Annotated in this window: 44 protein-coding genes and 1 pseudogene (2 of these 45 running past the window's edge); 15 read left to right on the top strand and 30 right to left on the bottom strand. The window is 33.1% G+C overall.

What is annotated here, in order from left to right; translation table 11 throughout:
• The 4 genes from Q0856_RS07940 to Q0856_RS07925 form a co-directional block, all read right to left on the bottom strand.
• On the bottom strand, window positions 1-590 hold the 5' portion of the coding sequence (locus Q0856_RS07940) for a hypothetical protein (protein WP_298503980.1). Its footprint begins 49 nt before the window's first position; only the first 590 of its 639 coding nucleotides appear in the window; its start codon is at window positions 588-590; its stop codon lies beyond the left edge, outside the window.
• A gap of 170 nt (window positions 591-760) precedes the next feature.
• Complete coding sequence (locus Q0856_RS07935; protein ID WP_298503977.1) at window positions 761-2,077, bottom strand: gluconate:H+ symporter; 1,317 nt, start codon at window positions 2,075-2,077, stop codon at window positions 761-763.
• A 108-nt stretch (window positions 2,078-2,185) separates the two neighbouring features.
• Window positions 2,186-2,890 carry an aquaporin Z gene (gene aqpZ / locus Q0856_RS07930; protein WP_298477480.1) on the bottom strand — a complete coding sequence of 235 codons (705 nt, stop codon included), beginning with the start codon at window positions 2,888-2,890 and terminating at the stop codon, window positions 2,186-2,188.
• Window positions 2,891-2,999: 109 nt separating this feature from the next.
• Window positions 3,000-3,650, bottom strand: a complete 651-nt coding sequence (locus Q0856_RS07925; protein ID WP_298503975.1) for a hypothetical protein — start codon at window positions 3,648-3,650, stop codon at window positions 3,000-3,002.
• A gap of 430 nt (window positions 3,651-4,080) precedes the next feature.
• On the opposite strand from Q0856_RS07925, the gene Q0856_RS07920 reads away from it, so the two are divergent.
• Window positions 4,081-4,806, top strand: coding sequence for an energy transducer TonB (locus tag Q0856_RS07920; protein ID WP_298477486.1), 726 nt, complete (start codon window positions 4,081-4,083; stop codon window positions 4,804-4,806).
• Window positions 4,807-4,816: 10 nt separating this feature from the next.
• Here the strand turns inward: Q0856_RS07920 and Q0856_RS07915 are convergent, their stop codons facing one another.
• Window positions 4,817-5,716 (bottom strand): metallophosphoesterase, encoded by a 900-nt coding sequence (locus Q0856_RS07915; RefSeq protein WP_298503973.1) that lies wholly within the window; start codon window positions 5,714-5,716, stop codon window positions 4,817-4,819.
• A 97-nt stretch (window positions 5,717-5,813) separates the two neighbouring features.
• On the opposite strand from Q0856_RS07915, the gene Q0856_RS07910 reads away from it, so the two are divergent.
• Window positions 5,814-8,204, top strand: coding sequence for a GAF domain-containing protein (locus Q0856_RS07910; RefSeq protein ID WP_298503972.1), 2,391 nt, complete (start codon window positions 5,814-5,816; stop codon window positions 8,202-8,204).
• Between the two features lies 1 nt (window position 8,205).
• Here the strand turns inward: Q0856_RS07910 and Q0856_RS07905 are convergent, their stop codons facing one another.
• A complete protein-coding gene (locus Q0856_RS07905; RefSeq protein WP_298503969.1) occupies window positions 8,206-9,405 on the bottom strand; it encodes a Pycsar system effector family protein in 1,200 nt (399 codons plus the stop codon).
• Window positions 9,406-9,461: 56 nt separating this feature from the next.
• On the opposite strand from Q0856_RS07905, the gene Q0856_RS07900 reads away from it, so the two are divergent.
• The gene (locus tag Q0856_RS07900; RefSeq protein ID WP_298503967.1) at window positions 9,462-13,175 is read left to right on the top strand and encodes a metallophosphoesterase; all 3,714 of its coding nucleotides are present in this window, start codon (window positions 9,462-9,464) and stop codon (window positions 13,173-13,175) included.
• A gap of 3 nt (window positions 13,176-13,178) precedes the next feature.
• Here the strand turns inward: Q0856_RS07900 and Q0856_RS07895 are convergent, their stop codons facing one another.
• On the bottom strand, window positions 13,179-14,021 hold the full coding sequence (locus tag Q0856_RS07895; protein WP_298504041.1) for a hypothetical protein: 843 nt from the start codon (window positions 14,019-14,021) through the stop codon (window positions 13,179-13,181).
• Between the two features lie 117 nt (window positions 14,022-14,138).
• Complete coding sequence (locus Q0856_RS07890) at window positions 14,139-15,791, bottom strand: sodium/sugar symporter (protein ID WP_298503964.1); 1,653 nt, start codon at window positions 15,789-15,791, stop codon at window positions 14,139-14,141.
• Between the two features lie 474 nt (window positions 15,792-16,265).
• Between Q0856_RS07890 and Q0856_RS07885 the strand changes: the two genes are divergently transcribed.
• From Q0856_RS07885 to Q0856_RS07870, 4 genes are all read left to right on the top strand, one after another.
• The gene (locus Q0856_RS07885) at window positions 16,266-18,572 is read left to right on the top strand and encodes a type IA DNA topoisomerase (RefSeq protein ID WP_298503961.1); all 2,307 of its coding nucleotides are present in this window, start codon (window positions 16,266-16,268) and stop codon (window positions 18,570-18,572) included.
• Between the two features lie 224 nt (window positions 18,573-18,796).
• Window positions 18,797-19,486: a glycerophosphodiester phosphodiesterase family protein gene (locus Q0856_RS07880; protein WP_298503959.1), complete on the top strand. Its 690-nt coding sequence runs from the start codon at window positions 18,797-18,799 to the stop codon at window positions 19,484-19,486.
• Complete coding sequence (locus Q0856_RS07875; protein WP_298503958.1) at window positions 19,486-20,769, top strand: NAD(P)/FAD-dependent oxidoreductase; 1,284 nt, start codon at window positions 19,486-19,488, stop codon at window positions 20,767-20,769. Before Q0856_RS07880 ends, Q0856_RS07875 begins: the two co-directional genes overlap by 1 nt.
• 1 nt (window position 20,770) lies before the next feature.
• A complete protein-coding gene (locus tag Q0856_RS07870) occupies window positions 20,771-21,313 on the top strand; it encodes a DUF1697 domain-containing protein (RefSeq protein WP_298503956.1) in 543 nt (180 codons plus the stop codon).
• Here Q0856_RS07870 and Q0856_RS07865 read toward each other — a convergent pair.
• The gene (locus Q0856_RS07865; RefSeq protein ID WP_298477517.1) at window positions 21,305-21,778 is read right to left on the bottom strand and encodes a TspO/MBR family protein; all 474 of its coding nucleotides are present in this window, start codon (window positions 21,776-21,778) and stop codon (window positions 21,305-21,307) included. The two genes, Q0856_RS07870 and Q0856_RS07865, sit on opposite strands and share 9 nt — an antisense overlap.
• Before the next feature lie 92 nt (window positions 21,779-21,870).
• Here Q0856_RS07865 and Q0856_RS07860 point away from each other — a divergent pair, with 92 nt between their 5' ends.
• From Q0856_RS07860 to Q0856_RS07840, 5 genes are all read left to right on the top strand, one after another.
• Complete coding sequence (locus tag Q0856_RS07860; protein WP_298503954.1) at window positions 21,871-22,953, top strand: diphosphomevalonate decarboxylase; 1,083 nt, start codon at window positions 21,871-21,873, stop codon at window positions 22,951-22,953.
• Window positions 22,954-23,016: 63 nt separating this feature from the next.
• Window positions 23,017-23,955 (top strand): mevalonate kinase, encoded by a 939-nt coding sequence (locus tag Q0856_RS07855; protein WP_298477524.1) that lies wholly within the window; start codon window positions 23,017-23,019, stop codon window positions 23,953-23,955.
• Between the two features lie 10 nt (window positions 23,956-23,965).
• Window positions 23,966-24,871, top strand: a complete 906-nt coding sequence (locus Q0856_RS07850) for a geranylgeranylglycerol-phosphate geranylgeranyltransferase (RefSeq protein ID WP_298503952.1) — start codon at window positions 23,966-23,968, stop codon at window positions 24,869-24,871.
• Entirely contained in the window at window positions 24,872-25,822 is a 951-nt protein-coding gene (locus Q0856_RS07845) for a carbon-nitrogen hydrolase family protein (RefSeq protein ID WP_298503950.1), read from the top strand.
• Between the two features lie 55 nt (window positions 25,823-25,877).
• Window positions 25,878-26,720 carry a pseudouridine synthase gene (locus tag Q0856_RS07840; protein WP_298503949.1) on the top strand — a complete coding sequence of 281 codons (843 nt, stop codon included), beginning with the start codon at window positions 25,878-25,880 and terminating at the stop codon, window positions 26,718-26,720.
• A 125-nt stretch (window positions 26,721-26,845) separates the two neighbouring features.
• Here Q0856_RS07840 and Q0856_RS07835 read toward each other — a convergent pair whose 3' ends face one another.
• Window positions 26,846-27,652 carry a PhzF family phenazine biosynthesis protein gene (locus tag Q0856_RS07835; protein ID WP_298503946.1) on the bottom strand — a complete coding sequence of 269 codons (807 nt, stop codon included), beginning with the start codon at window positions 27,650-27,652 and terminating at the stop codon, window positions 26,846-26,848.
• Window positions 27,653-27,654: 2 nt separating this feature from the next.
• Window positions 27,655-29,076, bottom strand: a complete 1,422-nt coding sequence (locus tag Q0856_RS07830) for an aminotransferase class V-fold PLP-dependent enzyme (RefSeq protein ID WP_298503943.1) — start codon at window positions 29,074-29,076, stop codon at window positions 27,655-27,657.
• A gap of 103 nt (window positions 29,077-29,179) precedes the next feature.
• Here Q0856_RS07830 and Q0856_RS07825 point away from each other — a divergent pair, with 103 nt between their 5' ends.
• Window positions 29,180-30,613 carry a PLP-dependent aminotransferase family protein gene (locus tag Q0856_RS07825; RefSeq protein WP_298503940.1) on the top strand — a complete coding sequence of 478 codons (1,434 nt, stop codon included), beginning with the start codon at window positions 29,180-29,182 and terminating at the stop codon, window positions 30,611-30,613.
• Here Q0856_RS07825 and Q0856_RS07820 read toward each other — a convergent pair.
• The 18 genes from Q0856_RS07820 to Q0856_RS07735 all read right to left on the bottom strand — a co-directional run bounded on the left by Q0856_RS07820 (window position 30,593) and on the right by Q0856_RS07735 (window position 54,430).
• Window positions 30,593-31,189, bottom strand: coding sequence for a toxin-antitoxin system YwqK family antitoxin (locus Q0856_RS07820; protein ID WP_298503938.1), 597 nt, complete (start codon window positions 31,187-31,189; stop codon window positions 30,593-30,595). The genes Q0856_RS07825 and Q0856_RS07820 overlap by 21 nt on opposite strands.
• A 12-nt stretch (window positions 31,190-31,201) precedes the next feature.
• The gene (locus Q0856_RS07815; protein ID WP_298503936.1) at window positions 31,202-31,741 is read right to left on the bottom strand and encodes a hypothetical protein; all 540 of its coding nucleotides are present in this window, start codon (window positions 31,739-31,741) and stop codon (window positions 31,202-31,204) included.
• Window positions 31,742-31,750: 9 nt separating this feature from the next.
• A complete protein-coding gene (locus tag Q0856_RS07810; protein WP_298503934.1) occupies window positions 31,751-32,683 on the bottom strand; it encodes a PorP/SprF family type IX secretion system membrane protein in 933 nt (310 codons plus the stop codon).
• Between the two features lie 4 nt (window positions 32,684-32,687).
• Entirely contained in the window at window positions 32,688-39,680 is a 6,993-nt protein-coding gene (locus Q0856_RS07805; protein ID WP_298503931.1) for a BspA family leucine-rich repeat surface protein, read from the bottom strand.
• 270 nt (window positions 39,681-39,950) lie between these two features.
• Window positions 39,951-41,228, bottom strand: coding sequence for an argininosuccinate lyase (gene argH / locus Q0856_RS07800; protein WP_298503928.1), 1,278 nt, complete (start codon window positions 41,226-41,228; stop codon window positions 39,951-39,953).
• 84 nt (window positions 41,229-41,312) lie between these two features.
• A complete protein-coding gene (locus tag Q0856_RS07795) occupies window positions 41,313-42,377 on the bottom strand; it encodes a M20 family metallo-hydrolase (RefSeq protein ID WP_298503926.1) in 1,065 nt (354 codons plus the stop codon).
• On the bottom strand, window positions 42,378-43,157 hold the full coding sequence (argB, locus tag Q0856_RS07790) for an acetylglutamate kinase (RefSeq protein WP_298503924.1): 780 nt from the start codon (window positions 43,155-43,157) through the stop codon (window positions 42,378-42,380).
• Window positions 43,157-44,095, bottom strand: a complete 939-nt coding sequence (locus Q0856_RS07785) for an acetylornithine carbamoyltransferase (RefSeq protein WP_298503922.1) — start codon at window positions 44,093-44,095, stop codon at window positions 43,157-43,159. The genes argB and Q0856_RS07785 overlap by 1 nt, the downstream gene beginning before the upstream one ends.
• Before the next feature lie 18 nt (window positions 44,096-44,113).
• Window positions 44,114-44,884 (bottom strand): glutamate 5-kinase, encoded by a 771-nt coding sequence (gene proB, locus Q0856_RS07780; RefSeq protein ID WP_298477569.1) that lies wholly within the window; start codon window positions 44,882-44,884, stop codon window positions 44,114-44,116.
• Window positions 44,885-44,942: 58 nt separating this feature from the next.
• Complete coding sequence (locus tag Q0856_RS07775; protein ID WP_298503919.1) at window positions 44,943-46,139, bottom strand: glutamate-5-semialdehyde dehydrogenase; 1,197 nt, start codon at window positions 46,137-46,139, stop codon at window positions 44,943-44,945.
• Window positions 46,139-47,263 (bottom strand): aminotransferase class III-fold pyridoxal phosphate-dependent enzyme, encoded by a 1,125-nt coding sequence (locus tag Q0856_RS07770; protein WP_298503916.1) that lies wholly within the window; start codon window positions 47,261-47,263, stop codon window positions 46,139-46,141. The genes Q0856_RS07775 and Q0856_RS07770 overlap by 1 nt, the downstream gene beginning before the upstream one ends.
• Window positions 47,264-47,290: 27 nt before the next feature.
• Complete coding sequence (gene proC / locus Q0856_RS07765) at window positions 47,291-48,085, bottom strand: pyrroline-5-carboxylate reductase (RefSeq protein WP_298477579.1); 795 nt, start codon at window positions 48,083-48,085, stop codon at window positions 47,291-47,293.
• 242 nt (window positions 48,086-48,327) lie between these two features.
• A complete protein-coding gene (argC, locus tag Q0856_RS07760; protein WP_298503913.1) occupies window positions 48,328-49,302 on the bottom strand; it encodes an N-acetyl-gamma-glutamyl-phosphate reductase in 975 nt (324 codons plus the stop codon).
• Complete coding sequence (locus Q0856_RS07755) at window positions 49,295-50,485, bottom strand: argininosuccinate synthase domain-containing protein (protein WP_298503912.1); 1,191 nt, start codon at window positions 50,483-50,485, stop codon at window positions 49,295-49,297. Before Q0856_RS07755 ends, argC begins: the two co-directional genes overlap by 8 nt.
• Before the next feature lie 35 nt (window positions 50,486-50,520).
• Window positions 50,521-51,144, bottom strand: a complete 624-nt coding sequence (locus Q0856_RS07750) for a GNAT family N-acetyltransferase (RefSeq protein WP_298477586.1) — start codon at window positions 51,142-51,144, stop codon at window positions 50,521-50,523.
• Between the two features lie 216 nt (window positions 51,145-51,360).
• Window positions 51,361-52,722 (bottom strand): mannosyltransferase, encoded by a 1,362-nt coding sequence (locus Q0856_RS07745; RefSeq protein WP_298503909.1) that lies wholly within the window; start codon window positions 52,720-52,722, stop codon window positions 51,361-51,363.
• 51 nt (window positions 52,723-52,773) lie between these two features.
• Entirely contained in the window at window positions 52,774-53,223 is a 450-nt protein-coding gene (locus Q0856_RS07740) for a DUF3291 domain-containing protein (RefSeq protein ID WP_298477593.1), read from the bottom strand.
• 28 nt (window positions 53,224-53,251) lie between these two features.
• The gene (locus tag Q0856_RS07735; RefSeq protein WP_298503906.1) at window positions 53,252-54,430 is read right to left on the bottom strand and encodes a DUF418 domain-containing protein; all 1,179 of its coding nucleotides are present in this window, start codon (window positions 54,428-54,430) and stop codon (window positions 53,252-53,254) included.
• A 221-nt stretch (window positions 54,431-54,651) separates the two neighbouring features.
• On the opposite strand from Q0856_RS07735, the gene Q0856_RS07730 reads away from it, so the two are divergent.
• Entirely contained in the window at window positions 54,652-57,198 is a 2,547-nt protein-coding gene (locus Q0856_RS07730; RefSeq protein WP_298503902.1) for a sugar-binding domain-containing protein, read from the top strand.
• 3 nt (window positions 57,199-57,201) lie between these two features.
• Here Q0856_RS07730 and Q0856_RS07725 read toward each other — a convergent pair.
• Window positions 57,202-57,303 (bottom strand): annotated as a pseudogene (locus Q0856_RS07725) (alpha-ketoglutarate-dependent dioxygenase AlkB); the annotation flags it as partial.
• A gap of 82 nt (window positions 57,304-57,385) precedes the next feature.
• Here Q0856_RS07725 and Q0856_RS07720 point away from each other — a divergent pair.
• A protein-coding gene (locus Q0856_RS07720; RefSeq protein WP_298503899.1) for a T9SS type A sorting domain-containing protein crosses the window boundary here: on the top strand, window positions 57,386-57,671 show its 5' end (the start). 2,183 nt of this gene lie beyond the right edge of the window; only the first 286 of its 2,469 coding nucleotides appear in the window; it begins with the start codon at window positions 57,386-57,388; its stop codon lies beyond the right edge, outside the window.

Here is a 57,671-nt window from a genome sequence, read left to right as displayed (position 1 = left end):
CATTTATTGGCATAAATTAATTCTCCTTTATCATCGTATATATTTATTTGAGCAGTGTTAGGAGCAGATGTGCCAGTATTTAAGGCCTCAAAATCTATTCTGTTAAAACCTTTTTTTAAATCTGCATTAATACCTTTAAAACTGGAAGTTAATAAAATGTTATGTTCTACAACTACCCCGTTAAGCCATATTTTTACACGATCACCATCAACAAACTCATGATCTCTGCATACAATACCTACAAATTCACCATTGTTTTTTACGTCTCCTAAATATTGATCACCAAAATGGTCTTTAGATCCTTCTTTCGGTTCTCTTGGGCCTATTTTGGTATCTATTTTTAAGTCATGTCCCGCTTGTACTAATTTTCTATCAGGTAACATTTTCACAGGTCTTCTGCCTAAAGAATCTTTTATGTTTATACCCGGAGGTTTGTTTATAACGGAAGGAATATTTAGAACAGGCCCTTTGCTTTTAGTATCGTTTTCTTCTGCCTTAATGCTTAAAGGATTTTCTGTAGGTAAATCTGATTGCGCACTACTCCAAGAAAATACCAATAAGAAAAAAGAAAGAAAACATAATTTATTCATGGGCATCATATACACAAGTTAATTAGAAGTAAACTATCCCAGAGCCAAACCATTAGATGTAAATTGTATACTAATTTTTAAATCTAGGAGTATTTAAATCTCGATTATCGAGGTAAATATAACAAATACCCTGCCATAGGGGTTTTAAGGGGTTGTTAAAATAGTAGATTTTAAATAAAAGTATTAAGAATTAAGACCCCTATTAATCCCATTACGCCAACAGTAGTTTCCATTACCGTCCAAGTTTTTAAAGTGTCTTTTACCGATAAATTAAAATATTCTTTATACAACCAAAACCCGCTGTCATTAACATGAGAGAGCATTAAACTTCCTGAGCCTATAGCTAATACCATAAGTTCTGGACTTACGCCTGTATTTTCAATAAGAGGCAATGCAATACCAGCTGCAGTTAAACCAGCAACAGTTGCAGAGCCTACGCAAACCCGAATTACTGTCGCAATTAACCAAGCTAAAAGTAAAGGGGAAATGGAAGAACCTTTAAGCATGTCGCCAATATAATCGCTCACCCCGCTTTCAATAAGTACTTGTTTTAATGCTCCTGCGCCCGCAATTATTAACAAAACCATCGTAATGCCAGAAACGGCAACTGAAATAGAATCCATAATATCTTTCATTTTTCTATTTCGGGCTAGACCTAGGGTATAGATGGCCATTAATACTGCAAGTAGCATTGCGATAACGGGGTTTCCGATAATATCTGCAATTTTTCTTATGCTACTAGTTTCAGATGCTAATAGTTTTATTACAGAAGAAAAACCTATCAAAATGACCGGTAATAAAGCAGTAAGTATACTAGTACTTGTTTTAGGCATTTCTTCTTTCGTTAGAACTTTAGGGCTTAAAAATTCTTTTAAAGGTTTGGCTTCAATATTTTTTATTGTTCTAGAAAATAGGGGGCCCGCAATTATAATAGCGGGTATTGCCACTAGAATTCCATATAGAAGAGTTTTGCCAATGTCTGCTCCAAACATTACGGCAATACCGGTTGGTGCAGGGTGAGGAGGTAAATAACCATGCGTTACAGAAAGAGATGCTAACATAGGTAAGCCTACATATAAAAGAGGCAATCTTGTGGAAGCGGCAATTGTGAATACAAGGGGAATTAATATGACAAAACCAACGGTGTAAAACATAGGAATACCAACAATAAAACCGGTTAATACTACAGCCCACTGAATATTTTTTTTACCAAATTTGGTAATCAATTCTGTTGTTATTTTTTGCGCAGCTCCGCTATCTGCTACTAATTTTCCTAGCATTGCTCCCAGTCCTAAAATTAAAATTAAATATCCTAAGGTATTGCCAATACCTAGCTGTATAGCGGATATTACTTTTTCTAAATGCATTCCTTCCGCAACTCCCACGAAAAGAGATACTATTATAAAAGATATAAAGGCATTAAGCTTAAATTGGGCAATAAGTATAAAAAGTAAAATAATTCCAAAAATAACAATTGCTAAGGGCATAGGAGTAATGTAATTGGTTATGTTGATAAACCCTTAAAGATACCTTAAAAAAAAGCGCATTCCAAAATCCAATGGAATGCGCTAGAATATGATTTATGCCAATAGCTATTAATTTTCTGTTTCGGGTGATATTGTAGAATAAACAAATCCAGCTAAAATAGCACCAATAATTGGAGCTACCCAGAATAACCATAATTGTCCCATTGCCCATCCACCATCTGATAGTACAGATTGAAAAATGGCTTGACTGGTGCTACGAGCAGGGTTTACAGAAGTATTAGTAACGGGAATACTAATTAGGTGTATAAGAGTAAGACAAAGTCCTATAGCTAAACCAGCTAAATATTTTGGAGCTTTAGAATGTGTTGTTCCTAATATTACAAAAAGAAAAACAAATGTCATTACAATTTCTGTAACCAAAGCAGATATCAAACTATAACCTCCGGGAGAATGCTCTCCATATCCATTAGCTGCAAAATCTCCTATTTCAAAATCAGTTTTGCCAGAAGCTATTAAGTATAAAATTGCTGCACCAGCAATAGCTCCGAGCACTTGGGCTATAATGTAAGGAACTAAATCTTTACTATTAAAACGGCCTCCCATCCATAAACCTATAGAAACTGCAGGATTTAAATGGCATCCAGAAATATGGCCAATGGCATATGCCATGGTTACTACAGTTAAACCAAAGGCAAGAGAAACACCTACAAAGCCAATTCCTAGTTCTGGAAAACCTGCTGCTAATACGGCACTTCCGCACCCACCTAATACCAACCAAAGTGTCCCAATAAATTCTGCTACTAATTTTTTCATTTTTTAATGTTTTTATGTTAATGTATAAATAGTGTTAGTGTTCTTTAAATATAATAAATTATACGCTAACTACATTAAAATGAAATCTGTAAAGTGTTGGTTTTTAGTGTTATTCCCCTAATTCGGTTATCTTTTTTTCATAGAGTTTTTTACTTTCTACAACCGCAACGTTAAGTTCCTGCATAATACCATCTACTCTTCCTTCGATACTTTTCATTTGGTTATTAATATTGTCGAAAGAATTAAGAGCAGCGGCTACTTCTAGAGCTTTAACAACTTCAACAGCATCACCGTGTAATAACCTTAACTTACTAATAGCCTTAGAAGTGTTGCTAAGGGTAGCATTATATTTAGTCTTTGCTTTGTTAATAGCATTCAAAAGGGTTTTTTTACTAGTAGCATCACTTAAGCTATTCGTTTGCTTCTCCATAGCCGTAAATAAATTAGATGCTTTTGTCTTTAAATCTTCGTATTCTTTATTTAAATTTTCTACTCTTTTATTTACTTTTTCCCAATCTCCATATACCTTAGCAAATTCTTTGTCTTCATTTTTAGTGTCTTCTAATGCACTTTTTAAAGCATTTAAGGATTCTAATCCTTTATTTACATTTTTATTGGCATTTTCTTTTTTCTTTTCAAAGGTCGAAACTTGCGATTTAAATTTATCTTTTAATCTAATTAAATCTTCAGGACTTTTATTTTTCCAACAAGAAGTAAATAAAAGAGCTACAAGGACAATACAGAATGATTTTTTAATCATGGTTTGTGTTTTATAATAGAATTTATTTGTAGAAACAAAGTTCGGATAAAAATAATTAATATTTCAAATTAGGAACTCTGATAAATATCATTGATTTCTGTATCGGATACATTTAGCTTTGAAGCAGTACATAACCAAGTAGATTTTTCGGGTAGGGTGCTTAAGTATTTTTAATGCATAGAATAAATCCACACTGATTATTTTCTTGCATTGGATGGCTAGGCATTGTAATATGGGCAACTATATGCAATGCCTTTTTCTTATTTAATAAGTAATAAACGATGTAATTTTTATTGAATTGTTAGTAAAACACCATTATAATTATTGATTTAAAAGCGAAAACCTTTGAGATTTTATTCTAAACTGATAAAAATCATATTTCTGGTTTTAGATACCATGTACCTTTATTGTAAACAATAATCAGTGTATTATGGAAGTTAAAAAAAACCCAAAAGCAGATTTAAATAAAGACAGTGGCCTCTTTTTTGTGATAGGCCTAACTATAGTATTATTTGTAACATGGAGAGCCTTGGAATACAAAACATATGCTAAAGATGATTTAGTTGTTGAAATGCTAAATGTAGCAGACGATTTAGATGAAGATGTGCCACAAACCGAAGCATTAAAGACACCGCCACCACCACCGCCACCAGCTGCTCCAGAAATTATAGAAGTAGTTGAGGATACCGAAGAAATAGAAGAAACTATTATTGAAAGTTCAGAATCTAGTGAAGACACAATAGTAGATGCTCCAATTTTGGATGTTGATGATGTAGAGGTTGGTGAGGAAGAGGAAGATATTAGTGTGCCTTTCGCTATTATTGAGAATGTGCCAATTTTTCCTGGATGTGAAAAGTATAAAACGAATGAAGAACGTAAAAAGTGTTTTACAAAGGGCATACAGGCTCATGTAAAAAAACAATTTACATATCCTCAAAGTGCAGCAGAAATGGGTGTAAAAGGAAGAGTGTTTGTTCTTTTTGCTATCGATAGTAGAGGGCATATTACAAGAGTAAAAACTAGAGGACCAGATCCTAGATTAGAGAAAGAAGCTAGTCGTATTGTAACCACTTTACCAAAAATGACCCCAGGAAAGCAAAGAGGTAAAGCAGTGACAGTACCTTATAGTATACCAATTAACTTTGTTTTAAAATAAATAATTTGTATTAGCCTTCGGTTTGGTAGTCTGTAATTTTTTGCGGCCCCTCCAAAACCTTTCTAACAATGAGCAGAGTGCCATCAATTTTGGTGGCAATCTGCCATTTTATTAATGAAATATTTCCTTCTTCAATTTCAATTCCTGTAATACTTCTTGGATGTACGCAACTACCATCATTAAAAAAAGGAATATCCCCAGGTTCCGGAAATCGTGGTCTATGCGTATGGCCAACAATCGTAATTTTTAAGTTGTTTTTGAGAATCCATTTTTTTATTCTTTTTTCTACTTTTATTAGCTCAGTATAATTTTTTGCAGGGCTGGTAGGGTCTGCTATTCCCCAAACCTGTAGAGGTTTCCAAAGCACACGTACTAAAAACCTACCCCATCGCCAAAAAGTATAGTTCCACCAATCTGCTTGGTGTCCATGTGTTAAGAATATTTCTTGTTCTGTATCTTTATGTTTTAAGACAACTGCTTCGTTATAAACAATATCTTTAAATAATTCTTTATCCTTTTCATCAATGGGTTCAAAATAACTAGATAAGTGTTTTTTAACATAATTAGGATCTTTATAAACCATATCATGATTACCCCAAATCATATGCAAACGATTTTCTAAATGGTATTTTCTAAGTAGTTTATAAACGTCTTTATGGGCTTCAAAAAGAGATTTAAAGGTTAAATTTTCCCATAACTCATCCCCATCCCCTAATTCGCAATAATGAAAACCTTTCGCAAAATAATGTCTTAGAGCGTGGTAGTAAACATTTCTATTGTTCGCAAAATCATCCGCGAAACTATTATCTCCTCTATGGCAATCACTAAAAAGAATAAATTTAGAAGTATCATCAAAAGGAATCACTTTGGCTTGTTGATATGCTCTGGTTAACCTGAAATTGGATGACATAATCTAAATTTTCATAAATATCTAAAAAAGATACTAAATAGGGTGTACATTGCTTTAACAAATTTCTATCATATGTTTTGTAAATTTGTAAGCTATTATGGAGATAAATAATAACATTGCCGAAGTACACGAAGAAGATTTTCCATTGGTAAGATTAGTTAGTTTCAATAAGTTATTGAAACATTATGATGAAATGGCAAATAGTGATGATGCATATTTAGCTCACAAAGCTAATTATATTCTAAATGCTCAGGCACCATATCCAGAACTTAGAGAAGGGTTTACAGACATCAATTTACTAGAAAAGCATAAAGACGTTATTAAAACAATATTACAAGACACGTTCTCTGTAGTATTGGGAGAGAATGAAATAAAAGCAGCTTCTTTTGCATATAATAATACTATTTTTCAGAAAAGTGTTCGTTTAGAAAAAATATTAAAAGATGCAGGTCCTGATTTTAAATTAGAAATTAAGAGCCTTGCAGAAGAGTTTAGTTATATTTTAGGGTGTACTGTTATATTAAATATCCATTATGGATTTAAGATTGATTTAAAACGGCCATTATTTTATGATATTCCAGATAAGAATGGAGTAATGAGGCATTATCGTATTTTATACAATGCCGATTTTATGGAACTTATTCCCACAGACAAGGCTAAAGAACTTACTCAAGAAGACGTAAATGCGTTGTTAGAGAATTTTGATAATATAGATGTTTGGAAAGAAAAAATACCGCCGAATAGTTTTATAGCAAAAGGCTTTGTGATATCTAATTTGTTTGATGTTACTGCAGAACATTCTATATCTGAAATAAAATCTAGTTTAATTTCTAATGATAAAGCCTCAGAAGATAATTTTGTAGAAAATTTGCAAGAGACTTTTAGGTCATTTTTTAATATCCGAGATATTAGAGTAGGGTTTGTCAGTTATAATTCTTCTAGTCAAAGATTTGAAAAAATCTTAGGAAAGAATATGGATAGCTTTATGTTAAACAATAAAGAAATAGAGTGTTGTAATGAAGCTTTATGCCAAAATTCTTATAGTAAATTAATAGAAGAGAATAATTTTCTGGCTATTCCAGATGTAGATAAGGCCTATAAAAAATCTAACGGGCAAGCTCCATTTAAAAGCCTTAAGGAACAAGGAATAAAAAGTGCAATTTTTGCCCCTATTGCAAATAAAGAAGAATTATTGGGGGTTGTAGAGTTGGTTTCTACTAATGTTAATGAGTTAAACGGAGTAAATGCCCAGAAGCTTAATGACATAATGCCTTTTATAATTTCGGCTGTAATGCGTTCCGCAAAGGAGGAAGAAAATTTAATAGATGCCATAATTCAGCACGAATGTACTACCGTACATTCTTCTGTATACTGGAGGTTTAAGGAAGAAGCCAAAAGATTTATGGTTGCTGGTTTGGAGGGGAAACAACCCTCTTTTAAAGAAATTGTTTTTAAAGATATTTTTCCGTTGTACGGGCAAATAGATATTAAAGATTCCTCACAAGCAAGAAATAATGCAATTCAAAAGGATTTAATAGTACAGCTTTCAAAAATAAATAAAGTGCTAACTAATATATGGGAGAAAAATAGGTTGCCGATTTATGAAGAACTTATTTTTAGAGTAAACAACCATTTAGATAGTATAGAAGAAATGCTATATACTAATAGCGAGCAAAGTGTTTTTGATTTTGTTAAAGAGGAAATTACTCCAATTTTCAATCATATAAAAAAAACAGATTCTAGCTTAAAGAAGGAAATTCTTCAATACGAAGAAAACATTGATGTAGAAACAGAATCGTACTATTTTCAAAGAAAAAACTACGACGAAAGTGTAATGCAGATTAATAAAAAATTGGCTTCCGTAATTGATAAAAAGCAATTAGAAGCTCAAAAGATGTTTCCGCATTATTTTGAAAGATACAAAACCGATGGAGTAGAGCACAATATCTATATTGGAGATTCTATAGCAGACGGAAAAGAGTTTAATTCGTTGTATTTAAATAACTTAAGGCTTTGGCAGCTACAAGTTATGTGCGAAATGGAAAATGTACATTATAGTCTTAAAAAAAATTTGCCAGTGCAATTAGATGTGGCTTCTCTTATTTTGGTACATAATTCTTCTTTATCTATTCGTTTTAGAATGGATGAAAAACAGTTTGATGTAGATGGCACCTATAATGCAAGATATGAGATTATTAAAAAGAGAATTGATAAATCCTACATTAAAGGTACAAGAGAACGGCTAACACAAACCGGTAAATTGGCTATAGTGTATTCTCAGAAAAAAGATGAGTTAGAGTATTTAAGATATATTCGTTTTTTAAAATCAAAAGGATATTTTACGAGTAATATAGAAATTGTTGAAATAGAAGGTTTACAAGGTGTTTCTGGCTTAAAAGCAATCCGAGCAGAGATTTTATATAAAACAGATAAATCCGAAGAAAAAACCTACACGTATGAGGACTTAATGCAAGAAATTAAGGACTAGCCTATAGAGTTTCTAGGATACGTTCTGGTCCAAAATAGCGGAAGGCGATAGCAAAAGCCAGGACAGAGACTACCATACCTATCATGAAAATGGTATATGTCCATCTCAATATTTTGTATTTTTTGTTCAGTACAAGACCTAAAAAATATAAATCCTTAGTTAACGAAGAATATATATATTGTTTGTCTTTTACTAATTCATTAATAGCCCATTCGTATTGTTCTAGTTGCATTTTATGAAAATTACCAAAAAACAAAAGATTAACCTTTTTTTGGTTTACATCTTCTTCCGTAAATTCTCCACTTGTTACATTAGGTCTAGTTGCTAAAACAGCCAATACCATAGATATAACACTGAATATTATAAAAATAACAGTAGGATAAATAAGGTAGCCGTTAGATGGGTTATCTAGTTTAGGAATAAGGTTAGAAAGGGCTAAAGAAATAATAATAGCATTTACAGACAATAGAATGTTTGCCTTAGTATCTGCTATATTACTAAGTGTAATATGGTTTTTAAGAGTTACTCTATATAGCGTTTGTATTCCTCTATCCGGACTATCAGTTTTATACTTGGCTTTTAAAGATTCTTTTTTCGCAATTTCTTTTTCTGTTTTTTTTTCTTTTAAAAGTTTTTTTAAGTTTTTTTCTTTTTTGGGTTGCCAATTTTTTATAGCGTAATCTGTATAGTATATATGTTCATTTTTAAACATTTTAATATTGGCGTTTAACCATTCTTTTTGCGTGTAATCGGCTATATTTAAACAAGTTAATTCTTCTCTTAGAAACTCAGAAGTTTCTAAATAACTGCTTTGAGCGAAGTGAGAGGCGTCTGCATCTTTTATAATTTTTTCATGTATAGTTTGGGGTTCGGCAAAACGTTTGGTTGCCATAATGCATTCTTGAACATTATTTATTAAATCCGCATTATAGTTAACAGATTCTAAAAACTCACGTGCTATTTTGCAACTGCTTTCTTCATGATTATCGCATCCCATGGTGTAACCAGTGTCATGAAACCATGAAGCAAGGGTTAGAACTTCTTTTTCTGTTTCAGGTAAATCAATAGAATCTAATAATTCTTTAGTACTTTTAACTACTCGTTGTGTATGTCTCAGATTATGATAAAGAAAATTAGAATCTAATTGATTAGATAATAAATCCTCAACAAATTGTTTAGCTTTTTCAATTATTTGCGACATAATTATAGATTGTAATCAAACCACAAAGTACAAATTTTATATTGAAGCGCATAGTTATGAAAAAATATTACTTCTTGTTAGTAGCAATATGTATTTTAGGAAGTTGTGCTACTAAAAAGGACAGGTTTGGAGCATTAGTAAATATGTCAGATGTTCCTACTACCAAAGAAAAAGAACATACTTTTTATTTCATAGGAGACGCAGGGTTATCTCCTAAGGGAGATTTAAATTCTGCCTTAAAATTGTGGAAGAAAAAATTGACTACTGCCGGTAAAAATAGTACCGCTATTTTTTTAGGAGATAACATATATCCGGCAGGTTTACCAGATAAAAGAAAAGATAAGGAGGGGTTTATAATTGCTAAAAATCATTTAGATGCGCAACTTAAATCTTTATCAGATTATAAAGGAAATACCATTTTTATTCCAGGTAATCATGATTGGTATAGTGAGGGTTTAAAAGGATTAAAAAGAGAAGAAAACTATATTGAAAAATCTCTGGGAAGTAAAGATGTTTTTTTTCCTAAAGACGGATGTCCTATAAAGAAAATAGAAATAAGCGATAAAGTAGTAGTTATTGCAATTGATTCTGAATGGTACTTGGCAGATTGGAATAAGCATCCAAATATTAATGATAATTGTGAGATTAAGGATCGCGAAAAGTTTTTTCAAGAGATAGAAGGCTTAATTAAAAAAAATGAAGATAAAACCACCATAATCGCCATACACCATCCTGTGTTTAGTTATGGTGTTCATGGAGGGCAAACTACTTTTAAAAAAAACATTTATCCTAGTCATTCTAAGATTCCATTACCTTTTATAGGAACCTTGGTAAATGTGTTACGTAAAACAACAGGTGCTTCTGTCGAGGATATGAATAATCGTAAATACAGAGAGCTAAAAAATAGGCTGGTAACTTTAGCTCAATATTCTAAAAAAGTCATTTTTGCATCAGGGCACGAACATTCATTACAATATATTGTAGAAGAAAACCTTCCGCAAATTGTTAGCGGAGGTGGTGCAAAATCAGAAGGTTCTAGATTGTTAAATGGTAGCAAGTTTTCTACAGGAAGAATGGGTTATGCTGTTTTAGATGTTTATAAAGATGGTTCTTCTATAGTTCGTTTTTATGGAGTGGGTGACGACGGAACAGAAAAATTTCTGTACAAATCGCAAGTTCTAACTCCAGATATTGTAGTACAAAATGGAAAATTTTCTACTACCTTTCCACCTAAAGTAAAAGCATCTATTTATAGTGCCGATGAAGTTTCTAAATCGGGTTTTTATAAATGGCTATGGGGAGAACGCTATAGAAATATATATGCAACGGAAGTTTCGGCACCAACCGTAAATTTAGATACTCTTTTTGGAGGATTAAGAGTAATAAGAAAAGGAGGAGGGCATCAGTCTAAATCCTTACGTCTAGTAAATGAGCAAGGGCAAGAATATGTAATGCGAGCCTTGCGTAAAAGTGCGGAAGTCTACTTGCAAGCAATGGCCTTTAAGGAGCAATATGTAGTAGGGCAATTTGCAGATACGTATACAGAATCTTTATTGTTAGATTTTTATACTGGCTCACATCCTTACGCCCCATTTACAGTAGGTGTATTATCTGATGCCGTTGGAATATACCATACCAATCCAGTTTTGTATTATATACCCAAACAAGAAGCTATAAAAGATTTTACGGATGAGTTCGGAGATCAATTATATATGATTGAAGAGAGGACAGATGATGGACATGGAGATAAGGAGAGTTTTGGGTACGCTAACAAAATGGAAAGTACAGATGATCTCCTAAAAAAATTAAGAAAGGATGAAGATTTTAATATCGATGAACCGGCATATGTAAAAGCGCGCCTTTTTGATATGCTTATTGGAGATTGGGATAGGCACGTAGATCAATGGAGATGGGCAAAATTTAAGGATAAGAAATCTGGAAAAACGTTGTATAGGCCAGTACCAAGAGATAGGGATCAAACTTTCTCAATAATGGGAGATGGTGCTTTTATGAGTTTTGCTACAAGAGCAATTCCTTCTCTTTCTTTAATGGAAGGTTTTAAAGAAGAAATAAGAAGTGTAAAAGGCTTTAATGGATCGCCGATGACTTTTGCATTAGATATGGCACTTCTTCCACAAACAAATGTAGAATTATGGGTAAAACAAGCTAGGTATTTACAAGAGAATATTACTTCGGAAGTAATAGATAAGGCTTTTTTAAATTTTCCCGAGGAAGTTCGAGGGAAGAATACCGAAGAGTTAAAAAGAATATTACTTTCTCGGAAAAAGAGTTTAGTGCAAACAGCGGAAACGTATTATACTTTGCTTAATAAATTTTCGACAATTACAGGAACGGATAAAGACGACCATTTTACTATTACAGGACAACCAAATGGTTCTTTAAAAGTAGTTGGGAATAGAATTAAAAACGGCAAAATAGGAAAGCAATTCTTTAGTAAAGAATACCAAAAAAGTGTAACCAAAGAAATTTGGATTTATGGCTTAGATGATGATGATTATTTTGAAGTAAAAAATGTTTCTAGAGATATGCCAAAGGTTAGGATTATTGGTGGTCAAAATAATGATATTTACGATGTGGTTAGTAGTAAGGGGGTATACCTTTATGATAATAAACTTAAAAAGAATACATTAAAAAACACAGAAGGGGCTAAAGTTCGTTTTACTACAGATTATGAAACAAACACCTACCAACCAATTAAGCTTAAAAGAACAAGTAATCAATTAATTCCGACTATAGGGAGTAATCCAGATGATGGTTTTAGATTGGGTATATCTAATACCTATACGTACGAAGGGTTTAGACAAAACCCTTTTACAAGAAGGCATATTTTAAATGCTCAATTTTATTTTGCTACGAATGGCTTTGATTTTCAATATACAGGAGAATTTGCTAATGCCATAGGTAAAGCTAATATGGAAATATTGGCGAAGCTTACAAGCCCTAATTTTAGTATTAATTTCTTTGATTATGGAAATGAAACAGAAAATTTTGATGACGATTTAGAGTTAGATTATAATAGGGTAAAATTAGAAACTTTAAAGTTCGCCCCTTCACTAGTTTGGAGAGGAGAATTGGGGTCAAAATTCAGAACAGGAATTTCTTATGAATCTATAGAAGTAGAGGAAACGGAAAATAGATTTATAAATACCTTTTTGATGGCCAGTGAAATAGATAATAGTAAAAGCTTTGTTGGTGTAGATGCGGAGTATAGTTATGAAAATAATGATAATGCAGCTTTTCCTACTATGGGTATGGCTACCTCGTTACATACGGGGTATAAAAGTAATGTTAGTGGAGCTATAAGTAGCTACGGTTACGTAATTCCTAGTTTATCTATTACACATAAAATAATACCTAGCGGGCGTTTAGTATTTGCAACAAAATGGAAAGCGCATTTTAACATAGGTAATGGTTATGAGTTTTACCAAGCTGCCAGTATAGGAGGGATAAATGGGTTACGTGGCTTTAGAAATCAAAGATTTACTGGAAAAACGGCATACTTTCAAAATACAGATATACGTTATAGTTTAAGGCGAATAAAAACAGAGTTATTACCTATTACTATGGGGGTTTATGGAGGGTATGATTATGGAAAAGTCTGGTATCCAGGTTTAGATTCTAACCAATGGCATACCTCTGTTGGGGGTGGATTTTTTCTAAATGCATCAGATATTGCCGCAATAAAACTAGCGTTATTTAGTAGTGATGATGGAGTACGGTTTTCTTTTGGTGTTGGTTTTGGCTTTTAAGAATTAATCCAGATTAAATGAGTACATGTTTCTGCCGGTAGGACCTTTTTTTTCATCGGAGAGCAACAAAGTTTTTTTGTTTAAAAAGCAAACAGATTCTAATTGATTTGATGTTCCTAAATCTATAGTCTTTATTTTGCCCTTAGAAAAGGTATCGCCCTTAAAATCACTTATAACAAATAATTTGCCGTAGCTTAGAAGGACTAATTGATTGCCGTCGGGGGAAATATCCGCAGAAGTGATTTGACAAAAATTCCAATCCTTACACAGGTTAAGAGTATCTACTAGTTCGGCTTTATGATGGCCTTTTTTCGCGGGAACTTTATAAACAAAAGCTTTTCCATCAAATGGATGCGAACGATTTTTAGTAACTATGTATAAATAGCCATTTTTATAGAAAAGAGATTCGGCATCATAGTATAAATACTTCTTTTTGGGAGGGAATTTTTTTTGCTCAGGATAATAAAACGTAATCTCTTCAGCTTTAGTTTTTTTACCTTTTTCTTCTTCCGGATTAGCTATTTTATAAATAACTAAATCTTTACGTTTATTATGATTATTTCCAATATCTCCGACATAAACATTACCTTGTTTATCCTTAGTTAAATCTTCCCAATCTTTATTTGTAGCGTTTTTTATTTCTAAGGTTTTTGTAATTTTTCCTTTAAAATTAGTTTGGTATATTTTGTCTGCATTACCACTATCTTCTACAAACCAAACAAATTTTTCGTTAAAGGAAACAATTCCAGAGTTTTCATTCAGATCTTTGGGTAATTCTGTAATGGTTGAAAGCTTGCTTTGGCAAGAAAATATAAACAGGGCAAAGAGAGGGGCAAAAAACTTCATCAATTTTAATCTTTAAATGCTGTGGAAGGTATTAAGATTAATGAAAATATAATGGGCTATTATCAATCTTTTAACAAATTAATAATAGCCCATGTATAGACTTATACGTATAATTTTTTAGTTCCAGAACATGGCATACAATGCTACTAGAACAATCATAACAGCAAAAGAGCCAATCGTAAATAAAGGAGATGTTTTAAACAATCCACTAGATATTTCAATACCTTTTTCATCATCTTGACCTTTATTTTGCAGGTAACTTAAAGTAGCAATTACTAACATTGTTAACAATGTAGTATACCCCATTTGATCCATAAAAGGAACGTCTACAAACATAGCGCTAGTAGACCATCCATTTGGTGCTATTTTAAAGTACATGGCAATAGGTATAGAAACTAAAGCTCCAATAATTGCGGCTTTGTTTGTTGTTTTCTTCCAGAATAAACCTAATAAGAAAACCCCTAGAATACCAGGACTTACAATTCCGGTATACTCTTGTATAAATTGAAAAGCTTGATCAATACCACCTAATAATGGGGCCATTATAGATGCAATAATTAGGGCTCCAGCAGCAGAAAGTCTACCAACATTTACGGTCTTTTTATCACTAGCGTTTTTGTCTATATATTGCTTGTAAATATCCATTGTAAAAATGGTAGAAGTGGAATTAAGCATAGACGCTAAAGAAGAAACTATAGCTGCGGCTAATGCAGCAAATGCAACACCTTTAAGTCCAGTAGGTAAAAATTGTAATAGCCATGGATATGCTTTATCGGCTTGGTCCAAGGAAGGAAGGTTTTTTAAACCAGCATCACCTAAACTTGCTAAAATTTGAGGATCATTAACCATAACATATGCAGCAATACCAGGAAGAACAACTATTAAAGGAATAATTAGTTTTAATACGGCAGCTAAAAGAATACCTTTTTGAGACTCTTTGAGAGATTTAGCAGCAAGGGTTCTTTGTATAATGTACTGGTTAAAACCCCAATAGTATAAATTCGCAACCCAAAGACCACCAACAAGAACACCAATTCCTGGAAGGTTTTTGTATTCTGGGTTAGACTTATCTAAAATCATTTCAAATTTATCTGGAACTGCATCATATACGGTTTGTAAACCAGCAAATACTCCCTCTCCTCCAGAAACAGTATTTAACGCCAAATAAGTCGTTACTAGACCACCTAAAACTAAAAATACAACCTGAATAACATCGGTCCAAGCAACAGCAGATAAACCTCCGTAAAGAGAATAAGCAGCAGCAAAAAGAGCAAGGCCAATAACTCCATATACCATGGGTATCCCCATGATAGTTTCTAAAGCTAAAGAACCAAGATAAAGTACGGACGCTAAATTTACGAATACGTATAGGGCGATCCAAAATACCGCTAAAATGGTTTTAAGGTTTGTAGAAAATCTTTTTTCTACAAATTCCGGTATAGTATATAAACCTTTCTCAATAAAGATTGGTAAAAAGTATTTACCTACTATAATCAAAGTTAAGGCAGCCATCCATTCATAAGAAGCAATAGCAAGGCCTACTGCAAATCCGGAACCGGACATTCCGATAAATTGTTCAGCAGATATGTTAGCCGCAATTAAAGAGGCTCCAATGGCCCACCATGGTAAAGATTTACTAGCTAAAAAATAATCTTCTGCGTTTTTTTGGTGCCCTTTTTTGTCACGGGAAACCCAAAGACCTACTCCTAAAATTAATATTGCATAGGCAACAAAGATAAAGTAGTCCCAAAATTCAAATGCTGTGGTCATAATTTTTCGTTTGGTTGTTAAATTATTTTACAAACATATAAGTGTTGAGTCTTAAATATGTTCATGGAAATGTTAAATAAACGTACAAGATACAGTTAATTTAATAATGATAAAAAATACAATGTTTAATTAACATATTAATTTATTTTTCTATTTTTTTTATCATTTAATTTTTTTTCTGTCTAAAAGCATCGATTTTGTAATTAACAAAAAATGATTTTAAAAAGTAATTAATAGTACTATCCAAAAATGAAATCATAAGACAATTAATGAAGAATGCGGTATACTAATTAATAATTCTGACTTTTATCTAGGAAGAAAGAAAATAATATTTAAAAAATTAAATTGGTTTTATGTTTTCAAATGGTTTTATTTAGAAATTGATAAGTAGCATATTAGACCCAATTGAATAATTGGGTTGAACTTAAAGATAGTAATGCTTACAAATAACAAATCTTAAATTCTACTTTATAAATGAAAGTCTGTATCGCCGAAAAACCATCAGTAGCAAGAGAAATTGCTGCTGTTCTTGGAGCTAAAACCAAGCACGATGGATATTATGAAGGCAATGGATATGCTATAACATATACTTTTGGACATTTATGCACACTGAAAGAACCAAAGGATTACAAACCGCATTGGAAAAGTTGGGATTTAAATAATTTACCAATGTTACCAGAACGTTTTGAAACCAAAGTATCTAAAGACTCTGGTATAGAAAAACAGTTTAAAATTATAAAACAATTATTTGATAAAGCCGATGTTGTTATAAATTGCGGTGATGCAGGACAAGAGGGTGAATTAATACAACGTTGGGTTTTAAACCAAGCGAATTATAAAGGTAAAGTGCAAAGGCTTTGGATTTCTTCGCTAACAACGGAAGCTATAAAAGAAGGTTTTAATAATCTAAAACCATCTGCAGATTATGATAATTTGTATTATGCAGGTTTTTCTCGAGCTATTGGAGATTGGCTTTTAGGGATGAATGCAACACGTTTGTATACTTTGAAACACGGTGGATATAAACAAGTACTGTCTATTGGTCGCGTGCAAACACCAACATTGGCTATGTTGGTTAACCGCTATAACGAAATAGAAAATTTTAAACCGCAGCCTTATTGGGAATTGCAAACTCTGTATCGGGATACTTTGTTTAGCTATGAAGAAGGACGTTTTCTTAAAGTTGAAGACGGGGAAAAGCTAGCGAAAATTGTAAAAGAGCACGATTTTGAAATTGTTTCCGTCACGAAAAAGGCAGGTAACGAATATGCACCAAAGTTATTCGATTTAACAGGCTTACAAGTATATTGTAATACAAAATTTGGTTTTAGTGCGGACGAAACCTTAAAAATTGTTCAAAAACTATACGAGCAAAAAGTGGTAACCTATCCTAGGGTAGACACTACTTTTTTGCCAGATGATGTTTATCCAAAAGTGCCAGGAATACTAAAAAAATTAACCAATTATGCCACTTTAACAGCTCCCCTACATGGTAAAAAGCTAAAAAAAACTAAAAAGGTTTTTAATAATAGTAAGGTAACGGATCACCACGCCATAATACCAACGGGGCAGCAAATGAATTTACAATACAACCAGCAGCAAGTTTATAATAGTATTGTACTCCGTTTTATTGCGGTTTTTTACCCAGATTGTAAAGTCTCTAATACTACAGTTATTGGTAAAGCCGAAAGAGTAAATTTTAAAACTACAGGGAAAGAGATTGTAGAAAAAGGATGGCGTCTTGTTTTTGAATCTCCAAATTCGGCATCTAAAGAATCTGGAATGCTTCCAACCTTTAAAAAGGGAGAAAAAGGACCCCATGAACCTTCTTTTTTGGAAAAACAAACCAAACCACCAAAGCAATACACAGAGGCCTCGCTTCTACGTGCTATGGAGACAGCCGGAAAACAAGTCGAGGATGATGAACTTCGGGAGATTATGAAAGAAAATGGTATTGGTCGTCCTTCTACACGAGCAAATATTATTGAAACATTATTTAGAAGAAAATATATAAAACGTAATAAAAAACAAGTAATCCCTACAATTACGGGTATTCAATTAATAAGTACCATTCAAAATGAATTATTAAAATCTGCGGATCTTACAGGTAAATGGGAGAAGCAGTTAAAAGATATTGAAAAAGGATTATTTAGCGCTAGTAGTTTTATAAAGCAAATGAAAAAAATGGTAGATCTTTTGGTATATGAGGTTAGAAGCGAAACAAGAAAAGCTAATATTTCGGCGGCGAATAATAAATCGGTTAATACAAAGAAAAAAATAGTTAAGAAGGTATTAGGAATTAAATCAGAAAAATGCCCTAAATGTAAAAAAGGTACTATTCTTAAAGGGAAAACAGCATATGGTTGTTCTGAATTTAAAAAGACTTGCGATTTTGTAATGCCATTTGTATTTAAAGGGAAAACCATTTCAGAAAAGCAGTATGTTAGATTGCTGCAAAAAGGATGTACTGTAAATTTAAAAGGCTTTAAAGTGGATAATGTTTCTACAGAAGGTCTTGTTAGATTTGATGAAAATTTTGATTTAAAATTGGAACCAAAAAAACAAACAAACCCGGGTAGTAGTACTATTTTAAATGAATCAACAGAAAAAAATAGTTGCCCAAAATGTAATAAAGGAACTATAATTAAGGGGAAAACAGCATATGGTTGTAGTGAATATAAAACGGGCTGCGATTTTAGGTTTAGTTATGATGCCGTTCGCGAAAAGGCAAAAGGAGAATTAACAAAGGAAGTGGTTTATAGAATACTTAGAGGAAACTAAATATTTTGCTACAATGCTAAACAAACAATAATCAAAATATATGTTGAAAGGGCAATTACCCTGGAAAACAGGTTCCATTTTAGAAATGAAAAAAATACAGAAGGACGTTTAAAAATAGAATTACTTTCGTAAGAATCTTTTATCTTTCAAATAAAATTTAATTATAATTTATGTCAAAATACTGGTTCGTATTTATTTTGATATCTTTTGTTAGTTGCGTAAATATGAAATTACCATTGGTTATAGGGCATCGTGGCGCCATGGGGCACGAAACAGAAAATACATTAGTCTCTATTCAAAAAGCACTAGATTTAGGTGTAGATATGATAGAAATTGATGTTTTTAAAATTAAAAGTGGTGAAATTGTTGTCTTTCATGACCATACAGTTAATCGGCTGACAAATGGCGAAGGAAAAATTGAAGAGTACACCTTAGAGGCTCTTAACGAGCTAGTTGTAACAGGGAATCATAAAATACCTTTATTAGAAGATGTTCTAAAAAGTATAAATGCTCAAGTGCAATTAAATATTGAATTAAAAGGAGCAAGTACGGCCGTAGACGTTAATAATATTGTCTTAGAATACGTAGAAAATAAAGGCTGGTCTTTAGAAGATTTTATAATCTCTAGTTTTAATTGGGAGGAACTTAGAAAAGCTCGAGTAAGCAATAAAAATATTCGCATTGCAGTATTAACAGAAGAAAACCCAATAGACGCCATACCAATAGCAAAAGAGTTAAGAGCAGAAGCTATTAATCCTAATTTTGAAAAATTGTCGTTGGAAATTGCAAACACTATTCGCAACGAAGGGTTTAAAATATACACTTGGACAGTTAATAGTTCAAATGATATTAATTTGGCAAAAAGGTGGGCCGTCGACGGCATAATTACGAACTATCCAGAACGAGTTAATTAATGTTTGATGTTTTAATAATAGGAGGTGGAGCTTCTGGTTTTTACGCAGCAATACATATTGCGGAAAGTAACCCGAATCTTAAAATAGGAATTTTAGAAAAGGGAAAAGACGTCTTGGCTAAAGTAAGAATTTCTGGAGGAGGTCGGTGCAATGTTACCCATGCTGAATTTGACCCAAAGGAATTGGTAAAAAATTATCCTAGAGGAGAAAAAGAACTTTTGGGCCCTTTTCATAAATATTGTAGCGGCGATACGGTTGGTTTTTTTCAAGAAAGAGGTGTTAATTTAAAGATAGAAGAAGATGGTAGGATGTTTCCAGAATCTAACACTTCGCAAACTATAATAGATTGTTTTTTAGAAGAAAGTGCTAAACTTGGAATTAAAGTTCTAAAACACAGTGCTGTAACGAATATAGAGTTTATAAAGGAATCTCTGAGTTGGAATATTACAACTATAAAAAACGAATATCATTGTACAAAATTATTGATAGCTAGCGGAAGTAGTCCTAAAATATGGTCTATTCTCAAAAATTTAGGCCATACTATTGTTTCTCCGGTCCCTTCTTTGTTTACTTTTAATATTAAAGATCAGCGAATTACGGGAATTCCTGGAGTTAGTACTATTGCCCGTGTAAAAATATTACCAAAAAAGAGGTATCAAAGCAATATTACTGTAGAGTTAAAAAGTAAACCTATTGCAGAACCGCTTTTAGAAACAGAAGGGCCATTATTAATTACCCATTGGGGAATGAGCGGACCAGCAATTTTAAAGCTATCAGCATGGGGAGCAAATATGTTACATGATGTTAAGTATAAGTTCGATATTCTAGTAAATTGGCTTCCGGAATTCCATGAAGGGGCAGTTATTGATTATCTTTTAGAAATTAAAGAGGTAGAAGCAAAGAAGACCGTTTTAAGAACTAAAACTATTGAGGTGCCAAAAAGACTTTGGATAAATTTAGTAAAGGCTTGTGGTATTTCGGACCAAATAAAATGGGCAGATATTACTAAAATACAATTGCAAGGTTTAGCAGAACAATTAACCAATTGTAAGTTTACAGTAGATGGGAAAAGCACTTTTAAAGACGAGTTTGTTACTGCGGGTGGGGTAGATTTAAAAGAAGTTAATTTTAAAACCTATGGTAGCAAAAAATTGCCAAATCTCTTTTTTGCAGGAGAGGTATTAAATATAGACGCTATTACAGGAGGCTTTAATTTTCAAAACGCTTGGACTAGTGGTTATCTTGCTGCACAAGGAATAGTTTCTGAATTTAATGAAGATTAATATGAAAACATATATAGCTTTATTACGAGGGATTAATGTAAGCGGACATAAAAAAATTAAAATGGCGGATTTACGTCTTCTTCTAGAAAAAGAAGATTTTACTAATGTAAAAACGTATATACAAAGTGGTAATATTATTTTTAGTTCTCAGGAAGAAGATAGCACAAAATTAGAGCATCAACTCTTTACTTTGATTAAAGAAAATTATGATTTCGAAGTTCCTGTTTTAGTAAAAAATGCAGAACAGATAAAAGATATATTAGATAAGAACCCTTATAAGAACAAAGAAGATTTGGCAAGTAATAAAATCTATTTTGTAGTGTTAAAAGAAGCTCCTAAAATAGAGAATAGTTCTATTTTATCTTCTATTTCATTCCAAAACGAACAACTAGTTATTACTCCAACCTGTGTGTATTTAAGATGTGCTTTAGGAGCAGGAAAAGCAAAGTGTACCAATAATTTTATAGAGAAAAAGCTAAAGGTATCTGCAACTACTAGGAATTATAAAACAATGCTAAAATTACAAGAGATGGCATTAATTTAATTCCCATATTTTATAATTTAAAAGGATTGCAAAACTCACCCAAAGTATGTAGGGGATAAGCATATAAGCTGCAGTCTTGTTTACTACCTTAAACCATTTAAAAGTAAAGCCTAACATAATGAGAAGGCCAATTATTATAAGTAAGGCCCAAAGAGGTTCTTTTAAGCCAAAAAAAACAATACTCCATAAGGCATTAAGAAGAAGTTGAAAACCAAAATGGTATAGAGCTGTTTTTACCCATAAATGATAAAATCCTTTTGCCCAAACAATACCTGCGGCAATACCCATTAAAATATATAATACGCTCCATACAGGGGCGAAAATCCAATTGGGAGGATTAAAATTGGGCTTATTTAATGCAGCATACCAATCATTTACAGAACTTTGTGTTGCAAAACTAGATAAGAAACCTATGACTAAACAGATGCCAACAGAAATAGTAATATAAATTAGTTTCTTTTTCATAAAGACTAGTCTTTGTCCTAAAATAGTAATTTATTTTAATTGGCAACAATCTTAAAAGCACTTAAACTTTATCTTTGTAAAAAAGAAACCGAATGACCGAAAAATATTTTATCCCTTCGGAGTACCAAAATCAAATAGAAAAAGGTGAAGTAACATGGAAATCGCCAAGCAATATAGCATTGATAAAGTATTGGGGTAAAGAAGCTAATCAAATTCCTGCCAACCCTTCTATAAGTTTTACGTTAAATGCTTGCGCCACTACTACAAATTTAAAGTTTACGAGGCGTAAAGAGCGAGGAACAGAGTTTTCAATCGATTTATTTTTTGAAGGAAAACGCAAGGAGGATTTTAAACCAAAAATCATTACTTTTTTAGAGCGAGTAGAAGAATATCTCCCATTTTTAAAGCAGTATCATTTTATAATAGAGACCTCCAATTCTTTTCCTCATAGCAGTGGTATTGCATCTTCCGCAAGTGGTTTATCTGCTTTAGCATTAGGGCTTATGTCTCTAGAAAAAGAGTTGAACCCTAAAATGACGGAGGAATTTTTCGTAAAAAAAGCTTCTTTCCTAGCCCGTTTAGGTTCAGGTAGTGCTGCAAGAAGTATAGAAGGAGATTTGGTAGAGTGGGGTGCACATAACGGCATTGAAAATAGTTCTAATTTACATGCTATAAAATACCCTTATGCCGTACATTCTGTATTTAAAAAATACCACGATACTATTCTTTTAGTAGATAAGGGGCAAAAAGAAGTGAGTAGTACAGTTGGTCATAATTTAATGCATGGACACCCTTTTTCTCAACAAAGATTTAAACAGGCGCATGGTAATTTAACGAAGCTAAAAGGAGTTTTTGAAAAAGGAGATTTAAAAACCTTTATAGAAATTGTGGAGAGTGAGGCGCTAACGTTGCATGCTATGATGATGACTAGTCTTCCTTATTTTGTGTTGATGAAACCCAATACGCTCGAAATTATTAATAAAATATGGGAGTTTAGAAAAAAAACAAATAGTAATGTTTGTTTTACGTTAGATGCTGGAGCAAATGTTCACGTATTATATCCCGAATCCGAAAAAGACGTAATCTTCCAATTTATTAAGGATGAGTTAGTTGCTTTTTGCCAAAACGGGCAGTATATTTGTGATCGAATAGGATTTGGAGCAAAAAAAATGTAACTTATTAATCATATAAGTGTCTAATAAGCGTTATATAGTCTGTTGCAAATCAATTTATACGAAATGAAAGGGCCTTTATTTTATTCAAAAATATTATTATTCGGAGAATACGGAATCATAAAAGATTCTAAAGGCTTATCTATTCCTTATAATTATTTTAAGGGAGCATTAAAGATGGATGAAAATCCTTCTAAATCTGCAATAGAATCTAACCTTCATTTAAAGAATTTTGCATTGTATTTACAGAAAGTAGAAAAAGAATCTCCAGACTTATTTTCTTTTAATTTTAATGCTTTAACTAAGGATGTAAATGCCGGTATGTATTTTGATAGCTCAATACCTCAAGGGTATGGAGTAGGTAGTAGTGGTGCTTTAGTTGCCGCTATATATGATAAATATGCTAGTAATAAGATTACCATATTAGAAAACTTAACGAGGGAAAAATTATTAACTCTGAAGTCTATTTTTGGGATAATGGAATCTTTTTTCCATGGAAAATCTTCAGGTTTAGATCCGTTAAATAGCTACTTAAGTTTACCCATACTTATTAATTCTAAGGACAATATAGAGTCCACAAGTATTCCTTCACAAAACAAAGAAGGTAATGGGGCGGTGTTTTTACTAGACAGTGGTATAATTGGTGAAACAGCACCTATGGTAGAACTCTTTATGGATAAAATGAAGAGCGAAGGATTTAGAAGCATGTTAAAGGATCAGTTTATAAAACATACAGATGCTTGCGTTGAAGATTTTATAAATGGTAATGTAAAATCACTTTTTGGAAATCTAAAACAGTTATCTCATGTAGTTTTAGATAATTTTAAACCAATGATTCCGTCTAAATTTCATCACTTATGGAAAAAAGGAATTGAAACAAATGATTACTACCTTAAATTATGTGGTTCTGGTGGTGGTGGATATATTTTAGGATTTACCCAAGACATTGATAAGGCTAAAAAAGCACTTAAAGATTATCCGTTAGAGGTGGTTTACAACTTCTAAATTAAAATACATGCTTTCTAGAAAAAACAAGCTAGTGCTTCTTAAGTTATTAAGTTTGTTTTCTGTTGTACGAGGATATAATGTCTTAATGATTGCCCTCGCTCAGTATTTAGCTTCTATTTATATTTTATCTCCTAGCTTGCCCCTTAGACAAGTGGCTTTAGACTTAAATTTATTTGCAATAATATTGGCATCTACTTTAGTAATTGCAAGTGGGTATATTATTAATAATTTCTACGATTCAGAGAAAGATTTAATTAATAAACCTCGAAAAACAATGTTAGATAGGCTGGTTAGTCAGCGTTTTAAATTAACAACATATTTTGTTTTAAATTTTTTGGCCGTTTTTGCAGCTAGTTACGTGTCTTTTAAAGCGGTACTATTTTTTTCTGCATATATTTTTGGAATTTGGTTTTATTCGCATAAACTTAAAAAAATACCTTTTATAGGTAATTTTATTTCCTCTACTTTGGCAATTGCGCCATTTTTTGCAGTGTTTGTTTACTACAAAAATTTTGAACAAGTAATCTTTGTGCATGCTATGTTTTTGTTTCTACTAATCCTGGCAAGAGAAATGATAAAGGATTTAGAAAATATGAAAGGCGATTTGGCGCAAAGCTATACAACCATACCTGTTTTGTACGGAGTGAATATGTCAAAAACAATGATTGCAGGTTTAATTTTACTTACCCTTATTCCTTCTTTATTGTTGATTACAAAATTTCATATCGGTTTTATGAATTATTACTTTATTGGTTGTATAATATTGTTTATTCTTTTTTTAATACTTCTTTCAAAAGCAAATTCGAAAAAGCACTTTGTGTGGCTTCATAATATTCTTAAACTAATTATAATTGCAGGCGTTTTTAGTATCTTGTTGATTGACATTGATTTGGTACTAAATAGAATTTTGTAAATGGAAAGCGAATTAAAAGTTGCCTTAGCTCAAATAGCACCTGTATGGTTAAATAAAGAAGGAACTATAACAAAAATTAAAACTTGCATAAAAGAAGCAGCTATTACTGGTGCTGAGTTAATTATTTTTGGAGAAGCTTTATTACCAGGTTATCCCTTTTGGTTAGCTTTTACAGAAGGTGCAAAATGGGATTTAAAAGTAAACAAGGAAATTCACGCGCATTATGTTCGTAATGCCATACAGGTAGAGGCGGGAGAACTAGATCCTATATGTACTCTTGCTAAAGAAAATAATATTGCTATTTATTTGGGAATAATGGAGCGGGCAAAGGATAGAGGAGGACATAGCATTTATTGTTCTTTAGTTTATATAAATGAAGAGGGAGAAATAAAATCGGTACATAGAAAATTACAACCAACCTACGATGAAAGATTAACCTGGGCTCCGGGAGATGGGAACGGTCTAAAAGTACATCCCCTAAAGCAATTTACGGTGGGCGGACTTAATTGTTGGGAAAATTGGATGCCCTTACCCAGAACAGCACTATATGGTCTTGGAGAAAATTTGCATATAGCAGTATGGCCTGGAAATGATCATAACACAAAAGATATAACGAGGTTCATTGCACGAGAATCTAGGAGTTTTGTAATATCGGTTTCTTCATTGATGAAGAAAGAAGATTTTCCTAAAGATACTCCGCATTTGTCTAGTATTTTAGAGCAAGCTCCTAATGTTATGGCTAATGGAGGTTCTTGTATAGCGGGGCCAGATGGGGAATGGTTGGTAGAACCAGTAATAGATAAAGAAGGGTTAATTTACCATACTTTAGATTTTAATAGGGTATATGAAGAACGTCAAAATTTTGATGTAGTAGGTCATTATTCAAGACCAGATGTCACTAAACTTACGATAAATAGAGAACGCCAATCCACAGTGGAGTTTAAAGATTAACATTAATTGGTATTGCCCAATTGCAATTTGCTACCTTTGCAAAAAATTAATAAACATGGGCAAGCCAGATTCTAGAGGAGGAAAAAAATCGTTCAATAAAAAAGGTAGCGGTTTTAAGAAGAATAGTTACGGTTCTAGTACACCACGTGCATCAAAACAAACGGTTGCAAAACAACCTTCAGATCCCAATTCTATTAGGTTAAATAAGTATGTTGCAAACTCTGGAGTATGCTCTAGAAGAGATGCCGATATTTACATTTCTTCTGGTAATGTAACGGTTAATGGTAAGCCTATTACGGAAATGGGGTACAAAGTAAAACTTACTGATGAGGTTAAGTTTGATGGAAGACTTTTAAACCCAGTAAAGAAAGAATACGTCCTTTTAAATAAACCCAAAGATTTTTCTACTACCGTAAGAGATGAAAGAGGTAGGCGTAATGTTGCCGGACTTATTTCTGCAGCATCTGATGCCAAACTATTACCTATAGATAAAATGGATAAAAATGCTACAGGACTTTTACTTTTTACCAATGATGGAGATTTAACGAAAAGATTAAAAAGCCCTATAAATGGGTTGCGAAAAATATACCATGTTGTCTTAGATAGAGATTTAAGAAGTGTAGATTTAAAACGTATTAAAGAAGGCCTAATGGTCGAGGAAAAAGTAGTTCGTGTGCAAGATGTTAGCTTTATAGATGACGCCCCAAAACGCGAAGTAGGAATAGAAATATTTAGCTCTAGAAACCGTATTGTAGAACGTATTTTTGAGGAACTAGATTATAAAGTAGAAAAGATAGATAGAGTAGCTTATGCTGGTTTAACAAAAAAAGATTTACCAAGAGGGCATTGGAGGTATTTAACAGACCAAGAAGTTATTAATTTGGGAATGATTAAATAATCCAAAAGTAAGGTTAAGATAACTTTACAATAGTATAAAAGCTGGATATTTGCAGTGCTACTTAATTAGTTAAGAGCATAAAAAAGCAAGCCTTAAGACCGATATTTTTATCGGTTTTGTCTTTTCTAGAGCTTTAATTTTCCTTTTAAAACGATTTTAGCACAACCTTTTATACTCATTTTATCCTCTGCAAGGAGGTTAACTTCTAAATACCCAGTTCTTTTGGAGCATTGAAAAGACTTCATTTTTGTTTTTCCTAAAATAATTCCCCAATATGGCGCTAAAAAAGTATGTGTAGCTCCAGTCACAGGGTCTTCATTGGTACCACTCCAAGGCCAAAAATATCTCGATTCAAAATCAAAATCACTTTTATTGGATAATGCGGTAACCAGAACTCCATTTATGGAATCATGCGATTTGTATAAAGCTTCAAAATTTGGAGTTAAGTTTTGTAAAACAATACAATCTTTTATATGAAGCAACATAATTTTGGTTTCTTCATTATAAACGCAATTAATTACTTCTTTTATTCCTAAAGCACTTAATAAATTGTTAGAAACCGTAAATGGAATTGTATCATATTTGGGAAATTGCATTTGGATAGTATTGTCGTCGTTTTTTTCAATTTTTAGCTTTAAATTTTGAACATTGGTAAACTGAATGATATTAAGACTTTGGTTTTGTTCAAAAATAACTTTTGATGCTGCTAAACTGGCATGACCGCATAAAGGAATTTCCATTTTTGGAGAGAAAAAACGGATTAAAAATTCGTTTTCGTTTTGCTGAAATACAAAAGTGGTTTCTGAATGTCCTAACTCTTTGGCAATAGATAACATTACATCAGCATCTAGTTCTTCGGTTGTGATACATACTCCAGCTGGGTTGCCCTTAAAGGGTTCATTGGTAAACGAATTAACAATATAGGTTTTCATGTTTATTTGGCTATAAGTGTGTTTTTTTGAACTTCTCGTAATGCCTGTTTAAAAGAATGTACAGATCTAGTTACATCTTCTTTTGTTGTTGCCCAAGAACAAACACTAATACGAATTACTTTTCTGTTTTTCCAAATAGAACCGCCAACCCAGCATTCTCGTAATTCTTGAATTCTAACTAAAGTTTTATCGGTAAGGTCGTCTGTCTTGCAAGAGACCATTACCTGATTAAAAACAACATCATTTAGTACGGTAAACCCGTTTTCGTTTTTTAACTCGTTAACGAATTGCTGTGCTCTTTTATGCATTCCTAAAATCATTTCATCTACACCACTTTTTCCTAAATATTTTAGAATGGCCCAAAGCTCCACAATTCTGGCTCGTCTAGACATTTCTGGCGTGTAAAAAGTACCATCTCTCTCTTTGCTTGTTATAATATAACTTCCGGACATATGTAAAGCACTCATTAGAGCTTCTTTGTCTTCACATAATACAACACCGCTATCATAAGGCGTGTTTAAAGTTTTGTGCCCATCTACCGCCCAAGAATTTGCTTTTTCTGCTCCTTTGGTTAAATGTTTTAATTGGTTAACCGCCCCAACCCAAAAACCAAAGGCGCCATCAATATGCACCCAAGCGCCTGCTTTATTTGCTTTTTCGCAAATGCTTTCAAAATCATCAAACGAGCCACTATTTACGTTACCCGCTTGTAGTATTAATAAAGTGGTGTTATCTAGTTCTGGTATTAATTCAGGTACGATTTTTCCTTGATTATCAACATCTACCCACTCAATGGTATTTTTTCCAAAACCTAAAAGACTAATGGCTTTTAAAACCGTAGAGTGCGCTTGTTTTCCAGTGACTACTCTTATTTTTGGAGCATTAAAAAGGCCATTCTCGTTGATATTCCAATTTTGATTTGCCAGTAGTCGATATCTTGCAGCGGCGAGTCCACAAAATGTTGCCATTGATGTTCCACTAACAAAACCTGCCGCCGTGCGTTTTGGAAGGTTAAATATATTTTTTAACCAATTTTCAACTACGGTTTCTAGTTTTGAACCAATAGGAGATAGCACATTCATTGTTGGCGATTGATCCCAATAAGTAGCTAAGTTTTTGGCAGCTAACCCAACAGGTACAGAGCTACCGCATACAAAGCCAAAGTACCTGCCTCCCATGTTAGCAACTGTAGCAGGGGAACCGTAGGTATGTAAATGTTCTAGTACAGTATGTGCATTAGAACTATTTTCTGGCATTTCTTCATCAAAATTTGCTAAATCTGTTAATGCTTTTTCCGTGGGAAAAACATTTCGGTCAAATATTTCTGTTAGGTAATTGTATCCGTTTGTTTGGGCAGAGGTAAAAATACTTTCATCTTGGATATCAGAATACATTTTATCTTGGATTGTACTTTTTTTAGTCATGGGTAATTATGATTATGTTTCTTTTTCAAAATTCAACATAAATTTGAAACCATAACAGATTCAGTTTTTGTATTTTTAACCAGTACAGATAATGGTTTTTAAAATGAAAAACGCGACTAAAAGTTTTTTATATAATAATATTGCTCATGCTATAGAGGAGCAAATAAATGAAGGTATATTAAAGTTTGGCGATAAATTGCCTTCGGTAAGGATACTTAAAAAAGAGTACGGTGTAAGTGTAAGCACAGTACTTGAAGCATATTATAGATTAGAAGCGAAGAGTTTAATAGAATCAAGACCACGCTCAGGATATTATGTTGTGTATTCCGAAAATAAATCGCTTCAAAAGCCTGCGAAAACAGCCCCAAAAGCGGAACCTGTATTACGTGAGGTAACTGATATTATTATTGATTTTTATGAAAGAATAAATGATAAAAGTATTGTAAATCTGTCTTTAGGTATGCCATCACCAGAGTTAATGCCAGTTGCAAAATTGAATAAAACGGTTAACGAAACTGTTGCAAAACTTCCAGCAGGAGGAACGTATTATGACAGTATTCAGGGAAGCGAAAACTTAAGAAGGCAAATTGCACAACGAACACTTTTATGGGGAGGTAACCTTAAAGAACAAGATATTATAACCACTACAGGGTGCACAAGTGCATTGTCTTTAGCACTAATGGCTGTTACTAAGGCTGGAGATACTATCGCAGTAGAGAGTCCTGTTTTTTTTGGAATACTACAATTAGCAAATGCATTACAACTTAGAGTATTAGAATTACCAACCGATGTAGATTTGGGAATAGATTTAGCTCTGCTGGAAAAATCAATCAAAAAACAAAAGCTTAAAGCAGTTGTTATAATATCAAATTTTAATAACCCTTTAGGAAGTATCATGCCAGATGAGAACAAAAAAGGCATTGTAAAAATTATTGAAAAGTATGAGGTACCTTTAATAGAAGATGATATTTACGGAGAAATTTACTTTGAAAAGAAACGCCCAAATACTTGTAAAACTTATGATACTAAAGGATTAGTAATGTGGCTGGGGTCTTTTTCAAAAACCATTGCTGGAGGATACAGAGTAGGGTGGATTGCTCCGGGAAAATTTTTACAAGAGGTTTTAAAGTTAAAACTATGTCTTTCATCATCTACCCCAACAATTACACAGGAGGCTATTGCTAATTTCTTAGCAAAAGGTAGATATGACTATCATTTGAGAAAACTCCGTCAAACTTTATATGCTAATAGTTTAAAGTATATGGCAGCGGTCGTAGATTATTTTCCCGCAGATACCAGAGTTAGTAAGCCCAAGGGTAGTTTTTTGTTGTGGATAGAATTGAACGAAAATATTGATGTAAATAAGCTATATAAAAAAGCACTAGAGTATGGTATTGTTTTTACTCCTGGGAATATTTTCACCCTTCAAAATCAATATAAAAATTGTATGCGACTTAGCTATGGAATGCCTTGGAGTACCAAAATAGAAAAGGCTTTGAAAGAATTAGGAGAACTTTTAAAAAATAGTAGTCTTTAATAAATGACCTTTGTGGTCATAAATTTTCCAAACACCTATTTTTTTACCATTTTTATAATCACCTTTATCATGAATTTGACCATTTTTAAAGTAAGAAATCCATCTACCGTTAGGTTTTCCGTTTTCATAATTTTCAATATCGGATATTTCCCCTGAATCGTAGTAATATTTCCATTCCCCAGTATTCCCCTCTGGATTATAAATTCGTACATATTTTAGGGTACCATCCTTTGCATAATGTTTCCAAGTACCATCTTTGTAGTTGTTTTTATGATTTCCACCAAAATATAATTGCCCGTTAAAATGATAGACTTTCCATTCGCCTTCTAAAACATCATCTTTAAAAGTTTCTATTTTAAATATTTTGCCATTGCTGTAATAGCGTACCCATTTGCCATTTTTTTTGTTATTAATAAGTTTACCAGTTAACAATACATCGCCGTTTTCAAAAAAATCGGTTACTTCTATTACTTCTTTTTCATAAGAAATGGTAATACCAGTTTTTTCTTTGTTTGAGGTATTGCAGCCTTGAATTAACTGAAAAGCTATTAAAAATAAGAATATGTTTTTTTTCAATGTAAAAGAGTATTAGTTAGCATTCCATTTTTCCCAATCATGAGGCTCTTTTCTACCATCCCAAAAATACTTAAAAGGCAATGGCTTTTCTTGCCACGGAGCAAGAGGGTATATATCGTAATTATCATCATGGTCATAAAGACCGTAGGTAGGATTTTCTCCCCAGAAAAACTCAAATTTTACAGTTTCTTTAATTTCGTTAAGGTATACACTACCTAGCACCATACAGTGGGTAGATCCGCTAACAGGTGTTGTAAATGCCTTAGTACTTTCTATTTTTAAAATTGTTCCAATTGGGATTTTATAAATTGAATCTGAAGTCTCATAAAAATTAGAATTAGTCAAATCTAAAATATAAGGGTTTTCTAAAGCGTGTTTATGTATGGTTATATAGCATTCTTGCTTGGTTTTTAAACTTTTATTAATAATAGTATTATAGGGGTATTTAGTAGATAAGTCTTTGGTTTTTGTCCTAAATACTAAAAAAAAAGAGCTAACAATAATAATTGCGCTAAGTATTAGTAATCCAATTATTATTTTTTTTAAAGTCATAGTAGTAATTTAATCTATAGCGTAACCATCTCCAAATTGGTAACTTAAAATAAACCCATGCGTATTACCAAGAGGAGAATCATTAGTTGCTAAATTATAGTTGTATATGGCTCTAATATTGTCGAACAAATAAATGCCTGCTAAAAAATTTATAGAATTGGTACTTCTATATCCAGTACCAATTTCAAATTTATTTTTAAAACTTACTGATATATTGAAATCTGTTTGTAATGCCGCTCCATTTTCATATTTAAGTAGGATATTGGGTTTTATCATTAAATCTTGAAAAATGTTATTAAAGAAACGATACCCAAAATAACCATAATACGGACTGTTCAAATTTAAGTTATCATCAGTAGCTAGGGCATCTCCTAACACATTTGGAGTAGAAAAGCCAACATAAAAGGAAGCATGGTTAAATAAGAAGCCTAAACCAATAGTTGGAATGGATGAATTAATGTCTTGCGCGAAATTTGGATCACCAACAATACCCAATTGGGTTAAATTATCTTGGTACTGTTGTAATCCTGCAGTAATACTAAAGGATAATACCCCCGCGTCGTATAATTGCCAATATGGTCTATTACTCTTAAAATCAAAAAATATTTTATAGGAGTATGCGGCAAAAAAACTTGTTGAAGTAGTTACTCCTATTTGATCTCGGATAATACCGGCTCCAAGGCCAACTTTGTTTCTATTTACGGACCCATGTCCACTAAGAGAGAAAGTTCTAGGACTTCCTTCCAAATCGTTTAAAAAACCAGAGTTGCTAAGTGAGAATTCTGGATTTTGAGTAAGTCCGGCATACGCGCCATTAATCATAAACGGATTGTAACTATACTCAGCAAAGGTTGGGGTTTGTTGCGCGAACAAAGAATTATAAGATACGAACGACAGTATAACACCTAGTGCTAAAGCGCCAATTTTTTTGTTTAATTTCATGGTATTAACGCTTTATAACTAAGAATCCTTTTGTTTTTTTAAGAATAGACTCTCCTTCAACTTGAATAGTAAAGAAGTATGTTCCTGAAGGTAGTCTGCCTGCACCCATTTTGGTCTTTAGGTTTGCATCTCCTCGGAAAACGGCAGATGTATTATTGTAATTTTTAATTTCAAATACCGCGTCTCCCCATCTATTATAAATCATCACTACATTTTCCGGGTAATACTCAATATTATCAATATGCCAATACTCATTTATACCATCTCCGTCTGGTGAAAACCCGTAGTCAGTTTCATCTTCTGGAATTACTGTAGTAAAAGATTGGTTTTCACATTGTACTGCATCTCCCTTACTGTTATAAGGTGTAATTGTTACGTAAATCTGCGTATTAAAAGGATATTCTTGATTATTGGTGTAGCTCGTTTCTGTACCCATTTCTTGGTTGTTAACTAAATCGGTTCCTCTTGGAGTTGTACCAATGGATAAGCGATATCCATCTGTTTTTTCTACTTCTTCCCAAGAAATGGTAGTCTCTAAAGGAACATCATTTTCGCCATTAAAAGGGCTAGATAATGGGGAACATTCAGGAACTGTTATTTCCGTCTCAAAACTTTCAGAAATACAACCAATAGCACTTCCAGATGTATTGTATGGTGTAATAGTTACATAAATTAAACTTTCGGAAGGTAAATCCTCAGCAAAAGTATAATTGGTTAAAGAAGCAACATCTTCATTATTAACAATGTCGTTACCTCCTAATGAAGTGCCTACAGAAATTCTATATCCATCTGCATCAAAACTTGTGTTCCAAGAAATGTCTGTGATAACCGAAACTTCAGTTGCATTGTTTAATGGAGATACTAAATTTGTACAAGAAGGTATTGGTCTTACCGTAAAACTTTCCGAAGAACACCCAACGGCATCGCCAACTTCATTATAAGGTATTATTGTAACTGTTACTATTTCTCCTGGGCCAAATGAATTAGCAAAAATATGTGTTGTACCTGTTACCACTAAATCGGTTTCATTGTTTGCCGTAGTACTGCTTCCAGAAATGTTTATTGTATAACCATCTGCATCCGTAATTTCATTCCAAGAAATTTCATTAACATTTGCCACTACAGCTCCATTTAATGGGCTAATAAGATTAGTACATAGTGGTACAGTTTTAATTGTAAAACTTTCCGAAGAACACCCAATAGCATCGCCAATTTCATTATATGGTGTTATAGTAACCGTAACGGTTTCTCCTTGTTCAAAATCATTAGAAAAATTATAGTTTGTAGCGGTAGTATCAAAATCTGTAACATTGTTAGTTGTACTACTACTAGCAGAAACACTTAACCTATATGCTGTGGCATTTGCAATAGCATTCCATTCTAAATTAGTATCTACAGCAACATCTATTGCACCATCAACAGGTAAAGTTATGTTTGTGCATGATGGTACAGGTTTAATCGTAAAGCTCTCCGAAGTACACCCAATAGCATCCCCAACTTCATTATATGGTATAACGGTTACTGTGACTGTTTCTCCTTGTTCAAAATCATTTACAAAGGTATAAGTAGTACCAGAGGTTACATCAAAATCGGTTACGTTATTACTAGTACTGCTACTTGCATTTACGGTTAGTTTGTAACCATCTGTATTACCGCTGGCATTCCACTCAATATTTGTGTCTACTGGTATATTTGTAGCACCATCTGCAGGTGTTAACAAGGTAGTACATAAAGGTACTCCGTCTGTGGTAAAACTTTCTTCAGAGCAACTAATAGCATCCCCACTAATATTATATGGAGTTATAGTAACATAAATAATAGTACTTTCCGGTAGGTTGGTTGCAAGGTCGTGGGTTAATACATCACCTACATCACCTGTGAAAATATCCGAACTTCCAGAAGATGAGCCAACGGACAGTTTATAGCCTGTTGCAGATGCTAATCCTGTCCAACTTAAATTGGTGGTAGGATTTACGGCTGTTGCTCCATTTATAGGCGCTGTTAAAACGGTGCATGATGGCGGACTTGTAGAATCTCCTGTAGTAAAGGTTTCTTCCATACAACCTATAGCATCACCTTCTGCATTATACGGAATAATAGTTACGTAATGCATTCTACCTTCTTGTAAATCTTCAGGAATATCATAGGTGGTAAAATTACCTACGTCAATATTGTTTACTATTTCAATTCCACCAGATGTAGTACCAACAGTAACCAAATATCCTGTAGCGTTACTTATTGCTGTCCAGCTTAAATGGGAGTCTATGGCAACATCCGTTGCGCCACTTAATGGAGAAGTTAAATTGGTACATGTTGGTGGTACTGGTATAATTTGGGTATGGAAACGTTCTTCGGTACACAAAGTTGCATCACCTTGGTCATTATATGGAATTATAGTAACGAAAATATCACTGTCTTCAGGTAAATTTGTTGTAAGGTCCAAACTGGTAACGTTTCCTACGTCTTCTGCATTTAAAATGTCGTTTGCCCCAGATGAGGTTCCTGCGGTTATTTTATAACCATCTGCATTAGAAATTGGGTTCCAACTTAAATCTGTAGTTACAACAACATCTGTTGCGGCATGCAAAGGGTCTGTTAGATTGGTACATTCAGGAATGGTTGCTGGACTGGTAGATATAGTAAAACTTTCTTCGGTACAAGGACCAACAGCATCTCCTTCTGTATTAAAAGGAATTAAGGTTACGTAGACTACATCTCCAGTATTGAAATCGGATGCAAACTCGTATGAGGTTTCATTGGTTATAGTGGCATTATTTACAATATCATTACCTTCAGATGTGGTTCCTACCGTTAAACGATATCCTTCTGCGTATAATGCGTGTTCCCATGTAATATTTGTATTTACTGGTACATCTGTATCACCATTGAGCGGAGATGTTAATAGTATACAATCTGGTATGGGACATTCGCGAACATCTTGGTTAAATGTCCACCCAAAATTGTCTATCATAGATTGTCTTTCTTCTTGCGAATCGCAATAGGGTAGGCCTTCTGCACCAAGGGTAATTCCACTATTTAAATTTTGTTCTGACCAAGCTATTAAGGTGTTGTCGTAATTTTCTCTAATTAGCGCCGTATTATCTAGCATATCTCGCATATCGGTTACGCTACTTACATCCCATTCAGCTAAACTTTGGTTTAAAGCAATGGCATTATAGAAAGCAGAACGCATGCTTACAGTACCTAAATTCCATAAATTCATAGGTTGGTTGTATGCCGATGCGTCTCTAAACATATAATCCATTGTATTTACTCCAGAAATACGCCAGTCATTTAAATTCTGATTAAACGCAGTTGCACCACTAAACATTTCTTCCATGGTGGTAACACCACGTACATTCCAATCGCTAATATTTTCATTAAAGGCTATTGCGCCTTTAAACATATCTTCCATGGTGGTTACAGAAGCTACATTCCATGAGTTCATAGTTTGGTTATAACTGGTAGCACCATTAAACATAGCCTCCATTGTTGTTACAAAAGAAACATCCCAAGAGTCTATATTTTGATTGAAGGCCGAAGCTCCCATAAACATATCTTCCATTGTTAAAGCCTCTCCGGTGTTCCAATTAGATAATGGTTCATTAAAAACCAAGGCGTTTTTAAACATGGCTTCAAAATTGGTTACCACAGAAGTATTCCAATTATTTATAGGTTGATTGAAAACGGCAGCATCTTCAAACATAGACTCCATTAAAGTTACAGAGGAAACATTCCAAGAATTTAGGGGTTGATCAAACATTAAAGCACCTTCAAACATAGAAGTCATATTAGCAACAGCACTTACATCCCAACTATTTAATGGCTGGTTAAAAACTTCCGCCTCATTAAACATGTTACTCATATTTACTACAGAGTTCACATCCCAACTATTCAATGGTTCGTTAAAACTAATAGCAGAATTAAACATGGAAGACATATCTGTCACATTAGTTACTAGCCAGCTGTCTATATTTTGATTAAAAACCTCAGCATTACTAAACATGGAACTCATAGTAGTAACAGAAGAAACGATCCAATCGTTTAAAGGTTGATTAAAAACTTCTGCGTTGCTAAACATAGAACTCATGGTAGTGACTGAGGATACATTCCATTGGTTTAAGGGTTCATTGAATGCTATTGCGCTACTAAACATAGAGTTCATATTGGTAACGGAGGATACATCCCAATCATCTATATTTTGGTTAAATTCATTTGTAGATGCGAACATACCACTCATGGAAGTAACCTTGGATACATCCCAATCTAAGGGTTGGTTAAATGCTTCTGCATCATAGAACATAGAAGCCATATTTGTAACTTCACTGGTAACCCAAGTGTCCAAGGGTTGGTTAAATTCTCTAGCGGCGTAAAACATGCTAGACATATTGGTTACTTTACTAACATCCCAACTATTCAATGGTTGGTTAAAAACATGAGCACCTTTAAAGGCATCGTTCATAAGGGTTACGTTACGAACATCCCAATTATCAATATTACCGTTGAACAAATTTGTGTCTTCAAACATTTCGGACATATCAGTAACAAGGGTAAGGTCTGGAACATCAGTAGCATTGTACTCCATATTTTCACAGCCAAAGCAAGCTCTTTTCATAGATTGATACTCATGTGTACCCCACTGATCAATAGAAATTACTTCGTCAGCATCTCCATAGTAATGATAAGGAGCAGGGAAATCACCAATTATGGAAATCGTATATATGCCCGGCGTATTGTATATGTGTCTAATATCATTCGTTACATTGTTGTTGTATTCACTATCTCCCCAATCAACGGAGTAATTATAGCTGTAACTAGAATTTCTTTGTATTCTAAAATCATACTGGTCAGTGCCGTAAGTATGCCCAAATCTAGTATCTATCGTAAATTTATAGGCAGCTGGACTATTGACCCATGAGGGTACTACGGTAAAACTGAATTCTTCACAGCCAACTGCCGGGCCTTCACCATTATAAGGTGTAACGGTAATGAAAATAGTATCGCCTGGAGTAAATTCGTTGGTAAAAGTTAAAATTTGTATGTTGCCAACATCATAATTATTTGCGGGGCTTCCACTGATATTTACAAAGCTACGGACTCCACCTCTTTCCACCTCTAAGTCAATATAGTAACCGGTAGCATTTGGTGCGGCAGCCCAATGTATGTTAGAATTTGCAGGAACATTTGTATCTCCTTCAGCAGGGTTTGTAATTGTAGTGCAAAATACATTTGTACAGTTAACAATGTCTCCAGTTATAGTCCAATTATGGTTATCAATAAGTTCTAGTCTTGCAAGTCTACCATCACAATATTTTAAGCCTGTTGCTCCTAAGTCAACATCATCTTCTACGGTTTGGGTGGCCCAACCGATTAAAGTAGCGTCATAATTTTCCTCGGATAATCCAGAGTTGGATAACATAGATGTCATAGATGTAACGGAAGAAATGTCCCAAGATGATAAGTCTTGGTCAAAAGCTTCAGCATTTAGAAATGTATTTCTCATTCTTGTTACAGCAGAAGTATTCCAGTTATCAAGAAGTTGGTTGAACAAAGGTGTATTTGCAAAAATACCATCTAAATTGGTAAGCGAAGTAATTGACCAAGCGTTAAGTGGCTGATTAAATTGCGTTGCGTTATCGAACATACTACTCATATTCGTAACATTAGAAACTTCCCAGCCTTCAATATCTTGGTTAAAACGTGAATCATGAAACATATTACTCATGTTCGTAACGCTGCTAACATCCCAAAGGTCTAGTGGTTGATTATAAGCAGTTACGTATGTAGATGCCCAACCGGCAAACATATTGCTCATATTGGTTACCTTACTAACATCCCACCCATTTAGTGGTTGGTTAAAAGAAGAACTCTCAAACATCCCAGCCATGGTTTTAACATTACTAACATCCCATTGATCTAGAGGTTGGTTAAATGCCTTTAAGCTACCCGCACTACCAAAAGTTCTGCTCATGTCGGTTACCTTACTAACATCCCAATCATTTAAAGGTTGATTAAAATTATTATTTTGTGCAAACGTGCTAGCTAATGTTGTAACATTACTAACATTCCACTTGTCTAAGGGTTGATTAAAAGGACAATTTTGAAACATCCTAGATAAGTCTGTTACATTATCTACTTCCCAATCGTTAATAGGTTGGTTAAATGATGATAAGTAAAACATCCCAGCCATTGTGGTTACCTTACTAACATTCCATAACTCTAAAGGCTGATTAAAAGTTCTGGCATAGTAAAACAAATTAGACATGTCTGTTACGTTACTAACATTCCAATTGTTAATGTTCTGATTAAAATCTTCGGCATGGTTAAACATATTAGACATTGTAATTACAGCACCCGTACTCCAACTATCTAATGGTTCATTAAATAGTTCAGCTTCGTAAAAAGCATAAGACATATCTGTTACCGAGTTCGTTGTCCAATTTTCTAATGGCCTATTAAATGTTTCTGCGTTATAGAAAACACCCGAGATGTCTGTAATAGTAGCTGTATTCCAGTTATTTACAATTCCGTTAAATGACCGACAGCCTCTAAACATTTGTTTTAAGGAAGTAACCTGAGAAAGATCTGGTGAATCAATTAAATCAAAATTCATATTAGAACAACCAAAGAAAGCATTCTCCATAGTTCGCCATTGAATATCGCCCCAAGCTAATATTTCAATGATTTTTAGTTTATCATTAGCCCGATCATCATTAAAATAGATAGCTGGGAAAGTTCCGCTTATTTCAATTGTATAGGTCCCTGGTGCTGCATAATCATGGGTTATATTGCCTGTTACTCCAGTATCTGTAGAGCCATCTCCCCAATCTATATCATAATTGTAAGTAGTATATGCGGGGTTGGTAGGTATGGTTATTTGGTTGATAGCAGAAGAACCTGTTTCTGTGTTATTGGTATTCCAGATTGAGGAAAATTCTTGCCCTAAAACACAAAAGCTAAAAAGTAATAGGAACGTAGTAAGTATATGTTTTATCATAGTAGGTTTAGGTATGAAATGGTAACGTTACTTTTTTTTTATTATGATTTATGGTATAATTGAATTTGTCTTTTTGTTGTGAACCTTATGTTTTTATAGGTAAACAAGACAAAATTAGAGGTTCATATATAGGTGTAGTAGGCTGAAAACAGGGAAAGTTATTAGGCTGTAAATAGCCTTTGCATTTTAATACATAAAAAAAGCGGTATTTAGATAGTAACTACTATTTAAATACCGCTTAAAAAAATAAGAAAAATGGAGTGGGTGCTTTTACACCTTATTCATTTTCTCACGAATTTCATTTAAACAAAGGTTGCCTAAACTTCCTTCATGGGTGTGTTTAATATCTCGTTTAGGAGAAAAAGTACCTTCGTTAATTTCTATACCCATTTTTTTGTAAGCATCTCTAAAAGGTATTCCGCTTAATACTAGCTCATTAAGGGTGTCTACACTAAATAGATAATCGTACTTAGGGTCTTCTAAAATTCCTGTGTTTACTTTAACTTCTTTTAAGCTAAAAGTTAAAATGTCTAAACAAGATTTTAATTCTTGAATTGCAGGAACAATAACTTCTTTAACCAATTGCAAATCTCTATGATAACCACTAGGTAGGTTATTAGTAATAAGAATTAATTGGTTAGGTACTGCCTGTATTTTATTACACTTACCTCTTACCAACTCAAAAACATCTGGATTTTTTTTATGTGGCATTATACTACTACCCGTAGTAAGTTCATCTGGGAAAGAGATAAAATCAAAATTCTGACTCATATACAAGCAAATATCCATAGCCATTTTAGATAGAGTAGCGGCAATACTACTCATACCAAAAGCAGTAGCTTTTTCTACTTTTCCTCTCCCCATTTGTGCAGCAACTACATTGTATTTTTGTGTAGCAAAATCCATTTCTTTGGTAGTAAAACTTCGGTCTATAGGAAAAGAACTTCCGTAGCCAGCAGCGCTTCCTAGTGGGTTTTGGTCTGCAATTTTGTAGGCAGCATCAATAAAATATAAATCGTCTACTAAACTTTCTGCATAAGCAGAAAACCATAAGCCAAAAGAAGAAGGCATTGCAATTTGTAAATGCGTGTAACCAGGAAGTAGCACTGTTTTATATTTATCTGCAAGATTTATAAGAAGACTAAAAAGAGATTTAGTTTGTTCTTTAATTTCTTCTAATTCATTTTTTAAATACAAATGCATAGCAACTAAAACTTGGTCATTTCTAGATCTTGCCGTATGTATTTTTTTCCCAGTGTCTCCCAGTTTTTTAATTAAAAGAAATTCTATTTTAGAGTGCATATCTTCAAAAGAATCTTCAATAGTAAAAGTTTCTTTTTCAATAGTTTTTTTAATAGATGCCAACTCTTGCACAAGAGCATCCGTTTCTTTTTGTGTAAGTAAACCAATTTTTCCTAGCATTTTAGCATGCGCTGTAGATGCAATTACATCGTACTTTGCTAATTGTAAATCGAGTTCCCTATCATTACCAACCGTAAAATGGTCTATTTTTTTATCGGTGCTAAATCCTTTATCCCAGAGTTTCATAATCTTTAGTATTTAGTATTTAGTATTTAGTATTTAGTATTTAGTGTTGAGTATATCTAAATACTCTTTACTTAATACTAAAATCTATTTTATAAATCCGTTTAATATTTTAATATATAAATCTATTCCTTCTTCAATTTCATTTATGTAGATAAATTCATCTGCTGAATGCGAACGTGTACTATCTCCAGGTCCTAATTTTACAGATTGGCAAGTTAATGCTGCTTGGTCTGATAGGGTAGGAGAACCGTAGGTTTCTCTTCCTAAAGCTATTCCACTTTTAACCAATGCATGGTTTTTGTCAATTTTTGAGGAGTTTAACTTAAGTCCGCGTTCTTGAATTTCGCATGGCGCTTCTGCCTTTAATAAATCTGCTATTTCTTTATTCGTATAACTGTCATTAACACGAACATCAATAACTAGCTCTACTTGCGCGGGTACCACATTGTGTTGGCTTCCAGCATTTATTTGCGTTACTGTGAGTTTTACATCGCCTAATGCTTCGGAGGTTTTGGGAAATTTGTAATTCTTAAACCAATCTAAAACTTCAATAGTGTTATAAATAGAATTATTATTGTTTGGGTGTGCCGCGTGAGACGGAGTTCCTTTTACAATAGCATCAAAAACTACCAAACCTTTTTCTGCGATTGCTAATTGCATTAAGGTTGGTTCGCCAACAATAGCAACATCTATTTTAGGAAGACTAGGAAGTAATCCTCTTAAACTGTTAACTCCGGCATTTTCCTCTTCGGCCGAAGCTACCATAAGAATATTATGGTTTAAATTTTCTTGCGCATAAAAATGAGAGAAAGTAGCTAAAAGAGAAACCAAACATCCACCAGCATCATTACTTCCTAAACCGTATAATTTACCGTCAATTACTTCTGGTAAATATGGGTCTCTGGTGTAAGCTTTATTAGGTTTTACGGTGTCATGATGAGAGTTTAATAGTAAGGTTGGTTTACTATCGTCCCAATGTTTGTTTTTTGCGTAAACGTTATTATTATCTCTTGTAAAAGGAATAGAAAAACTAGTAAACCAAGCTTCAATAGCATTGGCTGTTTTATCTTCTTCTTTAGAGAAAGATTGTATACTTATTAGTTGCTTTAATAACGCAATAGCTTTCTCTGTAAGTACTTTTTGTTCCATTTATAAAGTAATTGATGTAAAGAGTTTAGCATTTGGCTGTATCATTTCAATATCTCCCAAACAAACTTTATTTACGTTGTTATGAAGCGCATGAAAACAATTTTCCAATTTTGGAAGCATGCCATCTGCAATAATTTTTTGCTCTAAAAGCTCTTGGTATTTACTAGTGTTAATGTCCGTTACTACAGAGTTTTCATCTTTAATGTCTAAAAGAACTCCTTTTTTTTCAAAACAATAATAAAGAGTTGTTTCATAAATTTTACTCATCCCAATAGCTACCTCAGATGCTATAGTATCTGCGTTAGTATTTAAGATGTTTCCTTCGCCATCATGAGATAATGCACAAAAAACAGGAGTTACTCCAGTTGTAATAAGGGTGTTTAAAAAGGTGGCATTTATGCCATCTATATCGCCAACAAAACCAAAATCTACTTCTTTTACTGGTCTTTTATGTGCTTGTATTGCGTTACCATCTGCGCCACTTAATCCTATAGCATTCGTTCCTTTTGCTTGTAAGCTAGCAACTATATTTTTATTGGTTAATCCGCCATAAACCATAGTAATAATTTCTAGGCTTTTAGCATCTGTAACTCTACGACCGTTTACCATTTGGGATTTTATCCCTAATTTGGCAGCTAATTGTGTAGCAAGTTTTCCGCCACCATGCACTAATATTTTAGCGCCTTTTAATTGAGAAAAGAAGTTTAAAAATTTAGCAAGTTCTTCTTTGTTCTCTATTACGTTACCTCCAATTTTTACGATGGATAATTTCTCTTTCATTATAGGCTTTCTAATATTTTCTTAAGTACTATTTGCGCAGCGTAGGTTCTATTATTTGCTTGTTCTATAACTATAGATTGGTCACTATCTAAAACAGCATCATTTACTACTACATTCCTACGAACGGGTAAGCAGTGCATAAATTTAGCGTTTCCTAATTTTTCCTTGGTCATCATCCATTTAGCTTCGGTGCTCAGTATTTTACCATAATCGGAATAATTACTCCAATTTTTTACAGAAACAAAGTCAGCATTTTGAAGTGCTTTTTCTTGGTTGTATTCAATTTTAGCACCTTGTGTAATTTGAGGATTTAATTCGTAACCAATAGGATGTGTTATAACAAATTCTGCATCTTGCAATTTCATCATTTCTACAAAAGAATTGGCTACAGCATGAGGAAGTGCTTTAGGATGAGGAGCCCAGGATAAAACAACTTTCGGTCTTTTTTTACCTTTGTTTTCTTCTATAGTAATTGCATCTGCCAAACCTTGTAGCGGATGACCAGTAGAACTCTCCATATTTACAATAGGAACTGAAGCGTGTTTTTTAAAACCGTTTAAAACCAACTCCGCTTCATCTTGTTCTTTATCTGTTAACCCAGCAAAGGCACGTATACCTATAATATCGCAATATTGAGAAACTACTTGAGCCGCTTCTTTTATGTGTTCCGAAGTGCCTTTATTCATTATGGTACCATCTTCATATTCTAGAGCCCAACCTTCATTCCCAAAATTCATAACCATAACTTCCATACCCAAATTTGTAGCTGCTTTTTGGGTACTAAGTCTTGTTCTAAGGGAATTATTAAAAAATAATAAGCCTATAGTTTTATTTGCACCTAAGTCATTATTTTTTTTTGGATTTTTCTTAAGTTCTCTGGCTTCTTCTACTAATTTAGGAAGTGAATCAATATCCTTTATAGAAAGATAGTTTTTCATGTATAATGGTTTTAGTGTTTAATTTTCGGGGTTAATTTTAGTAAAATCACTTTTGTTCATTATGGCATCTAGGATAAAATTATCTTTTATACCATTTACAATCCAAGTTTCTATTCCAGCTTTTTGAGCTATAGTCGCTGCATCAATTTTAGATTGCATTCCTCCTGTGCCATGGGAGGATTTTTCATTATTTACTTCAGCTACTAAATTAGAGATTTTTCTTACTTTTTTAATGGTTTCAGGAAAATTATTTAATAGAGATTTTTTGGTATAAATACCGTCTGTATTAGTTGCTATGATTAATAAATCGACATTTAATAAAGCGGCTGTTAATGCTGCAAGTTTATCATTATCTCCAAATTTTATTTCATCTGTTGCCACAGTATCGTTCTCATTAATTATGGGAATATAGTTGTTAGCCACTAATACATTAATAGTATTTTTTATATTAGATTGCGTCTTAGGTTTTTCGAAGTCGGAATAGGATAGTAGACATTGTGAACTGAATAAGCCTAGCTCTCTAAAATTTTCTTGAAAAATACGCATTAGGTGTGGTTGTCCTATGGAAGCTAAAGCTTGCTTAACATTAATCTCTTCTCCGTTATGCTCTAGTTTTACAAACTGTTTGGCAGCGGCAATGGCGCCTGAACTTACAATGATAAATTCATATTCATCTTGTAAATCTGCAATTTGCCTTCCAATATCCTCAATTTTTCCTCTAGAAATATGGTTAGTTTCTTTGGTTAGGGTATTGGATCCTATTTTTAGTAAAATGCGCTTCTTTTTCATTTAATACTCTTCCTTAGACTTATGTCTAACGTTTATTAAAAAAACTTCTCAATGAGAGTTACCTTGTTTGTCCGTTTCCTAGAACATACCATTTATTAGTTACCAAATGCTGTAATCCTATTGGTCCACGTTGGTGTAGTTTATCTGTACTTATGGCTAGTTCTCCTCCTAAACCAAATTGCCCACCATCTGTAAATCTTGTTGATGCGTTATGATAAACGGCAGCTGTATCTACAGACTGCATAAATACATTTGCGTTTTCTTCATTAGAGGTTATAATAGCAGCAGAATGCCCGCCTCCATATAAGTTAATTTTAGAAATTGCTTCTTCTAGGGATGAAGTTTGGCCTAGAACAATTTTGTAATCTAAAAATTCCTCATACCAAATTTCTTCATTTTCTATGGAAGTTGTTCCATCTAAAGAGGAAAAAGCTTCGTCCGTGAAAATTTGAACATTACTTTTCTTAAGTTCGGTCATTAGTTGTTGTACAAACTGCTGTTTTCTAGGTAAATCAGCTGCTATAAGTACTTTATCTAAAGCATTGCAGGCAGAAATTTTGGTTGTTTTTGCATTAATAATAATATCCATTGCCATTTGCAAATCGGCTTCTGCATCTATATATACAAAATTGTTACCTCTACCGCTAACTATTACGGGACAGGTTGCATGTTGTTTTACAAAAGCAATTAATTTTTCGCCTCCTCTTGGGACAATTAAATCTAATTTTTGTGAAGGGTTCTCTAAGAATGCTTGTGTTTCTTTTCTATCAAACTGTAAATAAGTAACCCAATCTTTATCGCATGCATGCCTATCTAAGGCTTTATGCCATAAATTTATCAATACTAAATTACTATTTAACGATTCTTTACCTCCTTTTAAAAGTATTTTATTCCCAGATTTAAAAGCAATACCGGCAGCCTCAATAGTAACATCGGGTCTAGATTCATATATAATTAAAATAGTTCCAAAAGGAGCTGTTTTATTTTTCACATGTATTCCATTTTCATGGGTAAAAGCAAAACGTTCAATGCCTAATGGGTCTGGTTCATTAGCTAGTTGCTTTAGCGATAAAACCATGCCGTCTATTTTATCTTGGTCTACCTTTAAGCGATCACGCATAGAAATATCATCGCCTTTATAAGATTCTAAGTCTACGGTATTAGCTTTTAATAATTCCGATTTATGCTCTAGAATGAGCTCGGCCATGGTCAGTAAAACGGTATTACGTTCTTTTATGTTTAATAAGATACTCACTATAGTTCTTCTTTAAGAGCATTAAAAAATATATCTATTTGTTCCTTGGTACAGTTTAGAGCTGGTAAAAAACGGAGTAGTTTTTTATTCATAGCTCCACCTGTAAATATATGCTGGTTATAAATCATTTTTTTGCGTAAGTCACCTACTTCAAAATCAAATTCAATCCCTAGCATTAAACCTTTTCCTTTAATGTCTTTTATTTGTGGAATTTCTTTTGCTTTTTCTTTAAAATAATTACCCACTTCATCAGCGTTTTCTATTAGGTTTTCATTTTCTAAAACTTCTAAAACTGCGGTTGTTGCAGCACATGCCAAATGATTGCCGCCAAAAGTGGTTCCTAACATTCCGTAAGAAGCCTCTATACTCTCGTGTATTAGAACGCCTCCAACTGGGAAGCCATTACCCATTCCTTTTGCGATACTAATAATATCTGGTTTTATAGCATGATGTTGAAATCCAAAGAATTTACCACTTCTGCCAAAGCCACATTGTACTTCGTCTGCAATAAGAAGCGCTCCATTTTCTTTGGTTAATTTGGTAATTGCTTGAAAAAATTCTGCATTTGGCTCATCCAAACCTCCAACACCTTGTATTGCTTCTAAAATAACCGCGCAAACATCTCCTTTACTAATTTCTGCAGTAAAGGCAGCAATATCATTAAAAGGTAAAATAGTTACTTTTTGTTGTTTGTTTATTGGCGCATTGATTTTCTCATTATCTGTTGCAGCAACTGCAGCAGATGTTCTTCCGTGGAAGCCATTTTTAAATGCAATTACGCGAGATTTCCCAGTTTTAAAAGAGGCTAATTTTAATGCATTTTCATTGGCTTCGGCCCCAGAATTACATAAAAATAAGTTGTAACCTTCACAGTTAGATAACTTGCCTAACTTGGTAGCAAGCTCTACTTGTAAAGGGTTCTGTACCGCATTGCTATAAAAACCAATTTTGTCTAATTGGTTTTTTAGTTTTTCCACATAATGAGGGTGCCCATGACCAATAGAAATTACAGCGTGTCCGCCATAAAAATCTAAGTATTCTTGTCCTTTATCATCTATAACTACCATTCCTTTTGCAGAAACAGGAGTGACATTATAAAGCGGATATACATCAAATAATTTCATACTATGTTTTTTAAGAATAGGTTGGATTTACTCTTTTTTAATTTGATTTATTTTTTCGAAGGATGCTACAATTCCTTGAATTAAAGAAGAGCTTAAGCCTTGATGCTCCATTTCATTTAATCCTTCAATAGTACAGCCTCCAGGAGTGGTTACACGGTCTATTTCTTCTTCCGGATGATTCCCAGATGCTAATAATAAACCGGCTGCACCATCGCAAGTGTGTTTTGCTAATTCTTGGGCTTCTTTAGCTTCAAAACCTAGTTGTATAGCACCTTGCGTGGTAGCACGTATTAAACGCATCCAAAAAGCGATACCACTTGCACAAATTACTGTAGCGGCTTGCATTTGCTCTTCTGGAATAACCATAGATGCACCTACTTTATCAAAAATAGATTGCGCTATAGCTATTTTGCTTTTACCAATATCATTACAACACATACAAGTCATAGACTTACCTACCGCAATAGCAGTGTTTGGCATACTTCGGATAATATTTTTATCACTACCAACAATACTTTCTATACGAGCAATACTAAACCCAGTAATTACAGAGATTATAATATGGTTTGACGTTAGTAAATCTTTTACATCTTCTAGGATGGCCTCTAAATGGCGCGGTTGAATAGCAAAAATTAGAACGTCAGAATTTTTAACAGCTTCTCTGTTATCACTGGTTAAAACTACGTTTTCATAACTAGTGTACTCTTTAATGTCCTCTAGATTTCTTTTGGTTAGGTACATAGAACTAGCTCCTTTGCTATCTAATATTCCTTTACCAATGGCTAATCCTAAATTTCCTGTTCCTATGATGGCTACTCTCATACTTTTAGTATTAAGTGGTTATTACAACGTATTAAGTTTTTAATGCCTTAAAAATGTACAACTTTTGATGGTTTAAATTTTTTTGTTCCTATTTATAATTGTTGGTAAAATGCATTAAGTAGTTAGTATTAAGGTTGTTATTTCAATTCGCAATAATATTTTCATTACTCATTACTCATTACTCATTACTCATTACTCATTACTCATTACTCATTACTCATTACTCATTACTCATTACTCATTTAAAATACTCCAGCCTTTAAATTTAGACCTTCGTTTTCATTAAACCCAAACATTAAATTCATGTTTTGTACTGCTTGGCCAGATGCTCCTTTTAAAAGGTTATCTATGGCAGAAGTAACCAATAAAGTATTGCCATGTTTATGTAAATGAATATGACATTGATTGGTATTTACAACTTGCTTTAAGTGTATAGGCTCTTCAGAAATTTGCGTAAAAAGTGCATCTTTATAAAAATCATTGAAAATAACTTTGGCACTTTCTAGATCACCCTCATATTTTGTATAAACTGTTGCTAAAATTCCTCTTGTAAAGTTTCCTCTATTTGGAAGGAAGAAAAGTTCTCCTATATTTTCTTGTAAACTAGCTAGACTTTCTCCTATTTCTCCTAAATGCTGATGCGTAAAAGGTTTGTACCACGACACATTATTATTTCTCCAGCTAAAATGAGACGTTGCAGAAGGACTTACACCTGCACCTGTACTACCTGTAACTGCGTTTATATGTACATTATCCTGTAGTTTATTTTCTTTTGCTAATGGTAATAAGGCTAATTGAATAGTAGTAGCGAAACAACCAGGATTGGCAATATAATTTGCCTTTTTAATGTCTGCTTTTAAAAGTTCTGGTAAGCCATAAACAAATTCTTTTCCTTGAAAAACAGCATCATCATTTAATCTAAAATCATTACTTAAGTCAATAATTTTAGTGTTCTCAGAGAAAGGATTCTCATTTAGAAATTTGGTAGAATTACCGTGTCCTAAGCAAAGAAAAACCAAATCTACATTTAGATTTACATCGCCTGTAAAAGCCAAATCGGTAACGCCCAATAAATCTCCATGAGCACTGGTAATTTTTTTACCAGCTCTTGTAGTGCTGTATACAAAATCTATTTCTACTTGCGGGTGGTTTAATAAAATTCTAATGAGTTCTCCACCAGTATAACCAGAACCACCAATAATTCCTACTTTAATCATTTTCTTGATTTACGTGGTTATATATTTTTCCAGAGTTAGAAAGTATTTTAATAAAACCTTTAGCATCATCTGCCGTCCAACCTTTATTTACTTCCCCATATTTACCAAAAGCATCGGTCATTAAATCGTGCTTAGAAGCTATTCCGTTTAATCTAAACTGGAAAGGGTAAAGGCTTAAGAAAACATCACCAGAAACATTCTTTTGCGTATCTGTAAGAAAAGCCTCGATATTTCGCATTACTTCATCTAAATAATTGCCTTCATGTAATAACATTCCGTAGAAGTTACCTTGCTGTTCTTTTTGGTATTGTTGCCATTTGCTTAACGTATGTTTCTCTAGTAGATGGTGTGCTTTTATTATAATTAATGCAGCGGCAGCTTCAAAACCAACTCTACCTTTTGTACCAATAATAGTATCTCCAACATGTATGTCTCTTCCAATAGCATACTTAGAAGCCATGGCTTCTAGCTTTTCTATATTAGCAACTGGGTTATCTTTAGCACCATCAATAGCAACTAATTCTCCTTTTTCAAAAGTTAGTTTTACATCTGTAGGTTCTTTTTCTTGCAACTGACTTGGGTATGCGCTATCTGGCAAAGCTTTTTCGGAAGTTAGCGTTTCTTCACCACCAACAGATGTTCCCCAAAGGCCTCTGTTTATAGAGTATTTTGCTTTTTCCCAAGAATAATCTACACCATTTTCTTTTAGATATTCTATTTCTGCTTCTCTAGATAGTTTATTGTCTCTAATAGGAGTTATAATTTCTATTTCTGGAGCAATAATTTGAAAAATCATATCAAATCTAACTTGGTCATTACCAGCCCCAGTACTACCGTGGGCAATATAATCTGCACCAATTTTTTTTGCATAATTTACAATCTCAATAGCTTGTACAATACGCTCGGCGCTAACAGAAAGAGGGTAGGTGTTGTTTTTTAATACATTGCCAAAAATTAAATATTTAACCACTTTATCATAGAAGGTTTGTACGGCATCTAAAGATGTATAACTAGTAGCTCCTAAATCTAAAGCCTTAGAATTAATAGTAGCAATTTCTTCTTTAGAAAAGCCACCTGTATTTACACTTACAGCATGTACTTCAAATCCTTTGTCTTTTGATAAATATTTTGCGCAATAGGATGTATCTAAACCTCCACTATATGCTAAAACTAATTTTTTCATTCTATGTATTATTTACTCCCGTATTAACGGAAAATCTATTTTTGTTTCTTTTTTAAGAATAACTGTTCCTTTATTCTTTTTAATCTTTTAAAAGCTTTGCCATTCACTTTTTCTTCTATTTCCTTCTCTTTTTGTGCCGCTTTGGGGTCGTGTAACATTCCAGTACACAAACACATTTTTCTTTCGGTTCTTGTTAGGATATCAAAATTTTTGCAGGTTTGACAACCTTTCCAAAATTCAGGGTCATCCGTAAGTTCAGAGAAAGTAACAGGTTTGTATCCTAGTTCGTAATTAATTTTCATTACAGCAAGTCCCGTAGTAATCCCGAATATTTTTGCATCAGGAAATTTTTCTTTAGAGAGATTAAAGACTGCTTTTTTTATTTTCTTGGCTAAACCTTTATTTCTGAAATCAGGGTGTACTATAAGACCAGAATTGGCAACAAATTTTTCGTGCCCCCAAACTTCTATATAACAGAATCCAGCGAATCTTTCGCCATCCAGAGCAATAACAGCATTACCTTTTTCAAGTTTTTGCTTTATATATTCTGGACTACGTTTGGCAATACCAGTGCCTCTTACCTTTGCAGATTCCCCAATGGTATCGCAAATAATATCGGCGTAAGTAAAATGTGATGTATTAGCAATTACAATTTTCATTGAATGCTTATTTAATTTAAAAATGAATGACTAATTGTTTTGAGAAGGGAAATGGACTCACCTATTTCCAGAAATATAATGCACCCCTACGGGCGGCGACGAGTAGGTACAAAAGAACGAGCTGGAGAAGTTACCCAGAAGTTACTATATGTATGTGCTTTTGTTTTCATTATAGGTCAAATGTACAAATTATACTGAATTGACAATGGTAAGTGTTTAATTTTTACAAAAAAGCTGCTTTTTGTTACGAAGTATTGTTAATTCATAGATAAGAAACCCAAATACTGCTATATATTCAATAGTAATTAATCCTAAATGTTCTTTAAAATCTGGCTGGCTATAAGCCCAATAGCTTAAAATAACAGAAGCAGACCAGAGTAAGGAATATCTATAATCTGTAAAAATGGTTAATAGAATTAAGAAAATTATGTACCAAGGGTGTACCGTTGGCGATATGAAATAATAAATACTTAAAATAAACAGCATGGAAGTAATAAGAGCGTTTAAATTTTTGTTTTTTCTTAAAAATGTAAAAAGAAAAACCATACATATGGTTATTAGGGGGGTAATTTTACCATAAGTTTTTATAAGCTCCCAAGGCTTTGCATCATATGCTATTGCAATTTTTTTGATACCATTATAAATACTCGCATTAAACTCAAAATTAGAAAACCAAAGACCTACTGTTTCTGCGTAGTTGGCAAAAAACTGAGGAGAATAAAAAGGTAATAGCAGTGATAACATAGTACCCCCAACGATACTATAAAAAAGAATACATTTTTTAAGCTTAAAATGGCTAAGGAATAATGGCAGAAATAACAGAGGAACCAATTTTACCATTATGGAAAGGGCGTAAACTAATGCGCCAGATTTCCAGTGGTTCATAGAAAGTAAATAAAGAGACCAAATAAAGAAGAAAAGCATTACACCTTCAAAATGTAGGTTTCCTGTAAGTTCTATTAGTACCAATGGATTTAGGAAGTACCAAAATATTAAATGTGGGGAGCGGTTTAAGCTTTTCAAAAGTTTGCGACCAAAATATACAACCCCAATATCGGATAGTATAATTATAACTCGCATTACAATTACAGAGCCTAGTATGGTTTTTCCTCCGAGTAATGTCGATAAAGAAAAAATAAGTTGATTTAAAGGTGGGTAATTACTATAAAACTTGGGACTTAAATCTCCCATACCTTTATATAATTCATGAGCATTAGCAATAGCTAAATCTTTTTGCTCTATAAGTACCTTAGGTAAGTATAGATACGGATTTTTTAAATTATAAATAAGTTCTCCATCCCAAATAAATCTGTAAAAATCTTGCGATAAGTTTGGCTCAGCGAAAAGAAATACGAGCCTAAAAATAATACCAGCTCCAAGTAAGAATTTAAAATTCCATTTTTGGAATTGTATAATTTTATAACAGAGAAAAAATAATGCAATACAGAGCGTAAGAAGTTTTATAAAATCTTCTCTATGCAAGTTGTAAGCAAACGATGCATATAAAGCAATGCTTGCTAGGACAAGTAATATAGAATATTTATGTAGTCTCCAATGGGAAGTTAGTTGCCTCCACATACGTAAGTTGGTTTACTGCAATATACGAATAACCAATAATACAGATTGTTTTTATTTAGGTTTTGGGAATGTATTTTTAAAATTAAAAACACTGGTACTTGTTCCATTTTTTTGAAGCTCGGCAAGCTTTTCTACTGCTTCTTCCACAGAAGGATATTTTCCTTCAGGAATCCACCACATTGCAGTACTTACATTACCATAATTTTTAAACCACTCTTTGCGTCTTCTTAAAAAATCACTGTGGACCGTTTTATAAACATAATTACTTAAAGTTTCCACGTTTTCCCAGACAGAAATATTAATAATAATCTGTACATCATTATATGGGTTAAGGTTTGTAGCGTTGTTAGAATCATCTTTAAGACGCCAAACAAAACCAGGGCTGTTTTCGGCTAGATTGTTAATGGTATCTAAGTTGTCAACAAACTCTTTCATTATAGGGTCATCTATAGTAATACCTTTAATGCGAGCAATATTTATTTCTGCTAATTGGTAGTTCATTTTTTTAATATTTATCCTTGTTTAATTTTTATTTTCTGCTAAATGCCCAAGTTGCCTTATGCCAAAGCGTTTCTAAAGGTCCTCGTTTGTTTTTATGCATCCACCAAGTAGAAAATATACCCATTATTATAGCTAAAACTATACTTAAAAGCATACTATAAGTAGCGCCTGTATATTTATATAATCCAAGACCAAAGCCGTAATAAATACTAGAACCTAAAATAGACTGAATAATGTAGTTGGATAAACTCATTTTTCCTATTGGTGATAAATAATGTAGAATTTTGGCTCCAATTTTAGACTGAAAAAGGAGTAAAAAGCTAGATACTAAAACAAGCATAAATGCAATGTTTGTCCATGATTTTTCTATAATGGTTATAGAGCGATTAATAATTTTACTATCTATTTCTGGTAGAATATTCTTTTGCACGTAATAGAGAATAACAAAAGCTAAGAAGGACAACAATAAGCACTTTAACCATATTTTTCTATTCTTTTTAGAGGGAGAAAAAATACCAACCCTTCCTCCAAGCATGCCCAATAAAAAAAGGGCAAGAATATGTGCATATCTACCGTTTTCATGACTCCACTGTAAAACTGCTAATTTACCGTTAGTTAAATTCCCATAAACAGTATCTATAAAAGAACCTGCTTTAATATAACTATCCATTTTTCCAAAATAGGTCCAAGATTTAGGATTGGCAATTTCTAGATTGGGGTTTTGTATTGCGCTGTATAAATTAGCTAGTTCTATTGGTTGGGCAAGTAATAGAAGAGAAATAATAAAAATAGCTTTATTATTCATTTTACTAAATGGAATAATGAAAAAGCCTAGTGCAGCATATATAGTAAGAATATCTCCTTGGTAAAAAGCAGAGTTAATAAAGCCAAAGGCTAATAATAGTACAAGCCTCCAAGCAAAAATTAACCTAAAATCTTTTCCTTTTTTTTCTTGATTATTGGTTTGTATAAAGAATGTAAGGCCAAATAAAAGAGCAAAAATGGCATAGGATTTACCGGCGAATAAAAAAAAGGAAGTATCCCATATTTTTTTGTCCAATTGGACCATCCAATCGGGTAAATTGGGAGGTAAGAAGTAAACATCAAAATGTTCTAAATTATGCAGTAACATAATAGACACTATTGCAAAACCTCGTAACGCGTCTACTGCATGTATTCTTGTAGAAAAATCTGATTGGTTTGTCATTTTTAATGAATTCAGTTAAAGGTAGTTTATTATAGAAATAGCGTGCAAATTAGAATCACTTTTTTACAAAAGATGCCTCTATATTACTTTGTTAATATGGGGTAAGTATAGGATAATATAGTTAAATACAGTTGTGCATTCTTATTTTAATATTGTTTACAGGTGAATTTAAGAAGAGTACAATCATTTTCTTTAATCCATTTATAATAAAAACCAACTACATGAAAACGTCATTCGTAATTTTAGTAAGTTCCGTTATTCTTTTAATAGGTTGTAATTTTAAAAAAGATGTAAAACGTATAACGCAAGATTTTAATAAGGATTGGAAATTTAGGTTGGGAGACGAATCAGAAGCATTTCAAATGAATTATGAAGATGATAGTTGGAAAACAATTAATGTTCCGCACGATTGGAGTATTGAAGAGGGCTACAAAAACGTAGAAGAAACAGCTGCGAGTACTGGTTTTACCCCAGGAGGAATAGGTTGGTATAGAAAATCTTTTAGGCTTAACAAAGAAGATGTTCATAAACATATAAGTATTCTTTTTGATGGTGTCTATAACAACTCTAGCGTATGGTTAAATGGTAATTTGCTGGGGACAAGACCTAATGGGTATAGTTCTTTTCAATATAATTTAACGCCTTATTTAAAACATGGAGATTCTTTAAATGTATTAGCTGTAAAAGTAGATCATAGTGCGTATGTAGATTCTAGATGGTATACAGGTTCTGGTATTTATAGAAAAGTACAGTTAATAAAAAAATCTCCTCTACATATTGCTAATTGGGGAGTTCAGATTACGACACCTAAAATTACTAAGGAGTATGCAGAAATAAATATTGAAACCAAGTTAGAAAATACAGGAATTAAAAACCCTAAAAACATAACGTTAAGATACGTGGTACAAGATAGTTTGGGGGTATCAGTGGCGTTTAAAGAGATAACTCTTAAAAATGAATTACAATCCTCTATAAAATTAGAAATTAAAAAAGCTCTTCTTTGGTCTGTGGAAAATCCAAATTTATATACCTTAAAAGTAGAAGTTTTACAGGATGGTACTGTGGTGGATAACGTTTCTGAAAAATTTGGAGTCCGTAGTTTTAATTTTGATGCCAACAAAGGGTTTTCTTTAAACGGAAAATCGATGAAAATAAAAGGTGTAAATATACATCATGATGCAGGTGCTCTTGGTGCAGCAGTTCCTAAAGGGATATGGGAGTATCGTATGGAAAAACTAAAATCTGTTGGAGTAAATGCCATTCGCTTGTCTCATAATCCGCATGCTGTTGAACTATTAGAAGTTTGTGATGCTTTAGGGCTTTTAGTTATGAATGAGGCTTTTGATGAGTGGCACCTTCCTAAAGGAAAAAGTAAAGTTTATTTAGGGGATAATGCGGCAAGTGAAGAGGCTTCTAAAGCTTACCCTGAACATTTTAAGGAATGGGCGGAAAGAGATTTAAAAGATTTAATTAAAAGAGATTTTAATCATCCGTCGGTTATTATGTGGAGTATTGGTAATGAAATTGAATGGACTTTTCCGGAATATTCCAAGACCTTTAATGAGGTAAATAAAGATATTATGGCAGATTCTTATCACTTTACTCCAAAATATGATTCTATTGCTATAAAAGCAATTTTGAAAAAAAATGTAGGTGCTAATGATGAGTTGGCAAATACGGCAAAGCAGCTAGTAAAATGGGTTAAAGAAGAAGATATTTCAAGGCCAGTAACTTGCGGTAGTGTATTGCCATCTGTAAGTATCGCTAGTGGTTATGGTAAGGCTGTTGATGTTCTTGGTTTTAACTATAGAGCTGCAGATTATGATGCTGCTCACAAAACGTATCCAGACTTAAAAATACTCGGTTCCGAAAATTGGGTAGATTATATGGAATGGAAAAACTGTTTAGAACGCGATTTTGTTTCAGGTGTGTTTCTTTGGACAGGATTTGCTTACTTGGGAGAGGCAGGACCATGGCCAAGAAAAGGATTAAATATTTCTCTTTTCGATTTTGCAGGATTTAAAAACCCAAGAGGACATTTTTTTGAATGTTTATGGAAAGAAGATTCAAAAGTTTATATGGTAACCACTCCTGCAAATGAATCTGAGTTTTCTTTTGATAAGAAAAAGGGATGGGAGTTTAACATGCAGTTGACACCTCCACCAGTATGGAAAATGCTGCGAAAATGGGAATGGTATAAAGTATATTCTAAGTGGAAATATGATGAAGGTGAGCCTATTATAGTACAAACATATACCAATTGTGAGGAGGCTGAATTATTTTTAAACAGTGTTTCTTTAGGAAAGCAAAAATTATCGGATTTTAATGAGGATAATATTATAAAATGGCAAGTTCCTTTTACTCAAGGAGAATTAAAGGTAGTAGGCTATAATAATGGTATAAAAGAGAAAGAATATATGCTACATACTAATAGCGATGAGGTGGCAAAAATTAGTTTAAAAGCAAATAAAGAAGAGGTGTATGTTAATGATATTACTGTTATAACAGCTAAATTATTGGATGATAAAGGAAATTTAATTACCACAGCGGATAAAGAAATTGTTTTTTCTATTTCTGATAATGCCAAAATTATTGGAATAGATAACGGATGGGAAAAGAACGTACAATCCCATAAATCGAACGGGATAATAACGCATCAAGGAAAAGCGATACTAATAGTACAGACTAAAAAAGAAAAAGGAATAGTTAAAGTTTCGGCTACTGTTAATGGGGTAAAATCAAAAGAATTTTTAATAACAGTTCCATAAGATTTACGAAGCTTCTATAGTTCTAAAAGTTAGATTTATTCTTGGTGTATGTACTTTTTTGGTTGGCGGTAATCGGTGTAACCAATGTTTTTGTGTTTCGCCTTTCGTCGAAAAAAAAATTAATATTCAATAAAAATATATACTAAACGTTAGAGAATGGTTGTCAAAACTATAAAAACCATTACCAATGCATCACGTTTTACGTATTCTACTATTTTCTTTATTTCTTAGTATTTCTAATATTATTAATGCGGCAGGTGTAAATCCTTTTCTGGTATTGTCTAATAACTCTGCTGTCTGTCCTACAGATGGTAGTATAACACCAGAGCTTTCTCTTTGTTACCCTGGTGACATGCGTATAGTGCAAGTTTCAGATCCAGAGGTTCTTTCTGTACAATGGCAAAAATTAGATGAAAACTCTTGTTCTCCTGTAGGTGCAGATTGTGCAAACTTAAACCCAACTTGTACCTGGA

It is taken from the genome of uncultured Maribacter sp. (assembly GCF_947496775.1).
Lineage (GTDB): Bacteria > Bacteroidota > Bacteroidia > Flavobacteriales > Flavobacteriaceae > Maribacter_B.
This window is presented reverse-complemented; position numbering and strand designations above follow the sequence as displayed.

Coding starts and splice junctions, on each gene's coding strand:
- Q0856_RS07935 (WP_298503977.1), bottom strand. CDS start 2,077: ATGCCCTTAGCAATTGTTATTTTTGGAATTATTTTACTTTTTATACTT.
- aqpZ (WP_298477480.1), bottom strand. CDS start 2,890: ATGAAAAAATTAGTAGCAGAATTTATTGGGACACTTTGGTTGGTATTA.
- Q0856_RS07925 (WP_298503975.1), bottom strand. CDS start 3,650: ATGATTAAAAAATCATTCTGTATTGTCCTTGTAGCTCTTTTATTTACT.
- Q0856_RS07920 (WP_298477486.1), top strand. CDS start 4,081: ATGGAAGTTAAAAAAAACCCAAAAGCAGATTTAAATAAAGACAGTGGC.
- Q0856_RS07915 (WP_298503973.1), bottom strand. CDS start 5,716: ATGTCATCCAATTTCAGGTTAACCAGAGCATATCAACAAGCCAAAGTG.
- Q0856_RS07910 (WP_298503972.1), top strand. CDS start 5,814: ATGGAGATAAATAATAACATTGCCGAAGTACACGAAGAAGATTTTCCA.
- Q0856_RS07905 (WP_298503969.1), bottom strand. CDS start 9,405: ATGTCGCAAATAATTGAAAAAGCTAAACAATTTGTTGAGGATTTATTA.
- Q0856_RS07900 (WP_298503967.1), top strand. CDS start 9,462: ATGAAAAAATATTACTTCTTGTTAGTAGCAATATGTATTTTAGGAAGT.
- Q0856_RS07895 (WP_298504041.1), bottom strand. CDS start 14,021: ATGAAGTTTTTTGCCCCTCTCTTTGCCCTGTTTATATTTTCTTGCCAA.
- Q0856_RS07890 (WP_298503964.1), bottom strand. CDS start 15,791: ATGACCACAGCATTTGAATTTTGGGACTACTTTATCTTTGTTGCCTAT.
- Q0856_RS07885 (WP_298503961.1), top strand. CDS start 16,266: ATGAAAGTCTGTATCGCCGAAAAACCATCAGTAGCAAGAGAAATTGCT.
- Q0856_RS07880 (WP_298503959.1), top strand. CDS start 18,797: ATGAAATTACCATTGGTTATAGGGCATCGTGGCGCCATGGGGCACGAA.
- Q0856_RS07875 (WP_298503958.1), top strand. CDS start 19,486: ATGTTTGATGTTTTAATAATAGGAGGTGGAGCTTCTGGTTTTTACGCA.
- Q0856_RS07870 (WP_298503956.1), top strand. CDS start 20,771: ATGAAAACATATATAGCTTTATTACGAGGGATTAATGTAAGCGGACAT.
- Q0856_RS07865 (WP_298477517.1), bottom strand. CDS start 21,778: ATGAAAAAGAAACTAATTTATATTACTATTTCTGTTGGCATCTGTTTA.
- Q0856_RS07860 (WP_298503954.1), top strand. CDS start 21,871: ATGACCGAAAAATATTTTATCCCTTCGGAGTACCAAAATCAAATAGAA.
- Q0856_RS07855 (WP_298477524.1), top strand. CDS start 23,017: ATGAAAGGGCCTTTATTTTATTCAAAAATATTATTATTCGGAGAATAC.
- Q0856_RS07850 (WP_298503952.1), top strand. CDS start 23,966: ATGCTTTCTAGAAAAAACAAGCTAGTGCTTCTTAAGTTATTAAGTTTG.
- Q0856_RS07845 (WP_298503950.1), top strand. CDS start 24,872: ATGGAAAGCGAATTAAAAGTTGCCTTAGCTCAAATAGCACCTGTATGG.
- Q0856_RS07840 (WP_298503949.1), top strand. CDS start 25,878: ATGGGCAAGCCAGATTCTAGAGGAGGAAAAAAATCGTTCAATAAAAAA.
- Q0856_RS07835 (WP_298503946.1), bottom strand. CDS start 27,652: ATGAAAACCTATATTGTTAATTCGTTTACCAATGAACCCTTTAAGGGC.
- Q0856_RS07830 (WP_298503943.1), bottom strand. CDS start 29,076: ATGACTAAAAAAAGTACAATCCAAGATAAAATGTATTCTGATATCCAA.
- Q0856_RS07825 (WP_298503940.1), top strand. CDS start 29,180: ATGAAAAACGCGACTAAAAGTTTTTTATATAATAATATTGCTCATGCT.
- Q0856_RS07815 (WP_298503936.1), bottom strand. CDS start 31,741: ATGACTTTAAAAAAAATAATAATTGGATTACTAATACTTAGCGCAATT.
- Q0856_RS07810 (WP_298503934.1), bottom strand. CDS start 32,683: ATGAAATTAAACAAAAAAATTGGCGCTTTAGCACTAGGTGTTATACTG.
- Q0856_RS07805 (WP_298503931.1), bottom strand. CDS start 39,680: ATGATAAAACATATACTTACTACGTTCCTATTACTTTTTAGCTTTTGT.
- argH (WP_298503928.1), bottom strand. CDS start 41,228: ATGAAACTCTGGGATAAAGGATTTAGCACCGATAAAAAAATAGACCAT.
- Q0856_RS07795 (WP_298503926.1), bottom strand. CDS start 42,377: ATGGAACAAAAAGTACTTACAGAGAAAGCTATTGCGTTATTAAAGCAA.
- argB (WP_298503924.1), bottom strand. CDS start 43,157: ATGAAAGAGAAATTATCCATCGTAAAAATTGGAGGTAACGTAATAGAG.
- Q0856_RS07785 (WP_298503922.1), bottom strand. CDS start 44,095: ATGAAAAACTATCTTTCTATAAAGGATATTGATTCACTTCCTAAATTA.
- proB (WP_298477569.1), bottom strand. CDS start 44,884: ATGAAAAAGAAGCGCATTTTACTAAAAATAGGATCCAATACCCTAACC.
- Q0856_RS07770 (WP_298503916.1), bottom strand. CDS start 47,263: ATGAAATTATTTGATGTATATCCGCTTTATAATGTCACTCCTGTTTCT.
- proC (WP_298477579.1), bottom strand. CDS start 48,085: ATGAGAGTAGCCATCATAGGAACAGGAAATTTAGGATTAGCCATTGGT.
- argC (WP_298503913.1), bottom strand. CDS start 49,302: ATGATTAAAGTAGGAATTATTGGTGGTTCTGGTTATACTGGTGGAGAA.
- Q0856_RS07755 (WP_298503912.1), bottom strand. CDS start 50,485: ATGAAAAAATTAGTTTTAGCATATAGTGGAGGTTTAGATACATCCTAT.
- Q0856_RS07750 (WP_298477586.1), bottom strand. CDS start 51,144: ATGAAAATTGTAATTGCTAATACATCACATTTTACTTACGCCGATATT.
- Q0856_RS07745 (WP_298503909.1), bottom strand. CDS start 52,722: ATGTGGAGGCAACTAACTTCCCATTGGAGACTACATAAATATTCTATA.
- Q0856_RS07740 (WP_298477593.1), bottom strand. CDS start 53,223: ATGAACTACCAATTAGCAGAAATAAATATTGCTCGCATTAAAGGTATT.
- Q0856_RS07735 (WP_298503906.1), bottom strand. CDS start 54,430: ATGACAAACCAATCAGATTTTTCTACAAGAATACATGCAGTAGACGCG.
- Q0856_RS07730 (WP_298503902.1), top strand. CDS start 54,652: ATGAAAACGTCATTCGTAATTTTAGTAAGTTCCGTTATTCTTTTAATA.